This window comes from Streptomyces sp. ADMS (assembly GCF_033441795.1).
Classification (GTDB): Bacteria; Actinomycetota; Actinomycetes; order Streptomycetales; family Streptomycetaceae; genus Streptomyces.
This window is the reverse complement of the sequence record NZ_JAVFVX010000035.1, coordinates 1-57,367: the sequence shown is the minus strand read 5'-3', so window position 1 is coordinate 57,367 and position 57,367 is coordinate 1. Positions and strand designations below refer to the sequence as shown.

Below are 57,367 nucleotides of genomic sequence, written 5' to 3'. Positions count from 1 at the left end.
CGCCGTACGGACGTCACGTCGACGCCGTACGCCCCGATCGCCTCGACCAGGTGGTCGCCGAAGCCGTCGTCGCCGACGCGGCTGATCCAGCGGGCGGAGTGGCCGGCGGCGGCGAGAGCGCAGGCCACGTTGGACTCGGCGCCGCCTATGGTCCGCTCGAAGGACGGTACGTCGGCGAGGCGGCCCGGCCGGGAGGGCAGGAAGGTGACCATGGACTCGCCGAGCGCGACGACGTCCACGACGTCGGGGGCGTTGTGGGGTCCGGTGATGGTCACGATCGTCGTAGCTCCTGGATGGTGTGGGGGAGGCGGCGGCTCCGTTGACCCCGCGTTGGGCGAGATGTTAGACAGCGGTGAGCGATATACGCAATGTGCGTTGCAAGGACCGCAACGCGACGCACTGGACCAGGGAGGTTCCAATGGGCGCAGAGGACACCAAGGACGCGGATCACACCGGGGCGCTCGCCCGGCTTGCCACCGAACGGGTCGACGCCCGCTTCAAGGGCCTCCCGCCGGACGCCGACGGCCTGACCGTCGGCGAGCTGGCCGCCCAGCGCCGCAACCTCTTCACCGGCGGCTTCACCACCCCCGTACTCGCCCTCTCCGCCGAGCGCCTCACCCACAACCTGGAGCTGATGGAGACGTACGCGGCCCGCCACGGCCTCTCCTTCGCCCCGCACGGCAAGACCTCCATGGCCCCCCGGCTCTTCCACCGCCAGATCGAGCACGGCGCCTGGGGCATCACCCTGGCGGTCCCCCACCAGGTACGCGTCGCCCGCGCTTTCGGCATCCAACGCATCTTCCTGGCCAACGAGTTGCTGGACCCGGCGGCACTGCGCTGGATCGCCGCGGAGCTGGCCGCCGACCCCGGCTTCCGGTTCGTCTGTTACGTCGACTCCGTGCGCGGCGTGGAGCTGATGGACGCGGCTCTGGCGGGAGCACCCGCCCGTCCACTGGACGTGGTCGTCGAACTCGGCGCCGGCGAGGGTGCCCGGACCGGTGTGCGCACGGAGGCGGAGTGCGCGGCGGTCGCCGACGCCGTGGCCGCCGTACCGTCCCTGCGGCTGGTCGGGGTCGCGGGGTACGAGGGCGAGGTGCCGCAGGCCGACCCGGAGCGGGTGCGGGCGTGGCTGCGACGGCTGGTGGCGCTGGCCGCGGACCTCGACAAGGCGGGGCGGTTCGCCGACGCGGACGGGATCATGGTCAGCGCGGGAGGCAGCGCCTGGTTCGACGCGGTCGCCGACGTGTTCGTGGAGATCCCCGAACTGTCGCTCCCTGTGCTGAAGTTGCTGCGCTCGGGGGCGTACGTCTCGCACGACGACGGCCGCTATCGCGAGATCACCCCGTTCAACCGGGTCCCCGAGGAGGGCGCCCTGGAGCCCGCCTTCCGTCTGTGGACGCAGGTCGTCTCCCGCCCTTCCCCCGAGCAGGCCTTCGCGAACGCGGGCAAGCGCGACGCCGCCTACGACCTGGACCTGCCCGTCGCCCAGGTCGTACGGCGGGAGGGTGCCGCCGAGCGGCCCGCCACCGGCATCTCGGTCACCGGCCTCTCCGACCAGCACGCCTGGCTGCGTACGACCCCGGAGGCGGATCTGGAGGCCGGCGACTGGCTGGGCCTGGGCCTGTCCCACCCGTGCACGTCCTTCGACAAGTGGCAGCTGATCCCGGTCGCCGAGGCGGACGGCACGGTCGTCGAATACATCCGTACGTACTTCTGACTTCCGACTTCCGAGGAGGCCCGGCGTGGAAGAGCTCGTCATTCGGGACGCGGACGTCGTGGACGGCTCCGGCGGCCCGTCGTACCGCGCCGATGTGGTCGTCGACGGCGGCCGGATCGTCGGGATCGTCCAGGAGGCTGCGGCAGCAGGCTGCCAACGCCCGAAGGCGCGACGGGAGTTGGACGCGGAGGGCCTGACCCTCTCCCCCGGCTTCATCGACATGCACGCCCACAGCGACCTCGCCCTGCTCCGCGACCCCGACCACAGCGCGAAGGCCGCGCAGGGGGTGACCCTCGAAGTCCTGGGCCAGGACGGGCTGTCGTACGCCCCGGTGGACGACCGCACCCTCGCCGAGGTCCGCCGAGCGATCACCGGATGGAACGGCCACGGCGACGACATCGACTTCGGCTGGCGTTCCGTAGGCGAGTACCTGGACCGTCTGGACCACGGTTTCGACGGCGAGGGCATCGCCGTCAACGCGGCCTACCTGATCCCGCAGGGGACGGTACGGATGCTCGCCGTCGGCTGGGAGGACCGGGACGCGAAATCCCAGGAGCTGGACCGCATGCGGCAGTTGGTCGCGGAGGGGATGGAGCAGGGCGCGGTGGGCATGTCGTCCGGGCTCACGTACACGCCCGGCATGTACGCCAAGGACGCCGAACTGACCGAGCTGTGCCGGGTGGTGGCGCGGTACGGCGGCTACTACTGCCCGCACCACCGCTCGTACGGAGCAGGCGCGTTGGAGGCGTACGCGGAGATGGTGGAGCTGACCCGCGAGGCGAGCTGCCCCCTCCACCTCGCCCACGCCACCATGAACTTCGGCGTCAACGAGGGCCGTGCACCGGAGCTGCTGTCACTGCTCGACGAGGCGCTGGCGGCGGGAGCGGACCTGACCCTGGACACGTACCCCTACACCCCCGGCTCCACAACGCTCGTGGCACTGCTGCCGAGTTGGGCGGGCGAGGGCGGCCCGGAGCAGATCCTGAAGCGCCTGACGGACCCCGACACCGCCGAACGCATCCGCCACCACCTGGAGGTCGTCGGCGCGGACGGCTGCCACGGGGTGCCCATCGAGTGGGACACGGTCGAGATCTCGGGGACAACAGACCCCGCGCTGAGCGATTTCGTGGGCCGCACGGTCCAGGAGTCGGCGACCGGACGCGACGAGACCCCCTGGACGACGGCCCGCCACCTGCTGCTGACCGACCGCCTGGGCACGACGATCCTCCAGCACGTAGGCCACGAGGAGAACGTCCGCGCGATCATGCGCCACCGCGTCCACACGGGCGGCTCGGACGGCATCCTCCAGGGCACGAAGCCGCACCCGCGGGCGTACGGCACGTTTCCGCAGTATCTCGGGCGCTACGTAAGGGAGTTGGGGGTCCTCTCCCTGGAGGAGTGTGTGGCCCATCTGACGTCACGCCCGGCGGCACGGCTGCGCCTGCCGGACCGCGGGCTGGTCCGCGAGGGCCACCGTGCCGACCTGGTCCTCTTCGACGCGGCGACGGTGGCGGCGGGCTCCACCTTCGAGGCGCCGCGCACACTCCCGACGGGCATCCCGTACGTGCTGATCGACGGCCGGTTCGTGATGGAGGACGGCCGCAGAACGGACGTACTGGCGGGCCGTGCGGTCCGTAACAGTCCCGTGTGACAGACCGCCCGGCCCCGCGCCCCTCAAAGGCGCGGGGCTGGTGTCGATATGCGGCTCCGCCGGTGCGGGCGCGACATGCCACGACGACGCGGCAGCCGCACCACGACCGATCGCCCCCCCACGAAGCGCTACGGCTTCGGCAAGGTGCAACCGCTCACACTCAGGTCGAGCTTGTTGTCGAGGCCGAAGCAGGCGGGGATCTGGTAGGTCTCCTGGGCGTAGTTGATGCCCTCGCGGACTGTCACCGTGCCGTTGGCGTCGACCTCGCAGGGGTTGTTGTCCGTGCAGCGCCCACCGTCCTCGTTGCCGGTGTTGTTGACGGCGACGACGTTGCCGGTGGCGTTGTCGACGACCGGCGAGCCCGAGGTGCCGCCGATGGTCTGGCAGGCGGACGTGTAGCGGACCGAGTCCTTCCAGGTCCACTGGCCTTCCTTGAGGCGGTAGGCGAAGCCGTCGATGTTGCAGGCGTACGTCCGCTTCCAGTAGCCGGAGACGACCGTGATCGCGGTGCCGGCGACCGGGTGCGTGTCGTTGAGCGTGAGCGGGCTGATGCCGTACGAGTTCGCGATCTGGGCGTAGGTGGTCGTGAGCTGGTAGATCGCCACGTCCGTGTCGGTCATCGTCGCGTACGCGATCTTGTTGGCACGCAGGGTGCCGACGCGGGTGGCCGAGGCGTTGAGCAGCCCGAAGGTACGGGTGGACGCCTGGTCGACGATGACCTCACCGGCGGCCGGGAAGCCCGTCTCCAGACAGTGCCCGTTGGACATGACCAGCGCCGGGTCGTCGGACTCGGAGCTCGGGAAGCGGACGAGCGAGCCGGAACAGTTGCTGAGCGAGACGGTGCCGGCGAAGTTGACGGCCTGGATGGCCGGTGCGGCGGCTGGTGCGGCCGAGGCTTTGACTGCGGTGCGCTTCGCGGCGGGCGCGGCCGTGTCGGCCTGCGCGGCGACCGCGGGTGCCGCTCCGACCCCGGTGATCACCAGGGTTGCGAGCGCGGCAAGGAGAGGCTTGTTCATGTGGGGGTCCCCTCGTACGAAGGAGCGACCGGAGGTTTTCCGGTCGCTCGCTTTTTGTCATGCGCATTGTGATGCGGGAGGGGCGGTTGGGGCAAGGAATCGTTTCCGGCCGGGAGTTGGCGGGTTTGCGCGCACCGGCGTCGACGCGGGTCGGGGCGCGGCCCGGGGACCGAGTCGGGGCGCGACCTGGTGCAAGGCGACGCCCTACCCGGCATATCAGGAGACCTTGATCCGTTTCTTGATCTCCGAAAGCTTCACACCGGAGTCGGCGTTGACGAAGACGACGTCGCCGCGCTTCTGTTCCAACTGCCGTAGCGGCTGGTGTTGAACTTGCGGCATCGACTCCCGCCGGAAGTACGCCATGAAGCTGTACGCCGAGTGGTCGAACACCACGAAGGCGGCCCCGAAGCGCCCCGCTTCACCAGGCGGCCAGGCCACCACACAGCGGACCCCTCACGGCTACGGGTACAACTTCTCCCCCTCCGCCAGCATCGCCACGTACTTCTCGATCCGGCGCACCCGGGTCTCAGCCCTCTTCGCGTCCTGAAGGCGGTGGAGGATCGCGTAACGGTTCTGCCGGTCCAGGGTCTCGAAGAACGCCGCCGCGGCAGGGTCCGCGGCCAGGGCCGCCGCGAGATCGTCCGGCACCGTGGCGGTCCTCGCGCTGTCGTACGCCGCCTCCCAGCGGCCGTCCGCCTTGGCCCGGTCGATCTCCGCCAGCCCCGGCGGACGCATCCTGCCCTGCTCGATCAGGGCAGCCACCTTGTCCCGGTTGATCTTGGACCACTTGCTGCGCGGCCTGCGCGGAGTGAACCGCTGGAGCCACCACGCGTCGTCGAGCTTCGCCTTCTGGCCGTCGATCCAGCCGTAGCAGAGCGCCACATCGAGCGCCTGGGCGTAGTCCAGCGCGACGATTCCGGGGCCCTTCTTGCGCAGCTTGAGCCAGATGCCGGGCGAGACGGCGTGGTTGTCGCCCAGCCATGTCTCAAAGGCGGCGGCGGATTCGAATGCGACGGGCTCCCGGTCCTGAGTCATCCCGGCAGCGAACCACACCCGGCCGCCGACCCGTACCGAAACCACGTTCGCCTTCCGCACCCTGCCCCCGCCCTCGCGCCCCGGCGCGCCCGCACCCGCCCCCGTCTCCGTCCCACGTGGCGGATAACACGACGCCCGGCGCGTTACTCCGCCGTAAACTCACCGCTATGCAGCTGATCCAGTCGACCAAGCTAGCCAACGTCTGTTACGAGATCCGGGGCCCGGTTCTCGAAGAGGCGATGCGGCTCGAGGCGGCGGGGCACCGCATTCTCAAGCTGAACACCGGCAACCCGGCCGCCTTCGGCTTCGAGTGTCCGCCCGAGATCCTGGAGGACATCCTCCGCAACGTGTCGTCGGCCCACGGGTACGGCGACGCGAAGGGACTGCTGGCGGCGCGCCGGGCGGTCGTCATGCACAACCAGACCCTCGGTATCGAGACGGACGTCGAGCACGTCTTCATCGGCAACGGCGCCTCCGAGCTGATCGTGATGTCGATGCAGGCCCTCCTCGACGACGGTGACGAGGTGCTCGTACCCGCCCCCGACTACCCCCTGTGGACGGCGGCGGTCTCCCTCTCCGGCGGTACGGCGGTCCACTACCGCTGCGACGAGCAGGCCGACTGGATGCCGGACCTCGCGGACATCGAGCGCAAGGTCACCGACCGCACCAAGGCGATCGTCATCATCAACCCCAACAACCCGACAGGCGCGGTCTACGACGACGCGATGCTCCGGGGGCTGACGGACATCGCCCGCCGCCACAACCTCCTCGTCTGCTCGGACGAGATCTACGACAAGATCCTGTACGACGGCGCCACGCACACCTCGACCGCGAAGATCGCCCCCGACCTCCTCACGCTCACCTTCAACGGCATGTCGAAGGCGTACCGCGTCGCCGGTTACCGGGTCGGCTGGATGTCGGTCTCCGGGCCCCGCGCGCACGCCGACTCGTACATCGAGGGTCTGACGATCCTGGCGAACATGCGCCTGTGCGCGAACATGCCGGGCCAGCACGGGGTGGTCGCCGCGCTCAGCGGGCGGCAGACCATCAACGACCTCGTGCTGCCGGGCGGGCGGCTCAAGGAGCAGATGGATCTCGCGTACGAGCTGCTCACGCAGATTCCGGGCGTCAGCTGTGTGAAGCCGAAGGGTGCGCTCTATCTCTTCCCGCGCCTCGACCCGAACGTCTTCAAGATCAAGGACGACCGGCGCATGGTCCTGGACCTGCTGCGCCGCGAGAAGATCATGGTCGTGCAGGGTACGGGCTTCAACTGGCCCGAGCAGGACCACTTCCGCGTGGTGACGCTGCCGACGGTCGGTGATCTGCGCGACGCGGTCACCCGCATCGGCACCTTCCTGGACGGCTACAGCCAGCCGTAACAGCCGGGCCCCGCCTTTCCCGATAGTGCTCAACTTTAGACTCAATCCAAGCTAGGATGGCTTCCTGTCAGCGCACAGGAGGCTTTCTCCCCATGTACGAACCGATCCGCACCCCCTCGGTCCACAGCACCCGCAACGCGCTGGCCGGCACCGCCTCGGACTACCCCCACAGGTCGCGCGAGGAGGAACTGGACATCCAGCTGGCCGGCCACCTCGCCGCACTCCTCACGGCGACCGACGAGCTGCGCGCCCTCGCGCCCTCCGCCGACCTGGACACCGCCGCCGAGCGCCTCGCAGGCCAGGTGAGCAGGCTGCGTCGCGGGCGTACCCCGGTCCGCGCCTCGACCCCCGCCACCGGCACCCGCGACCTCACCGCTCTGCACCAGCGGGCCCACGCGCTCGCCGGACGGGCCCTGGTCGTCGCGGCCTCCCGCGCCGACACGGCCGCCGCGATCCTCGCCGCCGAACGCATGGACGCCCACGCGGAGGCCACCGAGCCCCGCACCCTCGCGTCCCGCTGAGCCCCTTCCGAGGCTCCCCCGACGGCCCCGGTCCGCGCGCTCCCGCAGCGACGCGCGGACCGGGTGCCCCAGCACTGCGTTCGCTTGAGCAGAGGTTCTTGTGACGCCGGGGTTGTGAAGTGCCCTTGGGTGGGGTGCGGTTCACCGCGAGAGGTGCCGTGGTATGCGACTGCGGGTGGGTCGTGGCTTGTCGCGCGGTTCCCCGCGCCCCTGGCAAACCGCCGTGGCCGTTCCTTGGGGAGTATGAGGACGGTGCACCTTCAGGGCCGAAGCTGGGGTCTGGGGACGGCATCCCCCAGGGACGGGACGGGCAGGGGCGGCGGGGGCGAGCAGGACCACCGCGGCCGGCCATGACGACGTCGCAGGTCAGGGCAAGTCCGACCGGCCGCGGAGCTACAGGAGTGGGCGTCAGCCCAGACGTTCCACCAGCGCCCGGTACTCGTCCCACAACTCCTTCGGAGTGTGCTCGCCGAAGGTGTTCAGGTGCTCGGGAACCAGCGCCGCCTCCTCGCGCCACACCTCCTTGTCGACGGTGAGCAGGAAGTCGAGGTCGGACTCGGAGAGTTCGAGACCGTTCGTGTCGAGCGCACCCTTGGCCGGCAGGACACCGATCGGCGTCTCGACGCCCTCGGCCCTGCCGTCCAGCCGGTCCACGATCCACTTCAGGACGCGGCTGTTCTCACCGAAGCCGGGCCACACGAACTTGCCCTCGTCGTTCTTGCGGAACCAGTTGACGTAGTAGATCTTCGGCAGCTTGGACTGGTCCCTGTCCTTCGCCACGTCGATCCAGTGCGCCATGTAGTCGCCCATGTTGTAGCCGCAGAACGGCAGCATGGCGAAGGGGTCGCGGCGCAGCTCGCCGACCTTGCCCTCGGCGGCGGCCGTCTTCTCGGAGGCCACGTTCGCGCCCAGGAAGACACCGTGGTTCCAGTCGAAGGACTCCGTGACCAGCGGGACAGCGGTGGCGCGCCGCCCGCCGAACAGGATCGCCGAGATCGGCACGCCCTTGGGGTCCTCCCACTCGGGCGCGATGATCGGGCACTGGGCGGCGGGGGTGGTGAAGCGGGCGTTGGGGTGGGCGGCCGGGACTCCTGACTCCGGCGTCCAGTCGTTGCCCTTCCAGTCGGTCAGGTGGGCCGGAGTCTCCTCCGTCATGCCCTCCCACCAGACGTCGCCGTCGTCGGTCAGCGCGACGTTCGTGAAGACCGAGTTGCCCCACAGCGTCCTCATCGCGTTGGCGTTGGTGTGCTCACCCGTGCCGGGCGCGACGCCGAAGAAACCGGCCTCGGGGTTGATGGCGTACAGGCGGCCGTCCTCGCCGAAGCGCATCCACGCGATGTCGTCGCCGATCGTCTCGACGGTCCAGCCGCCGACCGTCGGTTCCAGCATCGCGAGGTTCGTCTTGCCGCAGGCCGACGGGAAGGCCGCCGCCACGTACTTCGACCCTCCCTGCGGGGGCGTGAGCTTGAGGATCAGCATGTGCTCGGCGAGCCAGCCCTCGTCGCGCGCCATGACGGACGCGATGCGCAGCGCGTAGCACTTCTTGCCGAGCAGCGCGTTGCCGCCGTACCCGGAGCCGTACGACCAGATCTCGCGGCTCTCCGGGAAGTGCGAGATGTACTTCGTGGAGTTGCACGGCCACGGCACGTCGGCCTCGCCCTCGGCCAGCGGCGCCCCGAGCGTGTGCACAGCACGCACGAAGAAACCGTCGGTACCGAGTTCGTCGAGGACCGGCTGCCCCATGCGCGTCATCGTGCGCATGGACACGGCGACGTACGCCGAGTCGGTGATCTCGACGCCGATCGCGGAGAGGTCCGAGCCGAGCGGGCCCATGCAGAACGGGACGACGTACATCGTCCGGCCCTTCATCGAGCCGCGGAAGACGCCCTTCTCCCCCGCGAAGATGTCCCGCATCTCCGCCGGGTCCTTCCAGTGGTTCGTGGGGCCCGCGTCCTCCTCCTTCTCGGAGCAGATGAAGGTGCGGTCCTCGACACGGGCGACATCGGTCGGGTCGGAGGCCGCGTAGTAGGAGTTGGGGCGCTTGATCGGGTCCAGTTTCCTGAAGGTGCCCTTCTGGACGAGCTCCTCGCACAGTCGCTCGTACTCGGCTTCGGAACCGTCACACCAGACCACGTTGTCCGGCTGCGTCAGTTCTGCGATCTCGTTCACCCACGAGACCAGTTGCTTGTGGTTGGTCGGGACGGTGCCTGAGAGGAAGGTGTCAGGGGGAACGGGAGCCGCGATGTCGCGCGCCACGATTGCTCCTTGAATGAGGGTTTTTTGCTGACTGCCCCTTGGGGGCTGCGACCCGGATGCTTCACGGTGTTGATCAATGGCGCTCATCCGGTGCCGACCGCACTCATTTGATCATCCGACCGGAGCGCCCATCTGTCCAGAGGGCCTCACACCTGAGCGACGTGACCATCGCCACTCACCCAGTACCCACCCGGGGGTTTCCTCCGGGCCACCCCCCATTCACCTGGACCTCCCGAGGGCCGGCACACGTGAGAGGATGGACACTTCCCGCCACCCCTCCCGCCGTACTGACGCGTAACTTACGGTTACGTAGGTACGATCGCCGTCATGACTGCGTCCGCCTCCGACGCGCCCATGGACTCGCCGACCGCCGGCCGCGGCCCCATGGCGCTCTCGCTGCCACATTCCGATGAGATCAAGCCCAAGCTGCGCGGCTGGCTGCATCTCGGCATGTTTCCGGCCGTACTCATCTCCGGCCTGGCGCTCACCGCGCTCGCCAGTTCGAGCCGGGCGCGCATCGCCTGCGGGATCTTCACCCTCACCGCCTGCCTGCTGTTCGGCGTGAGCGCGCTCTACCACCGCGGCACCTGGAGCCCGCGCATGGACGGCGTCCTGCGCAGGCTCGACCACGCGAACATCTTCCTGATCATCGCGGGCACCTACACCCCGCTGACGATGCTGCTGCTCCCGGCGAGCAAGGGGCAGTGGCTCCTGTGGAGCATCTGGGGCGCGGCCGTGGCCGGCATCGCCTTCCGCGTGTTCTGGGTCGGCGCCCCGCGCTGGCTCTACACGCCCTGCTACATCGCGATGGGCTGGGCGGCCGTCTTCTTCCTGCCGGACTTCATGCGCGCGGGCGGCATCGCCGTCCTGGTGCTGGTAGTCGTCGGCGGGCTGCTCTACAGCGCGGGCGGCGTGATCTACGGGATCAAGCGCCCCAACCCGTCACCGCGCTGGTTCGGGTTCCACGAGGTGTTCCACTCCCTCACCCTGGCGGCGTTCATCGCGCACTACATCGGCATCTCGATGGTGGCGTACCAGCACGGGTGATCCCTGACCTTCCCTGCATGGCCGCGGCTTTCGAGCCGCGGCCGGTGGCCGAGGCCGGTCCACGACACCGCGCCGGCCGAAGGCTTCCCGATCGCCACCGGGATCATCGAAGGGGGCGTGCCGCCACCTGGTCAAAGACCGCCTCGACATCACCGGAGCCCGCTGGGGCCTTTCCGGCGCCGAAGCCGTCCTGAAACTCCGTGCCCCGCGCAGCAACCGCGACTTCGACACCTAGTGGGCCTGGCACGAGACACAGGAGTTCACGCGCAACCACCCGGCCCGATACCGCGACACGCTCATACCAGCGGCTTGATCGCCAGAACCCTCGTTGGATCTGCACCCAAGTCCTTCGCCCGAGCGCTCCGGGACGGCGGCCGCGAGGTCGAAGTCGAGCACCTGCGCGTCCGTCTGCCGCACGTACTCAAGGCGTCCGGCAGCACCCGCCGCACCGCTGCTCCCGAGCAAATGACCACCCAAGAAGCGCCTCTCCTTCTTCCGCCGCTGTGGCCACGCGCCCGGTCCCGGCGTCGTCCCCATCACCGCGATGCGACATCCGGCCGCCCCGGCGACTGCCGCCGACGTTCCCAACCCCGACGGAAATGGGCAAGTGCCCGCCGCGGAAAGACACTGGAGCGCTACCGTATGTGACAGGAACGGCGGTCCGGGGCGGTTGGGGGGATATGGGCGAGCCGAAGTCGCAGTCGGACGCGACGGTCTGGACAGACCGCCGGATGAAGCTGGCCCGTGAATGGGACGGACTCGTCGAGCGAGTACGCCGGCTTGGCCGCACCCACGGCGACTTACGCCTGGAGCAGTTTCTCCGAGCCCCCCGTCTGCCGGCGCTCCTGCCGGTCGCACGACACGGCCCGGTCGTCGTACTGAACATCAGCCGCTGGCGCTGCGACGCCATCGTCGTACAGGCCGACGGCGTGCATGTCCTCCCCCTGGAAGGGCTCACAGCGTCCGAAGTCGAATACTGGACGACGCGCCACCTCGGACAGCTCGCGGCCGTGGAGGAGGCGGCCGGGGAACTCGCCGCCGCGCGCTCGGACTTCCACGGCGGCAATCGGTCACCCGCCGCGTTCCGGCGCTCGACCGCCGCCCGAGACGCGATGGCCCACGCCAGGAACGAGATGGACGTCGGCCTGCGCGCCACCACCGCATGGCTCTGGGACCGCATCGCAGGCCCGGTGCTGGACGCGCTCGGCTTCGACGGGCCGATCGCCCCCGAAACCGCCTGTCCCCGCCTGTGGTGGTGTCCCACCGGACTGCTCAGCCTGCTGCCCCTGCACGCGGCCGGATACCATGGCCGCCCCGCCGACGGCCGTCACCGAACCGTGCTGGACCGCGTCGCGTCCTCCTACACGCCCACCCTGCGCGCCTTGTGGGAAGCCCGAAACGCGGGTCCCCACGTCGGCCCCGGACGGTTGCTGTACGTCGCCCCCGACGCCCCGGGCCAGCCCCGGCTGAGAGGATCCGCAGCGGAACGCGACGTACTGACGGTCCGCTTCGGCGACCGGCTGACCTGCGCCGAGGACGAGAAGGCGACCCGCGCGGCGGTCCAGGCCGGCCTGCTGCGGCACCGATGGGCCCACTTCAGCTGCCACGGTGGCCAGGAGCTCGCCGATCCGGCGCGCGGGGGCCTGCTGCTGCGCGACGGCCTGCTGACCGTCCGCGACCTCGGCCAAGGCAGCTTCCGCGGCGAGTTCGCCTTCCTCGCCGCCTGCAAGACCGCCACCGGCGGCCTCGTCCTGAGCGACGAAGCCATCACCCTCACCGCGGCGCTGCACTACGCCGGTTTCCAGCACGTCGTCGGAACACTCTGGTCCGTTAGCGACCTGGCGGCGAGCCGGATCGCTGCGGCCCTGTACGAAGAACTGGCGGACGACGGCACACTCCACGCCGACCGCTCCGCCCGCGCCCTGCACCAAGCGGTGCGGCGGCTGAGAAGCGGCGACGCGGATGACGTGGCCGCGTGGATGCCGTTCACCCACACCGGGCCGTAGCCCGGCCCGCACGTGCCCGGCACGATCACGACCCTCGCAGCCAGGAGCAACATGTCAGCACCGCCCGGCAACTGCAGCTCACTGCCCTACCAGGAGATCACCGACATCGCCTATGGAGAGCACGCGGCGCGCGCCTTCGGCGTACAGGAGGCCCGTGGCATGGGAGTCGTACTGCAAGGGCCCTGCCCACGCTGCGCGGCGACTCTGGAGGTTCCGTTGTTCGACGACGTCTACCGTCACATACCCGCTTCCGCGTCGCAGAGCCCACCTCCCGCTGGGCCTGCCGCCGCCGGCGAGACGGTGCCCATCAGCTGCAACTGCCGCGGTGAACACAGCGGTCGGCCCGAGAACAGGAGCGGGTGCGGCGCGTACTGGACGCTGGTTCTGACGCAGGACAGCCCATGAGCCCCATCCGTGTCTCGCCGGGTCCGCAGGCTCACGACGACGCCCTGCTGATCTCCCAAGAACGCGACAGACTGTTCCGGGAACAGCTTCCACGGGTGCGTACGGTTGCCACCGTCTGGCGCACCGCGCTGGGCGCACTGCTCGCCGGACTCGTCGGCTTCAGCCTCGTCAAGGGCCGGTCCGATGTCTCCCAGCTGGCCACCGGCTGGTCGGCGGCCGCAGGAATCCTGTTGCTGGCAGCGCTCGCCTGCGGTGCCGCGGGGGCGGTCTCGCTGCTCAGGGCCTCGAACGGCCAGCTCACGCACACCCCGGTGTCCGACGTGACGACACGCAGCGCCGCCGATCACCGGGAGACCAAGACCGCGCTCGCCGCGCTCCGCCGTGGCATCACCCTCACCCTGCTCTGCACGCTGCTGCTGGTGGGGGCGGTCGGGGCCACCTGGTACGGGCCCGCGGCGAAACCGCCCATGGTGCAGATCACCGCCGCCGGCCTCGGCTCTCTGTGCGGCGCCGTCCAGCGGATCGGGAACGGAACCCTCCTGCTCAAGAGCGGGCAGACGCAGATCGCCGTGCCGCTGAAAGACCTGACGGCGCTCAGCCCCGTCGCCGACTGTCCCGAGCCCTCGGGTCGCGCGATGACGGCGTCGGCTCGGTGAGTCTCTTCCGGTCCGGTCGCCGTTTGATCGCAGCCGAACGGGCCTCTTCGAGAGCGCAGCGAGCCAGGGACTCCTACGACATCGCCCAGCTGGACCGCAGCATCCAGGAACTCCGTGAGGTGCTCGGGGACGGAGCCGGCGACCTGCCGTTCCGGGCCGCGTGCAGGGCCAACCTGGGGGTGGCACTGCTGAGCCGTTACGGGATGCTCGGCAACACATCCGATCTCGAAGAGTCCGTCGCATGCGCGCGAGCCGGCGTCGAACAGAACAGTTCAGGACTGGCCCGGATCAAGGACGTGGCCAATCTCGCCATGGTCCTCGACGACTGGTTTCTTGTCACCGGCGATGTGGAGGACCTCGACGAGTCCATCCGCATGCACCGAGAGGCATGCCGCCTGTGCCTGGAGCCAGAGCACCGGACGAGCTCCCGTTTGAGAGCGACCCTCGGCAACCTGTCCGGAATCGACTCCCTCAGCACCCAGAACCACGCCGTCACAGCCCAAGTGCTCTTCCACGCGTCCATCGCACTCCGCACCCGATTCCTCTTCTTCCGGCTCATCGACGACCTCGACGCATCCATCGAGATCGCCTCCGAAGCCGTCGACATCACCCGCACCCTCCGCTACGCCCGTCAGGCGGGCGTGAAGGAATACGGGCGCATCCGCGCCATGAGCCTTTCCGAACTCGCGGCACGGCTCCAGGAGCGATTCGATCTCACCGGCGACGAACAGGACCTGAACCGCGCCATCCGCTGTCTGGAGGAGGCACACACGAAAATGCCGCGCGGCGAGGCGGAGGTCGCGCTCGTCACCATGCGTCTCGCCGCCGCGTTGGGTACCCGGGGCAGCAGACGACAGAGCGAATCGGACATGGAGTCGGCCCTGGCCATGCTGGCACAGGCCGTCGACGAAGCCGAGCGATGGCCCGAACTCGGCCCTGAACTGCGCATGACAGAAGCGGATATCCTCCTCGACCGCGCACAGCTCACCGGCTCGCTCGCTGACCTGGACCGTGCGGCGGAGCTGCTGGAGACACTCGCCGGACAATTCGACAACAGCTCTCCCCAGCTGTGCTCGGTACTGATCAACCTGGCAAAGGCACTGGAGCGGCGGGCCGGTATATACGGCACCCCGGAGCCCGGACCCCTCCGCCGCCGGGCGGCCGTCGCATGGCAAGCGGCCGCCGACCTCGCAGCCGCCCCCGTCCGGCGGCAGCTGGAAGCCGCGTGCGGATGGGGCAGGCGTGCCATGGCCGACGCCCCCGGATCGGAAACCGCTGCCCAGGCGTACGCACGCGCCGTCGAGCTCCTGCCTGTCGTCGCATGGCGCGGCCTCGACCGCACCAGCCAGGAAAGGGTGCTGAAAGACGCCGGGGAAGCGGTGGCCTCCGACGCCGCCGCGGCACAGCTCGCCGCGGGCCACCCGGACCGAGCGCTGGAACTTCTGGAACTGGGCCGGGGCGTGCTCTGGTCACAGACACTGGACATCCGAACCGACCTGCAGGCGATCGAAGCAGCCGATCGCGAGCTGGCACGGGAACTCACCCGCGTCCGCACCCTGCTGGAAGGAGAACTGCACCGCGCCCCGGGCAGAGACGGAGCCTCGGCGACCGCTCAGTTCTGAACGCCAAGGCCCCGCCTCACCCGGTCTTCCCCCGGTGAGGCGGGGCCTTTGCGAAACCAGCGATGTGAAGCCTGGCGACATGCTCCAGAACGCGCTCCTCGGTCACGGCGTCGGCAGCGTCCAGGGCCCGTACGTCCCACGCCGGAAGCCGTCTGAGCTGCCAATTTGTCCATAGAGGCCGAGTCGGCCCGTTTTCTCCCACTCGCAAGGCGGGTGGGAGCGCAGCTCCCAGAGATGGGGCGGGTAGGGGCGGTGGGGGCGAAGGACCGCTGCGACGTGCACACGCCGGTCGGCCGACCGGGCGGGCCGGTTTCAGCCGCCCAGCGCGATACGCAACCGCTCCGGATCGGTAGTCGGAGCGTCACAGGTGAAGTGACGGCAGACATACGCGGTGGGCTCACCGCCGACGAGAATCCGCCCGGCGAGCAACGGCAACTCGTCACTGCCCAAGGTCCCCACGGCGACAACGGCACCCGGAGCGGTCGCGAGAAGTGCCGTACGGTGCAGGACCGTTGTGGCCGGATCCCCGAGCGACGGCCCGACGATCGCGACCTCCCTGGGCCCGTCGAGCAGCGCCTCGGCGACAGCGAGCCCCCACCCGATGAACCGAGGCACACGCGGCCCGAGCGCCTTCACCACCCCCAACGCCCGCTCGGCAGCGGCCCGATGAGGCTCGGCACCGGTCTGCGCGGCGTAGCCCAGCAGTGCCCCCGCCGCGGCGCTCCACCCGGAGGGAACGGCGTTGTCGGTGGGGTCCTGGGGCCGCCGGATCAGCTGCTCGGCGTCACTGGCGGTGTCGTACAACGAACCTGACTCCGCGTCGACGAACCGCACGAGCACATGGTCGAGCAGGAACCCGGCGAACTCCAGCCACACCCCCTCCCCCGTCACGGAGGCCAGGGCGAGGAACCCTTCGGCGACATCGGCGTAGTCCTCCAGCACCCCGGCGTTCGCCCCGACCTGACCGTCCTTGCTGGTACGGGCGAGGTGGGCCCGGTCGTCGAGATGAACCCGCACGAGGAGATCGGCGGCGGCCAGCGCGGCGTCCACGAGGTCGGGCCGCTCGAAGTAGGCGCCGGCCTCGGCGAGCGCGGCGATCGCGAGCCCGTTCCAGGCGGCGACCACCTTGTCGTCCCGCCCCGGAGCGGGCCGTGCACCACGGGCACCGATCAACCGCACCTTGATGGAGTCGATCTTCTCGGCGTCGAACACGCCCTCGTGCTGCGGAAGTTGAAGGACGGAGGCCCCTTCCTCGAAGGTGCCGTCCTCCGTCACCCCGAAGTAGTGCGCGGCAAGCTCCGCGTCCTCGGCCCCGAGGACCTCGGCGAGCTGGGGCGGCGTCCAGACGTAATAGGCACCTTCGACGTGCTTACCGGTCCCGTCGTCGCTGTCGGCGTCGAGCGCGGACGCGAACCCCCCTTCGTTCGTGCGGAGTTCACGCACCATGAAGTCGGCGGTCTCCAGGGCGACGCGCCGGGCCAGCTCGGAGCCGGTGGCGCGCCAGAGGTGGGCGTACACACGGCACAAAAGGGCATTGTCATACAGCATCTTCTCGAAGTGGGGCACGACCCACTCCCGGTCGACGGAGTACCGGGCGAAGCCGCCGCCGAGCTGGTCGTAGATCCCGCCCCGGGCCATGCGCTCACAGGTGTCCTGGGCCATCTGCAACGCCCCCTCGGACCCCGTCCGGGCGCCGTGCCGCAGGAGGAACTCCAGGACCATGGACGGCGGGAACTTGGGGGCGCCGCCGAAACCCCCGCGCTGGGCGTCGTACTCCCGGGTGAGCCCGAGCAGCGCCCGCGCCTGCTCCTCCTCGCCGGGCGCCTCGGGCGCGCCGTACTCGATCTCCCGCCCGGCGAGATCCCGCACGATCTTCCGCGCGACCTCGGCGACCTCGTCGCGCCGGTCGGTCCAGGCGGCGCGGACCCCCTCCAGCACCTGCTGGAAGGAGGGCATGCCGCTGCGGGGAGTAGGCGGGAAGTAGGTGCCGAAGTAGAAGGGCTCGGCACCGGGCGTGAGAAACACGGTCATGGGCCAGCCACCCTGACCGGTGGCCGCCTGGACGGCCTCCATGTAGACGGCGTCTACGTCGGGGCGCTCCTCGCGGTCGACCTTGATGTTCACGAAGTGCTCGTTCATGAAGGCGGCGACTGCTTCGTCCTCGAAGCTTTCCCGAGCCAGGACATGGCACCAATGGCAGCTCGAATACCCGACGCTCAGGTGTACGGGAACACCTCGCTGTCGTGCCTCCGTGAAGGCCTCTTCCGACCAGGGCCACCAGTCGACGGGGTTGTCGGCGTGCTGGAGGAGATAGGGGGACGCCTCGTGGGCCAGTCGGTTCGGCATGTGTCCCATCCTGCCCGACGGGCCCCGGCCAACCGTAGGACGGCTACTTCTCACACGATTGCACCCGCCGGTGCCACCCGATCCGCTCAACGCCGGACGGCCTCCAACCTCGAGTAGTCCCACGCGCGGTTTCCCTTCGATCAGCTGTCCGCTGGCGGTGTGCCCGCGCTCCAGGTCCGCGACCAGACGCTCGAATTCAGGCCGCGCCACTCCCGCCTTGGACGCGCTGAGGCCATTGTCGCCGCAGGTCGCGACCACCGTGCAGCCCTGTTCGCGCGCGGTCCGCTCATTGATCCGCAGCTGATGACGCACACGGTGCCCGTCACGTTGGCGAACGGCCTCGGACGTCCGCGCACAGGAAACAACCGGAACCAGTCCGGCCGGCCCATCCTCATCACACTCGTCCACAACGCCCCCCCAATCGATAACTATCTCGACACACGGACAAGCGAGCGGGTCACTCGAACGTCACGGAACCGGCTCCACTGATCGTCAGCCCTCTCGCGCTCGTGCCTTCCGCGACGGACACTCATAGCCAAAGCAGTTGACGCCGGAGGGGGACACCATGCGGGACAGCCACCGGGCGGAAGCCGAGCGGCTGTTGAGCCGCGCCGTGGAGGAAGAGGTGCGGCGGTCCGGGGGGCGTACCGACGGGGGCGTGCTGCTCACGCGGGCGCGCGGCGCGCTGGACGCCATGGCGCAGTCGTCCGCGGAGGAGTACGAGGCGTACACGCGGGCACTCGACGAGTCGAAGGCCGGGCACCTCACCTTCGGGCAGCGGTACGCCCGGGAGGGTGCCGGAACTCCCTTGCTGGTGGCGGCTGTTGCCGCCCTCGCTGCGGGCGTCGCCGACCTGGCGCTGGGCACCGGTACGGGCACCGCCGTGGGCGCGGCGCTGACCGTGGGCGTCGCGGGCGCCGCCGCGACCGTCATCAAGGTGACCGCCTCGCATGTCCCCGCCGCCCACCATCGCGCGGGTGCCGTGAGCCAGCCCGGCGGTCCCGAACAGCTGCGGCTGACCTGGCTGACGGCACTGGAGGTACGCGGCATCCGTCCGTTCCTCGACCAGCAGCGGGTGCTCAGCGCGTCCACCGGGCCTAAGAAGACGGGGCCGAGGCTGCGCGGCAGCGACAAGAGTGCGGCGGCCCGCAGTCGTAGCGTCCTTGAGCAATCGTTCGCCCAACTCCCGGACCCGGACGAGCCGTTCGCAGGCCGGCGTCAGGAACTGGCTCGCATCCGGCAGTGGGTGCACGCGGCCCGGGCAAGTACGGAGACCCGGCCGACCCTGGTCGTTCTGCACGGCCCGTCCGGCAGCGGTCGCAGCGCGCTCGCGATCCACGCGGCGCACGATCTGCGGGACCAGTTCCGGGGCGCGTGCGTGGTGGATCTGCGCGGCGACAGCCCCCAGGAGCCGCCGCTGCCCACCCGCGACGCCCTTCTGCACCTTCTGAACCGCCTCGGCGCCTCCCGCGAGCAGCTCCTCTTCCGCGAGCGTTCGTCACCGGACCAGCAGGTCAGAAGGCTGAGCGAGCTGTACAACCAGCACCTCACCAGGGTCCCGGTGACCATCGTCCTGGACGACGCCCAGGACCCCGAGCAGGTTTGCGCGCTCGTCCCGGAGCGCTCCGACAGCCTCGTCATCGCCACCACCCGGGAGCCTCTCGCCCTGCCGGACGACCTGCCCTTCTGGGTCCACCAACTGCCCGTGGAGGCCCTGGACGCGACGGGCTCGGAGGAACTGCTGAACGCGTCCGCGCAGGCGGATCCGGGGTCGGGATCAGATCCCTACGATGCCGAATCCGCCGACCGGATAAGGGAGTTGTGTGGCGGGCTGCCGCTGGCGCTGCGCATCGCGGGCTCTGCCCTCGGCCCGCGCAGCCATCGCCGGCTGGCGGCGGACCTGGGCGCGTACGGCCCCGTGGAGCCGGTCGAGCGGGCCCTGTGGCTGCGTTACACCGACCAGTCGGATCCGGCCCGGCGGCTGCTGCGCAGGCTGGCGCTGGCCGGGCGTGCCTCGCTCGGCACCGCGGCGGCCGCGTCCCTCCTGGGCACGGACCGGACGGAGGCGACCCGTCAGCTGGACGCGCTCGCCCGCGCGGGCCTGATCGACCACGTGCGGGGCAGCCGGTACCGCCTGCACGACCTGGTCCGCGCCTTCGCGCAGGCCCGCCTCCTGGACGAGGAGGAACCGGCGGAGCGCACGGCCGCGCAGGAACGTCTGATCGTGAACTACGGCGAGCTGGCCGACTCGGTGCTGCGCCTGGTCGACGGCAACATGTCGACCCGCTCGGACCGCTTCAGCCCGCACGGCTTCACCTCCCTCGACGAGGCGCTGCGCTGGCTGGACGACGAGTCGAGCTTCATCACGGCGACTCTGCGGCACGCGGAGGGCGTCAACCAGGCCGCGGTGCTCAACCTGCTCGGCGCCCTGTGCGACTACTGCCTGCTGCGCGGCGACCTCTACCGGCTCGGCGAGATCAGCGAGCTGGCGGAGTCGGTGGACCAGGGTCTGCTGGTCCGCTCGGTGCAGTGGCGTACGGGTATCGCGGCCCGTCAGCTGGGCGAGCTGGACAAGGCGCGCACGACGCTCACCTCGGTCGTCGAACTGTACATGGAGGCCCACCACGACGCCGGCGCCGCCCGGGCGCTCTGTTCCCTCGGCATCACGCTGCACCACCAGGGCAACCTGGTCGAGGCGGCGGCGAAGCTCCAGGAGGCCCTGGATCTTCAGCAGGCCCCCGAACTGGCGACCGACCGCGCCTGGACGATGCACGCGCTCGCGGCCGTCGAACGCGACCGCTCCCGTCTCGCCGAGGCCTGGGACCTGCTGACCCGTTCCCTGGTCCTGCACCGCGAGGGCGAGTCGATCCACGGCGAGGCGTGGGCCCACTTCCAGCTCGGCCAGCTGGGCCTGCGGATGGGCGACGTACCGCGCGCCGAGTCCGAACTGCGCACTGCCCTCGATCTGTACGGCCGTACGCGCGACGCCCGTGGCGAGGCCTGGGCCCTGACCCAGCTGGCCCGCGCCCGGCTGGTCGCCGGGGACGCGTCGGCGGCGGTGGACGGGCTGCGCCGGGCCGCAGCGGTCCACCGGGACAACGAGGACGCGCGTGGTGAGGCGTGGTCGGTGTACTACCTCGGGCAGTCGCTGGAGGAGACCGGCAACCTGGATCTGGCGGTCCGCGAGCTGGAACGTTCCCGCACGATGTTCTCCCGCATCCGGGACGTCTACGGCCTGGCCTGCGCCCGCCATCACTCGGCCCGCGTCACCCGTGACCAGCGGGCGGTCCAGACGGGCTCGCTGCGCAACTCCGGGTTCGCCCGCCAGCTCCTGGTGGACGCCCGCGCCGACTTCCAGCGCATCGGGGTGGCCCACGGCGAGGCCTGGACCTGCCTGGAGCTTGCGGTGGTCGACGCGGGCAACGCCCGCACCCCGCAGGCGCTGGCCCTGTGCGACGAGGCGATCGGCCTGTTCACCTCGTACGGCGACCGGCGCGGGGAGGACTGGGCGCGCTTCCTGCGCTGCACCCTGCTGCCTTACGCGGCCCCCGGCGGTGTCGACATCGGCACGGCGGTGGCCCAGGAAGAGCTGACCCAGCTCTCCCGCGCCCGTCACTCGTCGCGCGACGAGAAACTCGACGACTACCTCGATGCCTACCAGCTCCTGCTGGAGCGCGGTGTGGCCCTGGAGTCCGGCTGGCAGGCATGGCGCCTGGGCATGATCCCGAGCCGGCACGCCCGGGAGGTCATGGGGGTGCCGGTGGCGGCGGCCGGACAGAGGTAGGGAGGGCCGGAGGTGCGGACACCAGGTGCCGGGCACCCGGTGCGGCGCCTCACTCCCGGGCGGAGCCCTTGGCCGCTTCCCTGGCGGCGCCGGGGGTCTCCTCGGGGTCCGGCGCCTCCTTGAACTCGATCCTGCCCATCTGCTTGTTCATGGACTTCATCAGCCCCCACACCGCGAGGGCCATCACCGCGAACACGATGAAGCCGAGGACACCGGGGGTCACCTTGTCCTCGTCGACCTCCGCCGCGAACGAGACGAGGTGCGTCATTGCCAGGCTTGCGCTTGCACTCATGTCAGGCATTGTCGCGGATGCCCGCAAAGAGGTCGTCCTCGGGGAGGGAAGTGTCCACGAGTGACTTCGCCAGCTCGTACTCCTCCGTCGGCCAGACCTCCTTCTGGAGCTCCATCGGCACCCGGAACCAGCCCCCGTCGGGGTCGATCTGAGTGGCGTGGGCGATCAGCGCCTTGTCGCGGATCTCGAAGAACTCCGCACACGGGACATGCGTGGTCAGCGTGCGCTCGGTGCGCTCGAACTCCGACCACCGCTTGAGCCAGTCCCCGTACGGCGACTCCATGCCGCGCTCGATCAGCGCGTTGTGCAGCGCCTCGGTGCGCGGCCGGTTGAAGCCCTGGTTGTAGTACAGCTTCTGCGGCTGGTACGCCGGGCCGAACTCCGACTCCGGGTAGGTCTCGGTGTCCGCCGCACCCTCGAAGGCCACCATCGAGACCCTGTGGGTCATGATGTGGTCGGGGTGCGGATACCCGCCGTTCTCGTCGTACGTCGTGATCACCTGCGGACGGAACGAGCGGATCTGCTTCACCAGCTCCCCGGCCGCCTTGTCCAGGTCCTCCAGGGCGAAGCAGCCCTCGGGGAGCGGGGGCAGCGGGTCGCCCTCCGGCAGGCCGGAGTCGACGAAACCGAGCCACTCCTGCTTGACGCCGAGGATCTCGCGGGCCTCGTCCATCTCTTTCCTGCGTACCTCGTGGATGTGCTCCTCGACGTACTTGTCACCCTGCAGTTTCGGGTTGAGGATGGACCCGCGCTCCCCGCCCGTGCAGGTCACGACCAGCACGTCCACCCCCTCGGACACGTACTTCGCCATGGTGGCCGCGCCCTTGCTCGACTCGTCGTCGGGGTGGGCGTGCACGGCCATCAGTCGCAGCTGGTCAGTCAAGACTCAATCCTCAGTAGGTCGGCGCCCGGTGTGAGCGGGTGCGATGAGCGGCTTCTATAGTGACCGAACCGAGCGGCCAATAATTCCGGGGCCCGGCTTTCCAGGGGCCTCGCGGAGAGGACGATCATGAGCACGGCGACCACGCGACCGCCCGAGGGACGGTACGGCCGCTCCACGGACGAGCACGCCGACCGCAAGCTCAAGGTCGCCGCCGCCGTCCTCGGGACGGTACTGCTCGTCCTGGTCGGCTGGTTCGGCTACCACTACGTCATCGGCAACAGGATCAGCGCCGAGATCATCACCTTCAAGACGTACGACGACTCGGTAAAGGTGCACCTGGAGGTCCGCAAGGACTCCGGTACGAGCGGCTACTGCACGGTCCGCTCCCAGGCCGAGAACGGCGCCGAGGTCGGTCGCGCCGACTTCCGCTTCGACGGCGACGCCACCCGCATCGACAGGCTCGTCACGCTCCGTACGACGTCGAAGGGCACCACTGCCGAGCTGCTCGGCTGTCACACCGGCTGAGGCGCTGTCGGGGCTTCAACAGGGTCACTCTCATCACACAGGCGCTGACCTGCGTTGACGTATGTCTGATGGCTTATGTCCTCCCCCTGCCGCCGCTGAATTGTTAGGCTCGTGGTTTCGCCCATCCGAGAAGGAACATTCTTCTGGGTAGGGCGATGCTTTGTATTCCCAGTACCTACGAGGAGCACCTGTGACCCAGACCAGCGAGAACGTCACCTGGCTGACCCAGGAGGCGTACAACAAGCTCAAGAACGAGCTTGAGCACCTTACTGGTCCTGCGCGCACGGAGATCGCCGCCAAGATCGCCGCTGCTCGCGAGGAGGGCGACCTGCGCGAGAACGGCGGGTACCACGCGGCCAAGGAGGAGCAGGGCAAGCAGGAGCTCCGGGTGCGCCAGCTGACCCAGCTCCTGGAGAACGCGAAGGTCGGCGAGGCTCCGGCGGCGAACGGCACGGTCGCGCCCGGCACGGTCGTGACCATCGCCTTCGACGGCGACGAGGACGACACGCTGACGTTCCTGCTCGCCTCGCGCGAGTACGCCAGCGCCGACATCGAGACCTACTCCCCGCAGTCTCCGCTGGGCCGCGGGGTGAGCGGCAAGAAGGTCGGCGCGGACGCCCAGTACGAGTTGCCCAACGGCAAGCTCGCCTCCGTGAGGATCCTGAAGGCCGTGCCCTACCAGAGCTGACCCCGCGGAACGGCCCTCCGGACCCCCCGGACCCTCCGGAATCCCTTGCCTCAGCCCTTGCGAGCCCCCGGCACCCTCCTGGGCGCCGGGGGCATCGTCATGCCCAGGGTGCCGTCATGCCGTGGCCGAGCGGTACTTACGGACACGGACCGCGAGGGTCCTGAATTTGACCTCCCACAGTTGTTGCCGGTTGCGGGTCCAGGCCGGTCGCCGGTTCGTCCATGAACATCACGGGCGGCGAGACGACCAGGGCCGCCGCGAGGTCGAGCCGGCGGCGCATTCCTCCGGAGCAGGTCTTCGCGGGGCGGTCGGCCGCGTCCGCGAGGTGGAACTGGTATTTTCCCCGACGCCACCCGTCCGGGTGAGATCGGGCGGGGAGACCCCCCGACCTCAGACGATGACGGTGTAACCGGCCTCGCGCAGCGCCCGGCCGACCTCGGCGCAGTGCTCCGGACCCTTCGTCTCCAGGTGCAGCTCGACCTCCGCCTCCGTGAGCCCGAGCCGCGGATCGGTCCGGACATGGCTCACGTCGAGGACATTGGCGTCGACCACCGACAACGCCCCGAGCAGCGTCGCGAGGGCACCCGGCCGGTCCGTCAGACGCAGCCGAACCGCCAGATAGCGGCCCTGAGCGGCCATGCCGTGCCGCAGGATGCGCTCCAGCAGCACCGGGTCGACGTTGCCGCCGGACAGCACCGCGACCACCGGCCCCTCGAAGGCCCCGGGCTCGCTCAGCAGCGCCGCGACCGGGCTCGCCCCCGCCGGTTCCACGACGAGTTTGGCGCGCTCCAGACAGAGCAGCAGCGCGGCCGACAGCTCGTCCTCGCTGACCGTGCGGACCTCGTCCACCAGCTCGCCGATGATCCCGAACGGCACGTCGCCGGGCCGCCCGACCTTGATCCCGTCGGCCATCGTGACCGGGTTCGCCACCGACACCGGCCGCCCGGCGGCCAGCGAGGGCGGGTACGCCGCCGCGCCCGCCGCCTGCACACCCACGATCCGGACGTCGGGCCGTACCGACTTCACGGCGACCGCGATGCCGGCGGCCAGGCCGCCCCCGCCGATCCCGACGACGATCGTGCGCACCTCGGGGCACTGTTCCAGGATCTCCAGTCCCACCGTGCCCTGCCCGGCGATGATGTCCGCGTGGTCGAAGGGGTGGATGAACACCGCGCCCGTCTCGACCGCGTACTTCTGCGCGGCGGCCAGCGTCTCGTCGACGACCTGTCCGTGCAGCCTCACCTCGGCGCCGTATTCACGGGTTGCGCTGATCTTCGGCAGCGGGGCGCCGTGCGGCATGAACACCGTGGCACGCACCCCGAGCAGCGCCGACGCCAGCGCGACCCCCTGCGCGTGGTTGCCGGCACTGGCCGCGACGACACCTGCGGCCCGCTCCTCGGGCAGCAGCCCGGCGATACGGACGTACGCGCCCCGCAGCTTGAAGGACCCGGTCCGCTGGAGGTTCTCGCACTTGAGGTGCACCGGCGCTCCCACCAGCTGGGACAGATACCTGCTGCCCTCCATGGCAGTCATCCGCGCCACGCCCATGAGCATCTTCTGGGCGCCTCGTACGTCGTCGGGAGTGACGGGCCTCAGGGAGTGCAAGGAGTCAGCCGTGCTGTAGCTCATGACCCAAGTCTCGCAGTTCACAGCCGCGGACTCGCGGTGTGACCAAGCTCCGAGACTGGTTTGCGCAGCGCCGGTACGGCCTGCCTTCCGGCCGCGTACCCTGTCCCCCAACCCAGCACCCCCTTTCATGAAGTGAGCCCCCGGCCATGCCCACAACACCTGAAATGTCGATGGACATGACGACCGTCGGTGACACCGGCCTCCTCGACACGTTGCAGCACGAGGTCGCGGTGTTCGCGCGCCGTGCCGAACAGACCCGGCTCGGGGGAGTCGGGCAGGTGCGCAACTCGATGGACCGCGCCGCGTATCTGCTGCTCAACCGCCTGGACAAGGAAGGCCCGATGGGCGTCAAGGCGCTCGCCGCGAGCATGGGCATCGACTCGTCGACCGTCACCCGGCAGGTGGCTCCGCTCGTCGACACGGGCCTCGTCAAGCGGACCTCCCATCCCGAGGACGGGCGGGCGGTGGTCCTTCAGCTGTCCCCGCGCGGGCTGTCCCGGCTGGAGGAAGTACGGTCGTCGAGGCGTCAGTTGATGGCCGAGCTGACGCACGACTGGGCGCCGGAGGAACGCGAGTCGTTCTGCACGCTCCTCACGCGCTTCAACACCGCGCTCTCCGCCCGCCAGGCGGCCCAGGGCATCCCGGTCGGGGAGCCGGAGTCCGCCTCCTGACGCAGCCGCCGTATCGCTGCGCACACGCGCGTGGCCGCTGCACGACCGACTCCCGCTTCCCGACTCTTGACCGGCGGGCGGCACCTGGCCTCAGATGAGACCGGGTCCTTGTCGTACGGCGGGAGGCATGGTGCGAGAACGGCAGGTGTCCCAGGGTGTCGGGCCGGCCTGGGACTTCGAGGCGTTCGTCGCGGGCGCGGCGGGCCGGCTGCTGCACACGGCCACGCTGCTCACGGCGGAGGCGCCGCACGACAACCCGCGCGCGCGGCGCCTGCTCACGTATGCCTTCGCGCACACGTACGCGTGCTGGGACCGGATGCGCGGCGAGGACCCGTACGACCGGGCCCGCCAGTACCTCGCCGTCCGCTTCGCGCGCGGTGCCTGGCACAAGTACGGCGGTCTCGGCCGGGCCCGCCCGCACCACGGCGGTGCGCTGGCCATGCTCACCCCTCAGCAGCGGCTGGTCCTGGTCCTGCGGCTGTACGAGGGGGTCGGCGAGGAGCAGACGGCAGCGCTGCTCGGACTGCCCATGGAACGCGTGCACGCGATCTGCGACCGTGCGACGGCGACGCTTCTGCATCCGCCGCAGGGCCCGGCACCGGCCGTGGCCGCGCCGAAGGTGGTGCCGTCATGAGCCGCCGGGACAGGGAGGCGTCCGCGCGGCGCCTCATGGAGGGCGCACCGCCTCGGGTGCCGCCCAACCTGTACGTGGACGTCGTACGCCAGGGCAGCCGCATGCTGGGGCGCAGGCGGGCGGCGCGGCGGCTGATGTGGCTGCTGCTGTGCGCCGCGGTGGTCGTCTTCGTCGTGTGGGCGGCGATGGCCCGCCCCTGGGTGGAGCCGCCGTCGGAGACGACTCCACCCCTGACGGGCTGGTGAGACGCTGCGCTGCCGACCTAGCCGAGGGCCTGCTGGAGGTCCTCCAGGAGGTCGTCGACGTTCTCGATGCCCACGGAGAGGCGTACGAGGTCGCCCGGCACCTCCAGGGCCGACCCGGCGACGGACGCGTGCGTCATGCGCCCCGGGTGCTCGATCAGGGACTCCACGCCGCCGAGGGACTCGCCGAGCGTGAACACCTTGGCGCGGTTGCAGACCTCGACGGCCGCCTCCTCTCCGCCCTGGACCCGGAACGACACCATGCCGCCGAACGCCCGCATCTGCTTGGCAGCGACCTCGTGACCGGGGTGCTCCGAGAGCCCCGGGTACAGAACGCGCGTCACGCGCGCGTGCCGGGTGAGCATGTCGGCGATCCTGGTGGCGTTCTCGCTGTGCCGGTCCATCCGCACGGCGAGTGTCTTGGCGCCGCGCAGCACCAGCCAGGAGTCGAAGGGCCCGGCGACCGCGCCCATCGCGTTCTGGTGGTAGGCCAGTTCCTCGCCGAGTTCCTGGTCGCCGGTGACCAGCGCACCGCCGACGACGTCCGAGTGGCCGCCCATGTACTTGGTCAGGGAGTGCACGACGACGTCCGCGCCGAGAGCCAGCGGCTGCTGGAGGTAGGGCGTGGCGAAGGTGTTGTCGACGACGAGGCGGGCGCCGGCCTCGCGGGCGATCTGGGCGACGGCGGCGATGTCGGTGATACCGAGGAGCGGGTTGGAGGGCGTCTCCACCCACACGGCCTTCGTCTTCGGGGTGAGGGCGGCCCGTACGGCGGCGGGGTCGCTGGTGTCGGCGACCGACCACCCCACGCCCCACCGGGCGACGACCTTCGCGAACAGGCGGAACGTGCCGCCGTACGCGTCGTTGGGGATGACCACGTGGTCACCGGGGCTGAGCAGCGTACGCAACAGGCAGTCCTCGGCCGCCAGTCCGGACGCGAACGCGAGACCACGGCGACCGCCCTCCAGGGCCGCGAGGTTCTCTTCGAGGGCGGTACGGGTCGGATTGGCGCTGCGGCTGTACTCGTAACCGCCGCGCAGCCCGCCGACGCCGTCCTGCTTGTAGGTCGAGACCTGGTAGATCGGCGGGACGACCGCGCCGGTGAGGGGATCCGCGGTGTTGCCCGCGTGGATCGCGAGGGTCTCGAAGTGCTGACTGATGTGCCTGTCGCTCATGTGGACCGAGGGTAGTGCGCTGGCGGGATTCGTGACGGCGGTCGCCCGCCGGGGCCCGGTGCGGAGGGGTTCCCAAGGCCTTGCTCAGGTGTCTCGTCGGCCTTCCGCCGAGGTTCCGCCTGAACCGGTTGGCCAATTGTCGGACCCGTCTGGTTCGCTTGAGGCATGGAGATTCTCTGGGTCCTGATGGCGCTGGTCATGCTCGGCTTCGTGGTGTTGCCGTTCATACGGCGCAGGAGTGCCGGTATTCAGCAGGTCGCCCCTGGTGACCCGGACGCGGCGGACCCGGCGAACTACGGCTTCGTCCGGCAGGAGGCGCTGGACATCCGTATGCCCGGCCCCGACCAGGACCTGCTGGACGTGCTGGACGTCGTACAGCGCTCGCAGGACTACAGAGCGGCGTCGCAGCTGCTCGCCGGCACGGAGAGGGACGGTGAGCGGCGCTGGCAGCGCGTGCAGGCCTTCGCGGGCGCCGCGTCGCTGGAACTGCGGCAGCGCCCCGGCGGGGTGAGCGAGTCGCCGGGCGGGCAGTGGCTGCGGGTGTGGCGGACGGAGATGCCCAAGGACGCGGGCGGCGCGGCGGTGCACGCGGAGTTCCTGGTGCAGCAGGCGTGGCGGACGTCGACGCCCGGGACGGACGAGTTCCGGATCATCATGGAGGAGGCGAAGGCGGCCTGCGGTGACGCGGCGCTCCTCTCCCCCGGTGACCCGATCCCGTACATCGTCGAGCTGTCGGTGGCGCGCGGACTGGCGTACTCCCGGCCGGAGTTCGAGCAGCTCTGGCTGAAGATCCTGGACCGCGCGCCGGAACACATGGGGGCGCATCTCGCGGCCCTGCACTACTGGTGCGAGAAGTGGCACGGCTCGCGCACGCTGGCGATGTCGTTCGCGGAAGCGGCGGCGACCCGGGCTCCGCAGGGCTCGCTGCTGGCTTCGATGCCCCTCTTCGCGGTGTTCGAGCATCTCCCCGAGGTGAACCTGGTCAGCGGCTTCTACCAGAGCGAGGTGGTGACGAAGGCGATCCACGGCGCGCTGTACGCGGTCCACGCGGCCCGGCCGGACGACCCGATGCCGGCTCACGTACGCCACCTGCTGATCTACTTCCTGGTGCGCTCCGAGCGCTGGAAGGAGGCCATGAACCAGCTGGTGCACGTCGACGGTCATGTGGGCGCCCTCCCGTGGACCCTCACCGCCGACCCGGCGGCGGAGTTCGCGGTGTACCGGGCGCTGGCGGTGGCGGGGTACGAGGCGAACGGCGGGAGCCCGGCGTCGCTGCTGCGATGACACAGCGGGCCGGGAAACGAGGCCGGGAAAAGCCGGCGAGGGGCCTCTGGGGACATGAGCACCGGGGTGGCATGGTCATGTCTTGCCTGGCCCCGTGCCCGTAGGCGATACTCCGCTTTCCCCCACCCGCCGGTCATGACCCCACCGCTCGGCCGCGCGCCCTTCCTACCGTCCCCGTTCCCCGTGGAGGGATCCCGGCCCGATGGGCTCGACCCTGCGCGCGCTGCGCGCTCTCGTACTGCTCGCCGGCTTCCATCTGCTCGGCGTGCTCCTGCTGGCGGCGCTCGCCGGCACCGACTACCTGCTTCTCGCGCACGCCCCGGCGGCGGTCGCGACCAAGCTGGCCGTCATCTCCGTACTCCTGGCGATTCCGTTGGTCCGCGGCCTGTTCATGCTGCGCACACCGAAGGGCGAGGAGCCCCCTGGCCTGCCCGTGACCGAGGCTGACGAGCCGGAACTCTGGCGCACCGTGCGGGAGTTGGCCGACCAGGTCGGCACCCGCGCCCCGTCCCGGATCGTCCTCATCGGCGACGCCAACGCCGCCGTCAGCGAGAACGCCCGCCTGCTCGGCCTCCTCCCCGGACCACGCCGGCTCCACCTCGGCATACCGCTCATGCAGGGCCTGACCGAGGCACAGCTGCGCGCGGTCCTCGCCCACGAACTCGGCCACTATGCCGGCTTCGACACCCGCCTGACCGCCCTCACTCTGCGCGGACGCGCCCAACTCCAGCGCACCATAAGGCACTTCGAAAAGCGGGCGGGCAGCGTCGAGGCCCGGGAGCGGGCCCGGCAGGAGCGGAAGAACGCCAAGGCCGAGGCCAGGGGCAGGAAAGGCCGCGAGATCGACACGGCGGGCGCGGGCATCACGTACCGCACGCTGGCCCGTATCCACACCGCGTACGCCAAGCTGTACCTCCGCACCACCCTCGCCGACTCCCGCCGCCAGGAGTACGCCGCCGACGCCTCGGCCGCCCGGATCGCCGGCCGCGACGCCACCGCGTCCGCACTGCGGGAAATTCCGGTGCTGGAGGGTGCGTTCGGGTTCTACGTACGCAGCTACGCCACTCTGGGAACCGACGCCCGCCTACTGCCACCGCGCGGTGAGGTGTTCGGCGGCTTCGGCCGGATGCTCTCCGCCCGCCAGCTCGAACTGGCGGGCCTGCGCAGCGAGTTGCCCACAGAGCCGACCTCGCCGTACGACTCCCACCCGCCGGTCGCCGACCGCGTACGCCGCATCGAGCTGCTCCCCGCCGACGGCCGCGCGGACGAGGCCCACGGCGCGGCCGTCACCCTCCTCGCGGACGAGGAGCGCACGTACGCGGCGCTGGAGGACGCGGTCATCACGGACGAGGTACGGCAGTTCCGGCGCACGGCCGACTGGCAGGAACTCCTCGACTGCGCGATGGCGGGCAACCTGGCCGCGCTCAACACCCCGCTGCACCGGGCCCTGGTCCTGTACACGAGAAGCCGCCCCACCCTGCCGGCCCTCCTCACCCTCATCGACGACGGCCAACTGTGGCAACTGGCACGCAGGTTGCCGCTGTCGGACGAGGCGGTCGCGGCCAAGGGACGCGCGTTCCGAGAGTTCGTACGCCCGACGCTGCACAACTCCCTGCACAGCATGGTGATGGCGGAGTTCAGCGCGCGTTCGCGGATGCGCTGGGAGTTCTCCTGGGAACAGCCGCCGAGGGCACGTCTGCTCCCGGCGCCGGGCAGCACACGGGACGACGGCACCTCCGAACTCGACGCCGCGATCGCCGTCGCCGTGGACAGGGCCCTCGCCGACCACCCGGACACCGCCCCGCTGCGCGCCCTGCTTCCCCCCGCTCCCCGCTCCCCCCGAGAAACGGAGGCTCCCCGATGACCGTACTGCTGTGGATCCTGGGCATTCTGGCCGTGCCCACCCTGATCGCCGTGCTCTGGCTGGGCGGGGTGTTCGTCAAGGAGTTCGCCGCTCAGATGAAGGGAACCGGCGGCGGCGAGGACGGCGCCGAGGCCGCCGCACAGCTCGGCCTGCTGCCTGCCGAGCGGCAGAACACCGAGTATGCGGGCCCGCTGCCGGCCGGCTGGCAGACGGCGCTCGACACGGTCCGGGGCGGCGGCGACGGCGGCTGGAAAGCAGCCGCCGAACTGCTGCGCGGCATCGGCCGGGACTGGGAACGCCGTTCCCTCGCCGCCTACCTGCTGGCGGACATGTCAGCCGAGGACGACGGCTGGCTGCTCGCCTGGGAGGCCGACGGACCGGGCGGCCCCGACGACCCGGACGCGGCCCTGGTCCGCGCCCGCAGCACGGTGATCCTCGCCTGGAACATCCGGGGCGGCCAGCGGGCCAAGAACACGACTGGCGAACAGTTCGCGGGCTTCCACCGGTTGCTGCAGCGTTCCCGCGAGGAGATAGCGAGGGCCGCGGCGCTCAGCCCGGACGACCCGACCCCGTACGTCACGGAGATCTGGACCGCGCTCGGCCTCGGTTATCCACACTCCGAGATGGACAAGCTGTGGTCGGAGCTCACCGCGCGCGACCCGCACCACTACGAGGCCCACTACTCGGCACTGCAGTACTGGTGCAAGAAGTGGCGCGGCTCGCAGGAGCTCGCGACCGAGTTCGCCGAGCGCGCGGCGGCCTCAGCACCGCTGGGCAGCCTGTTGACGGTCCTCCCGCTGATCGCCCACTTCGAGCACGACGAGTCGGACGACAACAAAGCCGACCGCACCCCCGAGATGATCGCCCGCGTGAACGCTGGCCTCGCCGACGCCGCGGCGGCCGACCCGACCCATCCGCGTCTGCCGGAACTGCGCCACCTCCTGGCGTACTACCTCTCCCTCCAGGACCGCGACGAGGCCGCGATCGAGCAGTTCAGACTGGTCGACGGGTACGTGGACGCCCTGCCGTGGCGCTACCGCACGGAAATGGCGGCACACTATTGCCTCATCCGGAACCTGTCGGCTCAGGCGGTCGCGTCAGCGGCGGCGGAACAGGAAGCGACGGGGGTCGGGGCGAGCTGACCCGGGCGGCCGGAGCGACGGGGGCGCGGGCGAATACGGGCGCGGGCGGCATCGACGGTGTTGTCACCGATGCCGCCCGCGCCCGGCGAACTCGACCTGCCGCCTCGACCGACGGAGACCCCCAGGTTCTTCGGCCGAGCCGCCTCGCGGTCAGCCCTCCGCGCGGGCGGGCAGCCGCCATCCCGGGCGCGGGAAGTGGCAGGTGTAGCCGTCCGGGTAACGCTGCAGATAGTTCTGATGCTCGGGCTCGGCCTCCCAGAAGGGGCCGACCGGCTCCACCTCGGTGACGACCTTGCCCGGCCACAGCCGGGAGGCGTCCACATCCGCGATCGTGTCCTCGGCGATCCGCTTCTGCTCGTCATCCACGTAGTAGATCGCCGAGCGGTAGCTGAGGCCGATGTCGTTGCCCTGGCGGTTCTTGGTGCTCGGGTCGTGGATCTGGAAGAAGAGCTCCAGGATCGCGCGGAAATCGGTTGTCTCGGGGTCGAAAAGGATCTCGATGGCCTCCGCGTGCGTGCCATGGTTTCGGTACGTCGCATTCGGCACGTCCCCGCCGGTGTATCCGACCCGGGTCGCCGTCACGCCCGGGAGTCGGCGGATCAGGTCCTCCATCCCCCAGAAGCATCCACCCGCCAGCACCGCCCTCTGCGTCTGCGCAGCCATCGAGGCCCCTCCAATTCCTGTCAGCTCGGTCACTCGGGCTACTCGGCTCGCACACCACCGGCATCCCATGGCCATTCTCCTCAACGCGCGAGGGTTCCGAGCGATTCCGTGCCCATCACCGGGGCTACCGGCATCGCCAGGACCCCGCAGCGACCCTGTGCTGTCATGCGCCCCATCCAGGACGGGGTCAGGCCGAGTGACCCGTTCGAAGCCCACAGGCCCACCGGGGGTGGATGCTCTCCTTCAACCCGGCGTCTCTCGTGCGCCGGGGTCTGCACACTGCGGGCGGCCATGTCGGTGTGACGTGAGTACCCATAGGGTGCACCCGTGACTGCCACGTTGAGTTCCACGAAAGCCCGCGCCGCGCTCCGCACGACGGCGCGTGCCTCCGCCGAGCTGCTGCTCATATTGCTGATGCTCGCGGTGACTCTGTGGATCCTGGGCCGGATGTGGTCGGTCGTCTGGCCGCTCGTGGTCGGCCTGCTGCTGACCACACTGACCTGGCCACCGACCCGTTTCCTGCGTCGTCGCGGATGGAAACCCGCCCTGGCCGCATCGACCGTGACTGTGCTGTTCCTCCTGGTCGCCATGGGCTTCGTGGCACTGATCGCGGTACCAGTGGCATCCCAGTCCGGCGAGCTGACCGACGGCGTGGTCGAAGGCATCCAGAAGTTGCGTGAGTGGGCCGCCGGGCCGCCGTTGAACATCGGTGACGCCCAGATCGACAAGGCCTTCGACACCGCGGTCTCCCGCGCGCAGGACGGCCTGGGCAACCTGGTCGGCGTTGCCGTCACGGGAGTGAGCACCGTGGTGAACGGCCTGGTCACCGCCGTCCTGGCCCTCTTCCTGATGTTCTTCTTCCTCAAGGACGGCCCGCGGTTCCTGCCGTGGCTTGCCCATCAGCTGCCCGGTCGGCTCGCCACCGACGTCCCGACCGTGGCCGCGCGCAGCTGGGACACCCTGGGAGCGTTCGTGCGTTCTCAGGCGCTTGTCGGCCTGCTCGACGCCGTCCTGATCGGCCTGGGACTGTGGATCCTCGGGGTACCGCTGGTGCTCCCGCTGGCGGTGCTGACCTTCGTCTCCGCGTTCGTGCCGATCATTGGTGCCCTGTTCGCCGGTTTCGTCGCGGTTCTCATCGCGCTGGTCTCCAACGGCCTGACGGACGCGCTGATCGTGCTGGCCATCATCATCGTGGTGCAGCAGCTCGAGGGCAACGTGTTCCAGCCCATGATCCAGAGTCGTGGGCTCGGCCTCCACGCGGGAGCGATCCTGCTGGCGGTGACGTTGGGCGGCAGCCTGGCCGGCATCGTGGGCAGCCTGCTCGCGGTACCGATCGCCGCGCTGATCGCGGTGGCATGGAACTACGTGCGCGAGCAGCTCCGGGAACCGTCACAGGATCCGGGGCCCGACGAGCCGGAGGCCGGCGCCGCCGTCCCGTCGTAGGGCTACCTATGCCCGTCGCCGTCGCATTCTCCGGTGGCCGGCGGGCTGACGGCTCCGGGCGTGGTGATCGGTGTACGGCGGGCAGGCGATCACCTGCTCACACGGCCGGTGGTCCGCCCCGGCAGGCGTTGGACGACCCTCCCGTTTCCTCCCCGGAGAAGCATGGGAGATCCGCTGCTCAGCGCCCTGCGGGTCACGTGGCAGCACGGGCTCGGCGGGACGAGGGTTCCTGTCCATCGGGTGGCGCAGGCCAACGGCCGACCGAGCGGCGGTGCGGACTTGGCCAGCCGGGGGCAAGCACGGTATCCGATTCGCGGTGAACGGGAAGGGTACGTCGTCAGGGCCTGCGGCCCGGGCGTTCGTCGAGCGGCTCCCCTTACCGCCCGTGGCGGTAGTACGACGGACAGCCGACTGCCCGGTGCAGTTGGGGCCTGTCTGTGGGTCAGCCCCGAGACAGGCGAAACGGAAACCTGACCAACCTCCCGCCCCGCAGACTCAGCCGATGCTGCCGAGCCGAGTGGTCGAAGCAGGCGGCGCGCAGTGTCGCGAGGATCGGGCGGGAGGTGTCGGTGCCGTCCGGGCGCCGTAGTGTCGAGATGTCCCTCAACCGGCCCGTGCCCCGCCGCCAGGAGGAACGTCCCGGCACTCGACCCTCGTCGTCGGCCCGGGGGCCCGTACCGTGTGGACGTTCGACGACACCAGCGGGACCGGATGACCGACGGCTTCCCCCCGGACCCGGCTCAGGTGCTCCGCTCGGACGCCCCGCTCCCGTACGGCCGCGTAAGAATCTCCAGACTGTGCCCGTTCGGATCGTAGAAATACGTCCCCCGCCCCCCGTCGTTCCTGTTGATCTCCCGCGGGCGGCGGTGGGACGGGTCCGCCCAGTACATGAGGCCGTTCTCCCGGATGCGGCCGAAGATCGTGTCGAACTCGTCCTCCGACACCAGGAACGCGTAGTGCTGGGGCGTGATCGCGCCCTCCGTGTCCAGGTAGTCGAGGGTCACGCCGTTGGGTATCGCGACCGAGATGAACGGCCCGTACTGCGGGCTCACCTCCAGGCCGAGGATGTCCGCCAGGAACCGCGCCGAGGCCTTCTTGTCGTGCGCGGCAACGATCGTGTGGTTCAGCTGGACGGTCACAGGTGGGCCCCCTTCGTCGACTCCCTCCACGTTACGACCCCGGGTCCGCGCCACACAGAAAGCGAAGTCAAGGTCCGCCTTGCCTTCGTAATTGTCCTCGACGCGCTGCTGCACGGCGGGAGCACCCCGGACGCGCTGGTCGTACGTTCGCTGCGGGTGCCCCGCACCGAGATCGGGCTCACCGCCGGGGCCGCCCTCGGGCTCGCCGGGGCCGCGCTCCAGGCCGTCACCCGAAATCCGCTCGCCGACCCGGGCATCCTCGGGCTCAGTCAGGGCGCCGCGGCCGGTGTCGTGGTCGCCATCGCGCTCGGGCTCGCGAACGGCTTCGGCGGGTACGTCTGGTACGCCTTCGCCGGTGCCGTCGCCGCCGCCTGTCTCGTGTACGCCATCGCCGCCCGCGGCCAGGGCGGCGCCTCCCCCGTGAAGCTCGCGCCGGCGGGTACCGCGCTGTCCGCGACGACCGCCGGCGCCACCACCGTCGTCCTCACCTCCAGTTCCGCCACGCTCGACCAGTTCCGCTTCTGGCAGGTGGGCGCGCTCAGCGGGCGCAACGCGCCGTTCCTGATCTGTGAGGCGCTGCTCGGGACCCTCACCTCACGCATTCGCGACAGGTCAGATCGTCGCCGTGTCGATCACGAAGCGGTAGCGCACGTCGCTCGCCAGGACCCGCTCGTACGCCTCGTTGATCTCCGAGGCGCTGATCAGCTCGATCTCCGAGCCCAGGCCGTGCTCGGCGCAGAAGTCCAGCATCTCCTGGGTCTCCTGGATGCCACCGATGCCGGAGCCGGCGAGGGTCTTGCGGCCGCTGATCACCGAGAAGAGGTTCAGCGCGACGGGCTCCTCGGGGGCGCCGACGTTCACGAACGCGCCGTCCGTCTTGAGGAGGGACAGGTAGGCGTCCAGGTTCAGCGGGGCCGAGACCGTCGACAGGATGATGTCGAAGGTGCCGCGCAGCTCCTTGAAGGTGGCCTCGTCGCTGGTCGCGTAGTAGTGCGAGGCGCCCAGTTTCAGGCCGTCGTCCTTCTTGCGCAGGGACTGCGAGAGGACGGTGACCTCGGCGCCGAGCGCGTTCGCGATCTTGACGCCCATGTGGCCGAGGCCGCCCATGCCGAGGATCGCGACCTTCTTGCCGGGGCCGGCGTTCCAGTGCTTCAGCGGGGAGTACGTGGTGATGCCGGCGCAGAGCAGCGGCGCGGCCACGTCGAGGGAGAGGCCGTCGGGGATGCGGACGGTGAAGCTCTCGTCCACGACGATCTTCTCTGAGTAGCCGCCGTAGGTCGGCTCGCCGTTCTTGTCGAGGGCGTTGTACGTGCCGACACCGCCTTTGAGGCAGTACTGCTCCAGGCCGGCCTCGCAGTTCTCGCACTCGCGGCACGAGTCGACCAGACAGCCGACGCCCACGTGGTCGCCGACCGTGAACCTGGTGACGCCGGAACCGACCGCCTCCACCACACCGGCGATCTCGTGGCCGGGGACCATCGGGAAGATGGCCTCGCCCCAGCCCTCGCGGGCCTGGTGGATGTCCGAGTGGCAGATACCGGCGAACCTGATGTCGATCAGGACGTCGAACTCGCCGACCTCACGACGCTCGATGGTGGTGCGCTCCAGCGGAGCCTTGGCGGAGGGGGCGGCGTATGCAGCGACAGTGGTCATGCCGGGGTTCTCCTAGGGGATTCCGTGTCCGGCCGCCTTCTGACCGGGCACGACGATCAGTCTGCCCAAGGTTTCCGCATTCACCCAGTCCACGCTTCCGCGTACGTCCAGCGGTCCTACCACTGGCGGGGTCAGGCTGGTGTTCGTAGGACCGGGAATAATGGACCGCATGGACGAACAGCCCGAATCCCCGCATCCGGCGAACGCCTCCGGGAACACCGGCGGCGCCCTGGACCGGCGTGCCGAGCTCAGCGAGTTCCTGCGCACCCGGCGGGCCCGGCTCAAGCCGGAGGACGTGGGGCTGCCGGACTTCGGGCGGCACCGCCGGGTGCCCGGGCTGCGCCGCGAGGAGCTGGCCCAGCTGGCCGGGGTGTCCGTCGCGTACTACACGCGGCTGGAGCAGGGCAACGGGCGGAACGTCTCCGCGGAGGTCCTCGACGCCATCGCGCGCGCCCTGCGGCTGACGGGCGCCGAGCACGCCCACCTCACCCACCTCGCCAAGCCGAAGCAGCACAAGAAGAAGCCGTCGGTGCGGGCACAGGTCGTACGCGGGACGCTGCGGCAGCTGCTCGACACCATGGACGGCGTACCGGCGTACGTCGCGGGGCGGCGTACGGACATCCTGGCGTGGAACCCGATGACCGCGTCCCTCTTCGGGGACTGGGCGGAACTGGCGCCGCAGGACCGGAACTGGGCGCGGCTGGTGTTCCTGCGGCCCGAGTACCACGACCTGTTCATGGACTGGGAGCAGAAGGCGATCGACATCGTCTGCCATCTGCGCATGGACGCCGGCTGCTATCCGGAGGACCCGAGGCTGTCCTCGCTGGTGGGTGAGCTGTCGGTGAAGAGCGAGGAGTTCCGGCGGCTGTGGGCGACCCACGACGTCAAGGAGAAGAACCACGGGGTGAAGCGGTTCCGGCATCCGCTGGTGGGTGAACTGACCCTGAACTACGAGTCGTTGAGGCTCCCGGACGACGGCGACCAGACGCTGATCGTCTACCACGCGGAACCGGGGTCGCCTTCGGCGGAGGGGCTGCGGCTGCTTGCCAGTTGGGGGCGGGACGCGACACGGGCGGGCGCGGGTACCTGAGGTGACCGCCGGACCTGGGGGCCGCGCCCCCAGGTCCCCTTCGGCCTGAACGGCATCGTCCTCGGTCGCCGGACGGGCTGGAACACACGGACGGCCCGCCGGAGGCATCCCCCGACGGGCCGTCCGTCAACACGTCACCGGCGGCTCACTTGCCGTAGTACGCGTTGTAGATCGAGATCGTCGACTTGTTACCCTTCTTGTCGGTGATCTTCGCGTGGTAGGAGATCGCCGCCCCCTTCTTCGGGTTGACGACAGTGACCTTCCCGTTCTTCACCGTCAGCTTCTTCCAGGTCTTGCCGTAGTCGTACGACGCGTACACCGACAGCGCCTTCAGATTGCTGCCGCGCGCCGCGCCCTCGACGATGACCGGGAACGTGGCCTTCTTGCCCGCCGCGACCTTGTTGTCCAGGCCGACAGCCGCGTTGAAGCGGACCGAGGAGGCCGGGAGCTTGACCGTGTCCGCCGACTTCTTGGAGCGGAACGTCCAGCTCGTGTCGATCCTCGTGGACGCCTGGGCGACCTTGACGCTGCGCTTGACCGACGTCGTCAGCTTGTACTCGGCGTCGCCCGCCGGAACCGTGAACGCCTTCTCGGCGAAGAGCGGGTCGTCGGTCGTGCCGACCTTCTTGCCGTTGCGGTAGAGCGTCGTGGCCACCGACGTGAAGTCGGACGAGCCGGGGTGGCCCGCGCCGTCGGCGAACAGCGGGATCAGGCCGTAGAGGAAGTTGCCCTCACGGAAGAGGCCGTACTCGGGCAGCAGCCGCGGACCGAAGACCGCCGTGTTGAAGGTGCGCGCGTACTTGCCGCCCGCCTTCAGCGTCTGCGCGTAACCGAGCGTGTAGTAGGCCTCGGGGACCGGGAAGCCCTGTGCGTCCTTGCCCTTGAACTGGGTGAAGTCGAACAGCCACTGGACCTTCTCGCCCGTGGTCACGTACTGGGTGCGGGTGGCCGGCAGTGCCTGCTCGACGAGCGAGCCGAAGGCGGCGTCCTCGGGCAGGAAGGCGATCACACCGAGCGCGCCGGTCTTGTTGGGCGATCCGGCACCGAGGCGGTTCGACACCGTGGCGAACTCGCTCGCCTTGAAGTGCCGGACCTTGTCGCCCTGGATCTTCTTGACCTTGGCGGTGGTGATCGCGTCGTACTCCGCGCCCGCGCCCTTGCTGAACTGGCCGAACCAGGTCTGCGAGAGGCCGGTGGCCTCCGCGCCGAGGTGGGCCAGCCGCAGGTTCGCGAAGGAGTCGAGGCTTACGCCGATGCCGATGCCCGGGACGTCGTACACGTAGCTGACCATCGCGCTCTGCGGCTTGGCGGCGGCGTCCGGCACCGTGATGTCCGCCGCCTTGGTGGTGCGGGCGTCGATCGTCACCGAGGTGTTCCTGGTGACCGCGAGCGTCGGCTGCACCACCCAGTCGAGGCCCTCACCGCCCAGGTCGGGCTTGGTGAAGTCCTTGGCGATCCAGGCGTCGAGAAGGTAAGTGCCCCTGGGCAGACGCATGGTCGTGGAGCCGGTGGCCGACGTCGGTACCTGGTAACCGCGGGCGGCGGCCAGCCCGGAGTAGCCCTCGACGATCGTGTTGTACTCGCCGGTCGGCTGCCCGGCCTTGTCGATGTGCCTGATCGTGACGTCGTACGACTCCATCTCACGGTTGACCGCCGCCGCCGTACGGACGCTCTGGGCACCGGCCGTCGCCGTCACGTACGAGGAGTACGCGCCGTCGAGGGTGCCGCCCAGCTTGGTGTTGACGGTGTAGCCGACCGAGGCCTGGCCGCCTGCCGGGACCTTGAGGGTCGTCGCGGCCAGCTTGAAGAAGCCGGCCGGAGCGGCCTGGCCCTTCGGGTTGGTCGCGGTCGCCGCCAGCTTCAGCGTGACGTCGGTCGTGCCGAGGTTGCGGTAGGTCAGCTGCTTGGTGACCGGGGTGTCGTCGGTGTGCGGCCACTGCTGCGTCCCGAAGCTCACCGACGCGGGGTCGGCGATCACGGTCTGCTTGATGGCCTTGTCGACCTGAATACGGCCCGAACCCTGCTGGAACGGCGTGTACTTGCCGCCCTTCGCGGAGCCGGTGAGCGCGCCCTTGATCTCCGCGTACGTCCAGTCCGGGTGCTCCTGCTTGAGGATCGCCGCCGCGCCCGCCACATGCGGCGTCGCCATCGACGTACCCGAGATGGAGAAATAGCCGGCCGGGTTCTCGCCGACCTCCTGCTCGATGACGCTGCCCTTGGCGGAGGCGGCCGCGATGTCCACGCCGGGCGCGGTCACGTCCGGCTTGATGGCGCCGTCGCCGACGCGCGGGCCGGTGCTGGAGAAGTCGGCCAGCAGGTCCTTGTCGTCGACCGCGCCGACGGTGAGCGCCGCTTCGGCGCTGCCCGGTGAACCGACCGACTCCGGACCGGAGTTGCCCGCCGCGATCGCGAAGAGGATGCCCTTCTCGGCGGACAGCTTGTTGACCGCCGCCTCCATCGGGTCCACCTCGGGGGTGTCCATGCCGCCGAGGCTGAGGTTGACGACCTGGGCGCCCTGCTCGGCCGCCCACTCCATGCCGGCGATGATGCCCGAGTCGTCACCGGAACCGGTGTCGTCCAGGACCTTGCCGTTGAGGATCTTGGCGCCGGGTGCGACACCCTTGTACTTGCCGCCGGACTTGGCTCCGGTGCCCGCCGCGATGGACGCGACGTGCGTGCCGTGGCCGAACTTGTCGGTGGTGTCGGCGGCCGGGGTGAAGTTTTTGGCCGCGATCACCTGGGTCTTGAGGTCCGGGTGGGTGGCGTCGACACCCGTGTCCAGGACGGCGATCTTGACGCCCTTGCCGGTGTAGCCGGCCGCCCACGCCTTCGGCGCGCCGATCTGCGGCACGGACTTGTCGAGGCTGGCCTTGCGGGTGCCGTCGAGCCAGACGTGCGCGATCCCGGCGGCGGTCCTGTCGCCGTTGGTCACCGCGTCCCAGAGTTCGGGAGTGTCCTTCTGCGGTGTCTGTACGGCGTCCGCGTTCAGGGTCTTCAGGGTCTGGCGCAGTGTGCCCGCGTCACGGACATCGGCCTTGGCGGCGGCCGCGGCTCCCGTGTAGCCGACGATGACCTTCAGTCCCTTCTGCTGGGACCTGCGGGTCGCCTCCTTGTTCAACTCCGTTATGTCGAACAGCCGTTGGTCGAGCTTGCCGCTCGCGACCAGACGGGCCGCGTCGGCCGGGACGACGAGCGTGCGCCCGTCGATCTTGCGGATCTGCACGGGTATCTTCTCGCGGCCCGGCGCCCGTTCCAGGCCGACGACGCGGCCCTTGGCGTCGACGGCGACGCGGTCACCGGTGATCAGTGTGATGCGGTGCGTGGGCTTGAGCTTCTGGGCAGCGCTGGTCACGCGCTGCTGCTCCGCCTTCGCCTCGCCCTTCGCGGACGCCGGGCCGGTCATGCCCGCCGCGAGGGCAACTGCGGCCGCCGTGGCTACGGTTGCCGCGCATGCTCTTTTCACTTGTCTGCGCAAGTCTCCCCCTGGAGCGCTGGCTGAAGTGCCGGGCGAGTTCCCCGTTCGCCCGGCTGGGGGGAGTCCCGTACGCATGCGCGTACACCCCCCGGTCATGAATTATGCCGAGGGGTGATCAGCCACTCAATAGACTGGACGACTACGAGTGGGCTGTTACGAGGCAGTGACGAAACCTTGCGAGCGGACTTTCCGGGTTACGCGCCGACGTTCTCCTTCACGGTGATCTTCCCCTTGCGGATGGTCGCGAGCCGCGGGGCCTTCTTCGCGATCGCCGAGTCGTGCGTGACCATGATGAAAGTGAGCCCGAGCTCCTTCCACATGGTTTCGAGTACGTCCATGATCTCGTCGCGCATCGACTCGTCGAGGTTGCCGGTGGGCTCGTCGGCGAGCAGCACCTTCGGCTGCTTGACCAGCGCACGGGCGATGGCGACGCGCTGCTGCTGGCCGCCCGACATCTCGCCCGGCAGATGCCCGAGCCGCTCCCCGAGCCCGACCGACCTCAGCGCCTCGGCGGCCCGTTCACGCCGGTCCCCGGCCTTCACGCCGAGCGGTACGAGGGCGGTCTCGACGTTTTCCTGGGCCGACAGCGTCGGAATGAGATTGAAGCTCTGGAAGACGAATCCGATGTTTTCGCCGCGGACTTTGGTGAGCCGACTCTCGGACAGTTTGGCGAGATCCGTACCGTCGAGATCGATACTTCCCTCGGTGGGCCGGTCGAGTCCGCCGAGCATTTGAAGCAGCGTCGACTTGCCGCCGCCGGTGGGGCCCTGGATGACCAGGCGGTCGCCGTCGGCGATGGTGAGGTCGATGCCGGCGAGGGCGTCGACGGTTTCCCTGCCTCGGGTGTAGCGCTTGGTCACGCCCTTGAGTTCGTACATGGGTGACTCCTGGGTGGGGTTCGGGGGTGGCTCGTCGTCGTTCTCGGGTGCGGGTGCGGGTGCGTGGGGGCTCGTCGCGCGGTTCCCCGCGCCCCTGAGTGGGTCCAGCACCCGTCGGTTGAAGCCGAACCCCGCGTTACTCGACGCGGCGCAACGCGTCCGCGGGGCGCAGCCTGGACGCCCGCCAGCCGCCGAAGGCGCCGGCGATCAGGCCGCCCGCGACGGCGAGGCCGACCGCGAGGGCGATCGTGGAGAGCGCCACGGGTGCGGTGAGCGCGACCGTCAGGGCCTGGGACGCGGCCTGCCGGCCGGGACCGCCGCCGGGGAAGCCGCCGCCACCGCCGGGACCTCCGTTGCCGCCCGAACCGCCCAGCTCCGCCTGGAGTTCCGGGCTGATCGCGGTGACGACATACGCGCCGGCGAGCCCGAGCGCGATACCGAGGGCACCGCCCACCAGCCCGTTGACGATGGCCTCGCCGACGACCTGCCTGGTGACGCGGCCCGACTTCCAGCCGAGCGCCTTCAGCGTGCCGAACTCGCGCACCCGCCGGGAGACGGCCGAGGAGGTGAGCAGGCCCGCGACCAGGAAGGCGGCGACGAGCACCGCGATGGACAGCCACTTGCCGACGCTGGAAGCCAGGCCGGAGGCGGTGGACAGAGACCCGGAGACGGTGTCCGCGAGATCGGCGGACGTGGTGACGGTCGTACCCGAGATGTTCTTCTGGATGGTCGACTTGACCGCGCTGATCTGCTGGGAGTCGGTCGCCTGGACGTAGATCGTGGTGACCTTGTCCTTGGAGTCGCTGAGGGTCTGGGCCTGCTTCAACGGGATGTAGAGGTTGGCCGCCGCGTCGCCGCTCTCGGGGGTCGCGATGCCGATGGCCTTGTACTCGACGCTCTTGATGGTGACCGTGCTGCCGACCTTGAGGTTCTTCTCCTTGGCGTAGGAGGCGTCGACGACCACGACCTCGGCGTCGGTCTCCGAGGCCGTGAAGGTACGGCCGCTGGTGATCTTCGAGGAGGTCAGCGGGCCGAGTTCCGGCTTGGTGACGTCGGTGCCGTACACCGAGTAGTTGTTGACGTCGAACTCGGCACCACCACCCTCGACGCGCCCCTGGGGAGCGCCGGTTGCGCCGCCACCGGGGAATCCGCCGCCCTGGTTGCCGCTGCCGCCGGTGCTCTGTTCGTCCTGCTGGAACTGGCCCTGCCGGAACTGGCCGCTGACCTTGATGACCTGAAGGCTCAGTCCGCCGACGGCGTCCGAAACACCCTTCTGCGTACCGACCTTGGTGACCGTGGAGGCGGCCAGGGTCTGGAAGCCCTGGACCATGACGCGGTCGCTGCTCTGCTCCGTGTCGGAGTCGTCGCCGCCGGCCTGCGCGTCGAACTGGAAGCGCGGGCGCTGGGCGTCACCGGTGCCGGTCTGGGCCGCGGCGGCCTTGGTGACGGTCATGTCGGTACCGAGTCCGTACAGCGACTCCAGGACCTTGTCCTGCGCCTTCGACATGCCCGAGGACACGGAGGTGACCACGATGACCAGGGCGATGCCGAGCGCGAGCCCGGAGGCGACGACGAGTGCCGCTTTTCTGCGGCGGCGCAGTTCGCGCCTCAGGTAGGTGAAGAACATGGCCGCAAGCTAGGGACACCGTGTGATGGCGGGATAAGTCCTGCATAAGAGATGCATGAGAAGGCTGTGGCGAACCCCGGAAAGACCGATGCCGCCCCTGGGGGCGGCATCGGAAAGCTGTGCGGCGAGTGTGTGTCAGGCGGGTCCCAGGGACCTCAGACCGCCGAACCCGCCTTCCAGTCCGCCCAGCTCAGGTTCCAGCCGTTGAGTCCGTTGGCCGGGTCGACGGTCTTGTCGCCGGTGTTCCGGACGTCGACGACGTCACCGATGATCGAGTTGTTGTAGAACCAGGCACCCTCGGACTTCGGGTCGTTGGCACCCTTGGTGTCGTTCAGGCCGATGCAGCCGTGGCTGACGTTGGCGCTGCCGAAGGTCCCGTCGGAGCTCCAGTAGTTGCCGTGCACGAAGGTGCCGGAGGTGGTCAGCCGGATGGCGTGCGGCACGTCCTTGATGTCGTACTCGCCCTTGCCGTCGTCGTCGGTGAAGCCCACGGTCGCGCCGTTCATGCGCGTCTCCTTGAACATCTCCGACATCACCATCTTGCCCTCGTACGTCTTGTTCTCGGGCGAACCGGCGGAGATCGGGATGGTCTTGACGACCTTGCCGTTCTGGGTGACCTTCATCGTCTTCGACTTGGCGTCGACGATGGACACCTGGTTGCGGCCGATCTTGAAGGTGACCGTCTTCTGCTGCACGCCGAAGACACCGCTCGCGCCCTCCACGCCGTCGAGCGCCAGCTTCAGCGTGACGGTGGAGTTCTCCTGCCAGTAGTCGTCGGGACGGCAGTCCATGCGGGTGTCGTTGAACCAGTGGCAGACGACCTCCTGCCCGCTGGTCGAGGAGACCGTGACGGCCTTCTGCACGGCCGCCTTCTCGGTGATCGCCTTGTCGAAGTTGAGCGACACGGGCATGCCCACACCGACGGTCGAGCCGTCCTCGGGAGTGAAGTAGCCGACGAAGCTGTTCGCGGCGGCGACCGTGGTGAACGAGGCGTTCTCGTGCGCCGCGCGGCCGTTGGCGTCCGTCGCCTCCGCCGTCACCTTGTAGGTGGTGGCGCGCTCCAGCTGGGCGCTCGGCTTCCAGCTGGTCTTGTCGGCCGATATCTCGCCGGCGACAGCGGTACCGTCCGCCGTCGTCATCTCCACGGCCGTCAGGGTGCCCTTGGTCACCGACACCTGGGCGGCGTTGTTGATGGAGGCGTTGCTGGAACCGTCCCCGGGTGTGATCTTGATCTGGGCCTCGGAGGTCTTCTCCGCCGCCGCCTCGTCGGCCTTCGCCTGCGAGGTGTCGGTCCCGCTGTCGCCCTTGGAGGCACTGTCGCTGTCGCCTCCGCTGCACGCAGAGAGCACCAGCACGCCACCGAGCAGGGCGGACGCGGCCCTCAGACCCCTGCGCCGCCTACTGTCCGTCATCACACGCTTCTCCATCGTTGCCGAATCCCCGAACAGTCGGGACCCGTGAGTCCCGTACGGAACTACAAGTGTCCCCATAACAAGCTTCAACGCTACGACCGGCTCGTCCCGTTCCACATTCGCTCGATGTGTGGGGCACACCACGTCGCCTGGGTCACAGGGGGCTGTCCGCCCGTCCCGCACTCCACCGGGTCGCGTGGTGCCGCTGCCGGTCGCTGCTCCCTCTGAGACGACGAAACCCCGGTCGGCGGTTGCCGCCCGGGGTCACGAATTTCCCAAGCCGCGTCAGTGGCCGACCCGCTCCCCGACCAATTCGTCGCCGTCCGCCTCATCATCCTCGTCGAGATCCCAATCCGGCGAATCCGGGTCGTAGTCGATCTCCTCGCTGCTCCAGGAGGCCTGCGCCAGTTCGGTTCCCGGCACCTCGCCGACCAGGTCGAACGGGTCCACGAGGTACGCGAGCGCCTCCGCGGTGTCTTCCGTCACAGTGTCCTCGGCGTGTACCCGCTCGTCGGCAGGCATCCCGGCGTCGCCGGCGATCCGCTGCAACGCGGCCTTCGTCAGGGCGTCCACGTCGTCGACCTCGACGACCAGTTCCACCCGAAGCCGTACAAAACGTGATGTCTCTGAAGTGCTCATGGTGGGAGAGCGTAAGGCTCACAGCTCCCGCAACTTTCCCACGACCCGCGACTTTCATTAGCATCGGGGTCACGGCCAATTCGCCAGCGCCACAAGGGGATCGATATTCCGTGTCATCCGCACGTCGATCGTTGCTGACCGCCACCGCAGCGGGCACTCTCCTGGGTGCCCTGTGGTTCGTCCCGTCCGCCAACGCGACGGTTGAGAAGTCGGTGGAGCAGCAGCACAGAGCGGACACCTCCATGTCCACGATGTCGGACTTCACACGGCAGGTCTCCGTGACGAACGCGAGCACGACCACGAGTTCGAGCACAAGTACAGGCACAAGTACGAGCGCGAGCACGGCCACGACGACCTCGGACTCGGCTGCCGGCGACGGCAGCCGCCTCGCCGACACCGGCAGCTTCGACACCACTCCGTACTTCCTGGGCGGCACGTTCTGCCTCACTCTGGGCGCCGGGTTCGTGGTGTATTCGCTGCGGCGGGAGCGCCTGGGGTTCTGAGCGGGATGCCCAGCTCTCAAGGAACCTGACGTTGGTGTCGGAGCGGCGAAGCGTTGCAGCACGCCGCGTATCTCCTTCGGCAGCGGTCAGGGCTTGGCCGTCATTGAGACTCCTCGGAGTCAGGTGAGAAGCCCCGTCGTTCGCGAGGGGGAGGAGTCACGAAGAGATCATCGAGAGTGCGGGTGCGGTACGGCTGTGTGCCACGGCGACAACCTCGTCTCGGGCTACTACACGCCCAACCTCGGCGCGATGATGACCGGCAAGGCGTACGACGTCCCGGACACCCTGGTCACCGCTCAGACGGCCGAACTGAAGCAGCCGGAGCGGCAGCAGCCAAGACGGAAGCGGAAACCTTTCGGGGCCCTGTCCGGCAGCACCGGCAGGGCCCCGCCCCTGTTCCCCCCGCACGGGAACGGGAGTTGTCTCGGGAGTTACCGCAACGGCCCGGTCACCGGCTCCACCGCCGCGACCAGGTGCCCGCCCCTCACGAACGCGTCCGCCGCGGCGAGGTCGGGCGACAGGAACCGGTCCGGCCCCGGCCCCTCGATCCCCGCCGCCCGTACGGCGTCGATGACGGCCCGGGACGCGGGCGCGGGCGTCAGCCCCTCCCGCAACTCGATGGCACGCGTGGCCGCGTACAGTTCGACGGCGATGATCCGGGCGAGGTTGTCGACGGCCGTACGGAGCTTGCGCGCCGCCGACCAGCCCATCGAGACGTGGTCCTCCTGCATGGCGGAGGACGGGATCGAGTCGGCCGAGGCGGGTACGGCGAGCCGCTTCAACTCGCTGACCAGGGCGGCCTGGGTGTACTGGGCGATCATCAGCCCGCTGTCCACCCCGGCGTCGTCCGCGAGGAACGGCGGCAGCCCGTGCGAGCGGTTCTTGTCGAGGAGGCGGTCGGTGCGCCGCTCGGCGATCGACCCGAGGTCGGCGGCGGCGATGGCGAGGAAGTCGAGGACGTACGCCACGGGTGCCCCGTGGAAGTTCCCGTTGGACTCGACCCGCCCGTCGGGAAGGACGACGGGGTTGTCGACGGACGAGGCCAGCTCCCGCTCGGCGACGAGCCGCGCGTGCGCCATGGTGTCCCGGCCGGCGCCGGCGACCTGCGGGGCGCAGCGCACGGAGTAGGCGTCCTGGACGCGCGGCGCGCCGTCCTGGTGATGCCCGGTGAGCCCGGAACTTTTCAGCACGGCGAGCATGTTGGCCGCGCTGGCCCCCTGCCCCGGATGCGGCCGGATGGCGTGCAGTTCGGGCGCGAGCACCTTGTCGGTGCCGAGGAGCGCCTCCAGGGAGAGCGCGGCGGTGACGTCGGCGGACTTGTAGAGGGTGTCGAGGTCGGCGAGGGCCATGATCAGCATGCCGAGCATGCCGTCCGTACCGTTGAGCAGGGCGAGGCCCTCCTTCTCGCGCAGCTCGACGGGCGCGATGCCGTGCTCGGCGAGGAGTTCGGCGGCCGGCCTCACGACCCCGTCGAGTCCCTCGGCGTCCCCCTCGCCCATGAGCGCGAGGGCGCAGTGGGAGAGCGGTGCGAGGTCGCCGGAGCAGCCGAGGGACCCGTACTCGTGCACGACGGGGGTGATCCCGGCGTTGAGCAGGTCGGCCATGGTCTGCGCGACCTCGGGACGCACGCCGGTGTGTCCCGAGCAGACGGTCTTGAGCCGCAGGAACATCAGCGCCCGTACGACCTCCCGCTCGACCCGCGGTCCCATGCCGGCGGCGTGCGAGCGGACGATGTTGCGCTGGAGCCGGGCGCGCAGTTCGGGGCTGATGTGCCGGGTCGCCAGGGCACCGAACCCGGTGCTCACGCCGTACACGGGCTCGGGCTTGGCGGCCAGCGCGTCGATGACCCCGCGGGCCTTCGCGAGGGCGGCGAGGGCTTCGCCGGACAGCTCGATCCGGGCCCCTCCGCGCGCCACGGCGAGCACGTCGGCCGCGGTCACCCCGGACGTCCCCACCACCACAGTGTGCATATCCATATTCAGGAGCGTACGCAGTGAATTCGAGGATGTCACTACCGGGTGGGCAGTACACCCCTTACAGGTGCCGGGCCACGGAGATGCCGCCCAGGCCGCATTTCACACCCACCCGCCCACCCACCCACCCGTTCACGACATCCATTCGGCGCGGGCCCGGCCAAGTCAGCCCGTCCGGCGAGGACAAGGCCCGCCCAGCCCGAGCTTCTCTCCATCCACCCGCCCCCGCCGTCACACCAGCCCAGGTTCAGGCATCGCACCCCGCCCGGCGATGGAAAACAGCCCGTCCGCAGCGCGGGCCCCAAGCGCCCAGCCCGTCCGGCGATCGAGGACGGCCCGTCCGCAGCGCGGGCCCCATGCAAATTCAGCCCGCCCGGCGATCGACGACATCCCCTCTTCGGCACAGGCCCAGGCAAATTCAGCCCGCCCTGCGATCGACGACATCCCCTCTTCGGCACAGGCCCAGGCAAATTCAGCCCGTCCGGCGATTGAGGACAAGGCCCGTTCAGGGCCGGCGCGGGGGTCTGGGGGCGGCAGCCCCCAGCGAGGCCCACACCGGACACCGGGCACCGGGCACCGGGCACCGGGCACCGGGCACCAGGCACCAGGCACCAGGCACCAGGCACCTCACTGCCGACGCCCACGGAACCGCCTGCGTTCCACCGCACCCTCCCGGGACGGCCCCGCGTCCGCGAGGCGTACGACCGGGTCGTCGGGACCCTCGCGCCCGGCGACCACCGGCTGCTCCGCGCGCACCGCCTTCGCCCGGTACTGCGCCGCATCGGCGAGCCGGAACAACCGGCGAGCCGTCCGCACCGGCCCGATCGGGTCGGCTGTCGACGCGATCCCGCAGGCGACCCCCTCCCCCAGCTCCAACTCGGCCGCGCGACGGCACAGTTCACCCGCCGCCCGGACCACGTCGTCGGCGGGCGGACCGACCACGAGCAGACAGAACTCGTCACCGCCGAGGCGCCCGGCGAGGGCGCCCGGCAGCATCGCCCCGCACAGCGAAAGCACGGATCCGAACCGTTCGAGGAACCGGTCGCCGACCGCGTGCCCCAGGGTGTCGTTGACGCGCTTGAGCCCGTTCAGATCACAGACGACCAGGCTGACCACGGCACCGTCCCGCCGGTGCCGCTCGATCGCCTCGTCGAGATGCATGTCCACCGCACGACGGTTGGCGAGCCCGGTGAGCGCGTCGGTGAAGGCGAGCCGCCGGGCCTCCTCCAGCCGCTCGGTCTGCGCGATCCCCGCGGCGACGACAGAGGCCAGGACGGTGGCGAAGTCGGCGTCGGCACGGTCGAAGACGGGGGCACCGGCGGGCCGGGCGACGTACAGCTCACCCCAGGCCCGGCCGTGCAGCACGACGGGGGCGACGACGCAGCACCCGCGCCCCCGGCGCCGAAGGGCGGCGACGCGCTGATGGCAGTATCCGGCGCGCCCCGCCGACGGCCCGCCCGCGGGACCCTCGGCGGTCTCGACCCAGGCGTTGGGCTCGCCGCCGCCCGCCCACCGCTCGTGCAGGAACTCGGTGATCTCCGGGAACTGGTGCACGGGGTACGCCTCCCCCTCCGGGAACTCCTCCTCGTCACCGGCCCGCTCCCCCACGTTTGCGAGAACCCGCAGCCGCCCGAGCTCCCGCTCCCAGACCGACAGCGCGGCGAAGTTCCCGGCCAGGGCATGACAGGCACCGAGCGCGGCGGCACGCCAGGACTCGCGGGGGCTGTGCGCGGCGGCCATGCCCTGCGCGAGCGTCACGACGGCACGGAGCCGACTTTTGTCACCCATTGATCCAGGTTAGGAAGGTTTTGGGTGAACTGAGACATCGGGAGGGTGGACAGAGGTCCTTTCAAGGTCCCCTCTCACCCGACCGAGAGGCGCATGGCCGGGTGGAAATCCCGCACCGAAGCCGGAAAACCTATTCTCCGGGCCAAACAGGCGTCCTCTTCTCGGCGAACGCCGCGACCCCCTCCGCCCGATCGCCCGAAAAGGCGACGGAACGCCACGCCGCGTCCTCCACCTCAAGCCCCGCCCGCAGATCCAGCCCGAACCCCACCCGCAACGCCCGCTTCGCCGCCCGTACCCCCACAGGGGAGTTCGCCGCGATCCGGGACGCCAGCGCCAGCGCCTCCTCCCGGTCCCGTCCCTCCTCCACCAGTACGTCCACGAGCCCCAGCTCCCGCGCCTCGCCCCCTTCCACCCGCCGCGCGGTGAAGATCAGCTCGGCGGCCCGCGCCGCGCCCACCCGCCGGGGCAGCAGCTGCGTACCGCCGCCCCCCGGGATCACCCCCACGGACACCTCGGGGAGCCCCACCACCGCCGTACGGTCCGCCACGATCAGATCGCAGGACAGCGCCAGCTCGAACCCGCCCCCCAGCGCGAACCCGTGCACGGCGGCGACCGTCGGCATCGGCAGCTCCAGCACGCCGGTATACGCGCTGCGCGCCACCGGACGCTGCCGGACCAGCTCGGCGTCGGTCATCGAGTTCCGCTCCTTGAGGTCGGCCCCGACGCAGAACGCCCGCTCATGGGTGGAGGTCAGCACCACCGCGCGTACGTCACGGTCGGCGGCCAGGGCGGCACACGCACCGGCGATGGACCGGGCCATGGCGGAGGAGACCGCGTTCATGGCCTTCGGCCGGTCGAGGACCAGCTCGGCGACGTGATCATGCCGCCGCACCACAACGAACCCCCCGAACCGCTCCTCGGACCGTTCCTCACCCATGACACCCTCCTGGTTAACGCCGGTTAACTACGGTCGCCCCGATCATCGCAGCCCAGTCCCGCCCGGGGGAAGAACGGGCGAGGAACGACCCGCTCTCCTCGTTCGGGTGACATCGCCCCGATCTCCCGAAATCTCCCTCTCGGGAACGCATAACGTGCGCTCCGCCACGGCGCACCGGGGGCGCGCGCAACGAAGAGGGATCGCGATGACGGACACGACGACAAGGCCGGTCGAGACCGGCACACCGAGGGACGCCCAGGTACCGCGCCAGTACCCGGGCCCCGCCCGGCCCTGGACCCCTCCCCCGGCCCCCGAGGAGCCGCCCGCCCCTCTCCTCACCCGCCCCCGGGGCCGACACCGCAAGCCGCGCCCCCGCAAGGTCCTGCTCGCGGCGGGCGGCTTCGCGCTGGCCGCCGGCGTCCTGAGCCTCGTACGGCTGACGCCCGACGGCGGAGTGGGCGGCGTGGACAGGGCGCAGGCCCAGTCCGACGTGGATGCGGACACGAACAGAGACACCTCCGCCGCCCGCACCGACAACGCGGCGGCCACCGTCGACGGCGCCCCCACGGCGAGCCCGTCGGCGAGCGCCCCCATGGGCGGCGCGACCCCCGCCCCGGCCACGCCGCCGACCGCGCTGCCGACCGCTCTCCCGAGCACGACGGGCCCGCTGCGACCCCTGCCCCTCGGCGCGCTCCCCACGTCACCCGGCCCCGCCGCCGACGCCACCACGATCCCGCAGCTGCCCAGCACACCGGCGCCCGCCGCCTCCCGCGGCGGGCTGCCGGCGACGACCCCGGCCGCGCCCCAGCCCCAGCAGACGGCCCCGGCCCCCGCGCCGACACCCGAGGCGCCCCAGGCCCCGGCCCCACAGCCCGCAGCGCCCGGCGGAGTGTGCGTACCGCTGATCGGCCTGTGCGTGGACGCGCTGAACCACCGCCACTGAGCCGAGGCCACGAGCGAACGCTCCTACGCGACGGGCCCGACCCGCGAGTCACCAACCGGAGATCGCCCACACCGAGAGGAAACAGGCAGCCTGGCCCTACACGGAACAGACCCGCCAGGCCCCACCAAGCCACCCACCGGCCCTGCCACAGCCAACGGAGAACGCGCAGCGGGCCCTACACGGACCGACCCGACGGGTCAGCAGCCACGGCTCGACCACACCAAGCCCACGCACCGGCCACTGCCACACCAAGGGGAAACGGGCAGCCGGGCCACACGAAACAGACCCGCCAAGCCCACACCCCTGCCACAGCCCCAACCACAACCACAACCACAACCAACGGAGAACACACACCCGGCCCTACACCGGACCGACCCGACGGGTCAGCAACCACGGCTCGACCACACCAAGCCCACGCACCGGCCGCTGCCACATCGGCTGGAGCGCGAAGCGGTACACCGGGGGCTCCTCGCCCTCCTTCTCCGCGGTGGCAGCGGCCTCGGCCGCCTCCGCCTCGGAGGCGGGCGCGTCCCCGGTACGGATCAGCTCCTCCGCGAACGCCCCGTCGACGAGCACGGCGTCCCGTGGCGCTATCGACGTCAACCGCGAGGCCAGATTCACCGTCGATCCGAACACATCACCCATACGGGTGGTCACCGTGCCGAAGGCCATCCCGACCCGCAGCTCGGGCATCGTCTCGTCGTGCGCCATCGTCTCGATCAGCCGCAGCGCGATCTCGGCGGCCACGCCCGGCTCGTCCGCCGCGTACAGCACCTCGTCGCCGAGCGTCTTGACGAGCCGCCCGCCATGCGCTGCCACCAGGTCGGCGGCCGTGGTCTCGAAGGCCTCGACGAGTTCGCCGAGCTCCTCCTCCTCCATACGACGGGTCAGCCGCGTGAACCCGACGAGGTCGGCGAAGCAGACGGCGAGCCGCCGGTCGACCATCTCCTCGTCGTCGGCGGCCTGCACGACCCGCCCGGTCGCGGCGGCGAGCTGGCGCCGCCAGACGTAGACGATGAACTCCTCCAGCTCGGGCAGGAGCAGCTCGATCAGCGGGTACGTCACCTCGGTTCGCGTCATTCCGGGCTCGGGCGGCTCGGTCAGCCCCTCCAGGAAGGAGTCGATCTGCCACTCCGCCAACCGGGCGGTGGTCTGCCCCGTGGAACGCGCCACCTGCACGGCCATGGCCTCGCTCAGCAGCCCCGCCTCGACGAGACCGGCGAGCCGGCGCAGCGCGAGTACGTCCGCCTCCGTCAGCGCCTTGGCCTGCCCGATGTCGGCGAAACCCATCGCCCGCCAGAAACGGGACGCCAGCTCCATGGAGACACCGGCGCTGCGGGCGGCCTGAAAGGGGGTGTAGCGCCGCTCGGCACCGAGGATGAGCTGTTCGAGCCGCAGGGCGAGCGGGTCCTCGCCGGGGTCGGCGTCATGGGGGTCCCCCCGCTCGAGCGAAGTCGAGAGTGGGGGAGCGTCCGCCCGCCTGCCCGCCGCGTCGGAGCCCGTGTCGTCGACGGTCACGCCTGCTGCCCTTCCGATCTGTCACGGTCAGATATCGACCGCCCTCAACGATACGGCCTCGCTCCGCCAGATCCAGCAGAGACGACGCACCCGGAGTCGGTGTGCCCCTCACCGGGGGCTGTGCCCCCAGACCCCCTACGGCCCTGAACGGGCCTCGTCCTCATTCGCCGGACGGGCTGGACAGTCAGCCCCGGCCGGCAAGATCCAGCCCCTCCGGCGTTTGAGGAGCGGGGATACGGGGGCGGAGTCCCCGAGGATGGGACGGGTGGGGGCGGCGGGGGCGAAACAAGGCCTGTGCAGCCTCACGCCGACCTCAGGTGCACCACGTCCCCCGCACCCACCGGCTCCTGCACCCCCTCCCCCGTGGCAAGCACCAGCCGCCCGTCCCCGTCCACGGCAACCGCCTCCCCCACCACGGACCGGTCCCCCGGCAACTCCGCCCGCACCGTCCGCCCCAACGTCGCGCACCCCGCCGCATACGTCTCCTGCAGCCCCGACAACACGGGATCCCCCGCCACCGACCGCCACCGCACGTACCACTGCTCCAGCGACCGCAGCACCGCCCGCAGCAGCGGATCCCGGTCCGTCCCCACGGCCCCTGCCAGCGCCAGCGACCCCGCCGTCGGCACCGGCAACTCGTCCTCGCGCAGGGTGACGTTGACGCCGATGCCGATCACCACCCCGTCGGTACCGGCGCGCTCCGCGAGGATCCCGCCCGCCTTGCGCTCCGCACCCGCCACGTCCACCAGCAGGTCGTTGGGCCATTTGAGGGACGTATCCACGCCCGCGGCACGTGACAGCCCCGTGGCCACCGCGACCCCCGTGAGCAGCGGCAGCCATCCCCAGCGGGCCACCGGCACCTCCGTCGGCTTCAGCAGCACGGAGAAGAACAGCCCGGAACGGGCGGGCGCCGTCCACTGCCGGTCCAGCCTCCCGCGCCCGGCGGTCTGCTCCTCGGCGAGCAGGACCAGGCCCTCCTCCGCCTTGCCCGCGGTCGCGAGGGCGACGAGGTCGGCGTTGGTGGACCCCGTGCTGCGGACGACCTCCACTCCGGACCAGAGCCCGCCCTCCTTGACCAGCGCCCGGCGCAGGGCGCCGGCGTTGAGGGGCGGCCGGTCGAGGTCGGACCAGCGCCCGTCGTTTCCGGCGGAACCCTCTGAGTTGTCCGGGCTGTCTGAGTCATCTCGCGGCGTCATGCAACCACCCTAGGTGTGGTAAACACCGCACTGCCGATCGGTAGGCACCCCACTACGCTACGGATGAGTAGCCCATCCCCCTTCTGAGCACGTCACTCTTTGCAGGGAGCCGCATCCCGATGGCCGAGCCGGTACAGCCGCAGCAGATCGACATCCACACCACCGCTGGCAAGCTCGCGGACCTGCAGCGCCGCGTCGACGCGGCGACGCACGCCGGATCGGAACGGGCTGTCGAGAAGCAGCACGCCAAGGGCAAACTGACGGCCCGTGAGCGGGTCGAACTGCTCCTCGACGAGGACTCGTTCGTGGAGCTGGACGAGTTCGCCACGCACCGCTCGACCAACTTCGGGCTGGAGCACAACCGCCCGTACGGAGACGGTGTGGTGACCGGTTACGGCACCGTCGACGGCCGTCCGGTCGCCGTGTTCTCCCAGGACTTCACCGTGTTCGGCGGTGCGCTGGGCGAGGTGTACGGCCAGAAGATCGTCAAGGTCATGGACTTCGCACTGAAGACCGGCTGTCCGGTCATCGGCATCAACGACTCGGGCGGCGCCCGTATCCAGGAAGGCGTGGCGTCGCTGGGCGCGTACGGCGAGATCTTCCGCCGCAACACCCACGCGTCCGGTGTCATCCCGCAGATCTCGCTCGTCGTGGGGCCGTGCGCCGGCGGCGCCGTCTACTCACCCGCCATCACCGACTTCACGGTCATGGTCGACCAGACCTCGCACATGTTCATCACCGGCCCGGACGTCATCAAGACCGTCACCGGCGAGGACGTCGGCTTCGAGGAGCTGGGTGGCGCCCGCACCCACAACTCCGCCTCGGGCGTGGCGCATCACATGGCCGGCGACGAGAAGGACGCCATCGAGTACGTCAAGCAGCTGCTGTCGTACCTGCCGTCCAACAACCTCAGCGAACCCCCGCTGTTCCCGGAGGAGGCGGACCTCGCCGTCACGGACGAGGACCGCGAGCTCGACGTACTGATCCCGGACAGCGCGAACCAGCCGTACGACATGCACACGGTGGTCGAACACGTCCTGGACGACGCCGAGTTCTTCGAGACGCAGTCCCTGTTCGCGCCCAACATCCTCACCGGGTTCGGCCGGGTGGAGGGCCGTCCGGTGGGTATCGTCGCCAACCAGCCGATGCAGTTCGCGGGCTGCCTCGACATCGACGCGTCGGAGAAGGCGGCCCGCTTCGTCCGTACCTGCGACGCCTTCAACGTCCCGGTCATCACCTTCGTGGACGTGCCCGGCTTCCTCCCGGGCGTCGACCAGGAGCACACGGGCATCATCCGCCGGGGCGCGAAGCTGATCTACGCCTACGCGGAGGCGACCGTCCCGCTCATCACGGTCATCACCCGCAAGGCCTTCGGCGGCGCCTACGACGTCATGGGCTCCAAGCACCTGGGTGCCGACCTCAACCTCGCCTGGCCGACCGCCCAGATCGCCGTGATGGGCGCCCAGGGCGCGGTCAACATCCTGCACCGCCGCACGATCGCCGAGGCGGAGGCGAACGGGGAGGACCTGAACGTGGTCCGCGCCCGGCTGATCCGGGAGTACGAGGACACCCTCCTCAACCCCTACATCGCGGCCGAACGCGGCTACGTCGACGCGGTGATCCTGCCGTCCGACACCCGCCGGCATGTCGTACGAGGGCTGCGCCAGCTCCGTACGAAGCGCTCGTCCCTGCCCCCGAAGAAGCACGGCAACATCCCCCTCTAGAGCGTCCAGACCGTTCAGGAGCCGTTGTGAACATCAAGGTCGTACGGGGCAACCCGACCCCCGAGGAGCTCGCCGCCGCCCTGGCGGTGGTCCGGGCCCGCGCCGTGGCGGCGTCGTCCACCCCGCCCGGCGCACCGGGCACGAAGGACGCGTGGGCGGACCCGTCCCGCATCGCCGGCCGGCCTCTGTCCCACCCGGGCCCGTCGGCCTGGACCCGGACCTACTGGCCGGGCTAGTGCCACGGCAGGCGGCGTTCGCCCCGTCGCGACGCCCGGCACGCTCCCCCACTGCCTTGA

Annotated in this window: 47 protein-coding genes and 3 pseudogenes (1 of these 50 cut by a window edge); 26 read left to right on the top strand and 24 right to left on the bottom strand. The window is 70.3% G+C overall.

Going from position 1 to position 57,367, the window contains the following annotated elements:
* On the bottom strand, positions 1-275 hold the start of the coding sequence (locus RB628_RS17525; protein WP_318321384.1) for a sugar kinase. Its footprint begins 793 nt before the window's first position; the window shows 275 of its 1,068 coding nt (coding positions 1-275); its start codon is at positions 273-275; the stop codon falls past the left edge of the window.
* Between the two features lie 143 nt (positions 276-418).
* On the opposite strand from RB628_RS17525, the gene RB628_RS17520 reads away from it, so the two are divergent.
* A complete protein-coding gene (locus RB628_RS17520; RefSeq protein ID WP_318321383.1) occupies positions 419-1,717 on the top strand; it encodes an amino acid deaminase in 1,299 nt (432 codons plus the stop codon).
* Between the two features lie 25 nt (positions 1,718-1,742).
* Entirely contained in the window at positions 1,743-3,368 is a 1,626-nt protein-coding gene (locus RB628_RS17515; protein ID WP_318321382.1) for a D-aminoacylase, read from the top strand.
* A 128-nt stretch (positions 3,369-3,496) separates the two neighbouring features.
* Here the strand turns inward: RB628_RS17515 and RB628_RS17510 are convergent, their stop codons facing one another.
* The 3 genes from RB628_RS17510 to RB628_RS17500 form a co-directional block, all read right to left on the bottom strand.
* Positions 3,497-4,384 carry a serine protease gene (locus tag RB628_RS17510; RefSeq protein ID WP_318321381.1) on the bottom strand — a complete coding sequence of 296 codons (888 nt, stop codon included), beginning with the start codon at positions 4,382-4,384 and terminating at the stop codon, positions 3,497-3,499.
* Positions 4,385-4,600: 216 nt separating this feature from the next.
* Positions 4,601-4,825 (bottom strand): hypothetical protein, encoded by a 225-nt coding sequence (locus RB628_RS17505; RefSeq protein ID WP_318321380.1) that lies wholly within the window; start codon positions 4,823-4,825, stop codon positions 4,601-4,603.
* 18 nt (positions 4,826-4,843) lie between these two features.
* Complete coding sequence (locus tag RB628_RS17500) at positions 4,844-5,419, bottom strand: YdeI/OmpD-associated family protein (protein WP_318321379.1); 576 nt, start codon at positions 5,417-5,419, stop codon at positions 4,844-4,846.
* Between the two features lie 167 nt (positions 5,420-5,586).
* Here RB628_RS17500 and RB628_RS17495 point away from each other — a divergent pair, with 167 nt between their 5' ends.
* A complete protein-coding gene (locus RB628_RS17495) occupies positions 5,587-6,798 on the top strand; it encodes a pyridoxal phosphate-dependent aminotransferase (RefSeq protein ID WP_318321378.1) in 1,212 nt (403 codons plus the stop codon).
* A 92-nt stretch (positions 6,799-6,890) separates the two neighbouring features.
* Positions 6,891-7,319, top strand: coding sequence for a hypothetical protein (locus RB628_RS17490; protein WP_318321377.1), 429 nt, complete (start codon positions 6,891-6,893; stop codon positions 7,317-7,319).
* Between the two features lie 408 nt (positions 7,320-7,727).
* Here RB628_RS17490 and RB628_RS17485 read toward each other — a convergent pair whose 3' ends face one another.
* The gene (locus RB628_RS17485; RefSeq protein WP_318321376.1) at positions 7,728-9,575 is read right to left on the bottom strand and encodes a phosphoenolpyruvate carboxykinase (GTP); all 1,848 of its coding nucleotides are present in this window, start codon (positions 9,573-9,575) and stop codon (positions 7,728-7,730) included.
* 327 nt (positions 9,576-9,902) lie between these two features.
* Here RB628_RS17485 and trhA point away from each other — a divergent pair, with 327 nt between their 5' ends.
* The 6 genes and pseudogenes from trhA to RB628_RS17460 all read left to right on the top strand — a co-directional run bounded on the left by trhA (position 9,903) and on the right by RB628_RS17460 (position 15,311).
* Complete coding sequence (gene trhA / locus RB628_RS17480; RefSeq protein WP_318321375.1) at positions 9,903-10,622, top strand: PAQR family membrane homeostasis protein TrhA; 720 nt, start codon at positions 9,903-9,905, stop codon at positions 10,620-10,622.
* A 78-nt stretch (positions 10,623-10,700) separates the two neighbouring features.
* A pseudogene (locus RB628_RS42645) lies at positions 10,701-10,935 on the top strand (ISKra4 family transposase); the annotation flags it as partial.
* A 367-nt stretch (positions 10,936-11,302) separates the two neighbouring features.
* Positions 11,303-12,628: a CHAT domain-containing protein gene (locus RB628_RS17475; RefSeq protein WP_318321374.1), complete on the top strand. Its 1,326-nt coding sequence runs from the start codon at positions 11,303-11,305 to the stop codon at positions 12,626-12,628.
* A gap of 51 nt (positions 12,629-12,679) precedes the next feature.
* Positions 12,680-13,033, top strand: a complete 354-nt coding sequence (locus RB628_RS17470) for a hypothetical protein (RefSeq protein WP_318321373.1) — start codon at positions 12,680-12,682, stop codon at positions 13,031-13,033.
* On the top strand, positions 13,030-13,689 hold the full coding sequence (locus RB628_RS17465) for a hypothetical protein (protein WP_318321372.1): 660 nt from the start codon (positions 13,030-13,032) through the stop codon (positions 13,687-13,689). The genes RB628_RS17470 and RB628_RS17465 overlap by 4 nt, the downstream gene beginning before the upstream one ends.
* A 23-nt stretch (positions 13,690-13,712) precedes the next feature.
* Complete coding sequence (locus RB628_RS17460) at positions 13,713-15,311, top strand: tetratricopeptide repeat protein (RefSeq protein WP_318321371.1); 1,599 nt, start codon at positions 13,713-13,715, stop codon at positions 15,309-15,311.
* A 312-nt stretch (positions 15,312-15,623) separates the two neighbouring features.
* Here RB628_RS17460 and RB628_RS17455 read toward each other — a convergent pair whose 3' ends face one another.
* Positions 15,624-17,657: a thioredoxin domain-containing protein gene (locus RB628_RS17455; protein WP_318321370.1), complete on the bottom strand. Its 2,034-nt coding sequence runs from the start codon at positions 17,655-17,657 to the stop codon at positions 15,624-15,626.
* A 565-nt stretch (positions 17,658-18,222) separates the two neighbouring features.
* Here RB628_RS17455 and RB628_RS17450 point away from each other — a divergent pair.
* A complete protein-coding gene (locus tag RB628_RS17450) occupies positions 18,223-21,441 on the top strand; it encodes a tetratricopeptide repeat protein (RefSeq protein ID WP_318321369.1) in 3,219 nt (1,072 codons plus the stop codon).
* Positions 21,442-21,490: 49 nt separating this feature from the next.
* Here RB628_RS17450 and RB628_RS17445 read toward each other — a convergent pair whose 3' ends face one another.
* Complete coding sequence (locus RB628_RS17445) at positions 21,491-21,742, bottom strand: hypothetical protein (protein WP_318321368.1); 252 nt, start codon at positions 21,740-21,742, stop codon at positions 21,491-21,493.
* Positions 21,735-22,595: a mycothiol conjugate amidase Mca gene (gene mca / locus RB628_RS17440; protein WP_318321399.1), complete on the bottom strand. Its 861-nt coding sequence runs from the start codon at positions 22,593-22,595 to the stop codon at positions 21,735-21,737. Before mca ends, RB628_RS17445 begins: the two co-directional genes overlap by 8 nt.
* A 147-nt stretch (positions 22,596-22,742) precedes the next feature.
* Between mca and RB628_RS17435 the strand changes: the two genes are divergently transcribed.
* Entirely contained in the window at positions 22,743-23,141 is a 399-nt protein-coding gene (locus RB628_RS17435) for a DUF4307 domain-containing protein (protein ID WP_318321367.1), read from the top strand.
* A 190-nt stretch (positions 23,142-23,331) separates the two neighbouring features.
* Positions 23,332-23,829, top strand: a complete 498-nt coding sequence (gene greA / locus RB628_RS17430; protein WP_318321366.1) for a transcription elongation factor GreA — start codon at positions 23,332-23,334, stop codon at positions 23,827-23,829.
* A gap of 168 nt (positions 23,830-23,997) precedes the next feature.
* Here greA and RB628_RS17425 read toward each other — a convergent pair.
* A pseudogene (locus RB628_RS17425) lies at positions 23,998-24,163 on the bottom strand (ATP-binding cassette domain-containing protein); the annotation flags it as partial.
* 56 nt (positions 24,164-24,219) lie between these two features.
* A complete protein-coding gene (gene ilvA, locus RB628_RS17420) occupies positions 24,220-25,458 on the bottom strand; it encodes a threonine ammonia-lyase (protein WP_318321365.1) in 1,239 nt (412 codons plus the stop codon).
* Positions 25,459-25,622: 164 nt separating this feature from the next.
* Between ilvA and RB628_RS17415 the strand changes: the two genes are divergently transcribed.
* The 3 genes from RB628_RS17415 (at position 25,623) to RB628_RS17405 (ending at position 27,008) form a co-directional block, all read left to right on the top strand.
* Positions 25,623-26,129: a MarR family transcriptional regulator gene (locus tag RB628_RS17415; RefSeq protein ID WP_318321398.1), complete on the top strand. Its 507-nt coding sequence runs from the start codon at positions 25,623-25,625 to the stop codon at positions 26,127-26,129.
* 130 nt (positions 26,130-26,259) lie between these two features.
* A complete protein-coding gene (locus tag RB628_RS17410; protein ID WP_318321397.1) occupies positions 26,260-26,763 on the top strand; it encodes a sigma factor-like helix-turn-helix DNA-binding protein in 504 nt (167 codons plus the stop codon).
* The gene (locus RB628_RS17405) at positions 26,760-27,008 is read left to right on the top strand and encodes a hypothetical protein (RefSeq protein WP_318321364.1); all 249 of its coding nucleotides are present in this window, start codon (positions 26,760-26,762) and stop codon (positions 27,006-27,008) included. The genes RB628_RS17410 and RB628_RS17405 overlap by 4 nt, the downstream gene beginning before the upstream one ends.
* A gap of 17 nt (positions 27,009-27,025) precedes the next feature.
* Here the strand turns inward: RB628_RS17405 and RB628_RS17400 are convergent, their stop codons facing one another.
* On the bottom strand, positions 27,026-28,180 hold the full coding sequence (locus tag RB628_RS17400) for a cystathionine gamma-synthase (protein ID WP_318321363.1): 1,155 nt from the start codon (positions 28,178-28,180) through the stop codon (positions 27,026-27,028).
* Positions 28,181-28,345: 165 nt separating this feature from the next.
* On the opposite strand from RB628_RS17400, the gene RB628_RS17395 reads away from it, so the two are divergent.
* From RB628_RS17395 to RB628_RS17385, 3 genes are all read left to right on the top strand, one after another.
* Complete coding sequence (locus tag RB628_RS17395; protein WP_318321362.1) at positions 28,346-29,464, top strand: hypothetical protein; 1,119 nt, start codon at positions 28,346-28,348, stop codon at positions 29,462-29,464.
* Between the two features lie 202 nt (positions 29,465-29,666).
* Positions 29,667-31,328: a M48 family metallopeptidase gene (locus tag RB628_RS17390; protein ID WP_318321361.1), complete on the top strand. Its 1,662-nt coding sequence runs from the start codon at positions 29,667-29,669 to the stop codon at positions 31,326-31,328.
* Positions 31,325-32,470 (top strand): hypothetical protein, encoded by a 1,146-nt coding sequence (locus tag RB628_RS17385; RefSeq protein WP_318321360.1) that lies wholly within the window; start codon positions 31,325-31,327, stop codon positions 32,468-32,470. Before RB628_RS17390 ends, RB628_RS17385 begins: the two co-directional genes overlap by 4 nt.
* A gap of 150 nt (positions 32,471-32,620) precedes the next feature.
* On the opposite strand, the gene msrA is transcribed toward RB628_RS17385, so the two are convergent.
* Complete coding sequence (gene msrA / locus RB628_RS17380; protein ID WP_318321359.1) at positions 32,621-33,133, bottom strand: peptide-methionine (S)-S-oxide reductase MsrA; 513 nt, start codon at positions 33,131-33,133, stop codon at positions 32,621-32,623.
* 327 nt (positions 33,134-33,460) lie between these two features.
* On the opposite strand from msrA, the gene RB628_RS17375 reads away from it, so the two are divergent.
* Entirely contained in the window at positions 33,461-34,576 is a 1,116-nt protein-coding gene (locus RB628_RS17375) for an AI-2E family transporter (RefSeq protein WP_318321358.1), read from the top strand.
* A gap of 740 nt (positions 34,577-35,316) precedes the next feature.
* Here the strand turns inward: RB628_RS17375 and RB628_RS17370 are convergent.
* Positions 35,317-35,715, bottom strand: a complete 399-nt coding sequence (locus RB628_RS17370) for a VOC family protein (protein ID WP_318321357.1) — start codon at positions 35,713-35,715, stop codon at positions 35,317-35,319.
* A gap of 93 nt (positions 35,716-35,808) precedes the next feature.
* Between RB628_RS17370 and RB628_RS17365 the strand changes: the two are divergent.
* Positions 35,809-36,292 (top strand): annotated as a pseudogene (locus RB628_RS17365) (iron chelate uptake ABC transporter family permease subunit); the annotation flags it as partial.
* Positions 36,293-36,327: 35 nt separating this feature from the next.
* Here RB628_RS17365 and RB628_RS17360 read toward each other — a convergent pair.
* Entirely contained in the window at positions 36,328-37,368 is a 1,041-nt protein-coding gene (locus tag RB628_RS17360) for an NAD(P)-dependent alcohol dehydrogenase (protein WP_318321356.1), read from the bottom strand.
* 169 nt (positions 37,369-37,537) lie between these two features.
* Between RB628_RS17360 and RB628_RS17355 the strand changes: the two genes are divergently transcribed.
* A complete protein-coding gene (locus RB628_RS17355; RefSeq protein WP_318321355.1) occupies positions 37,538-38,458 on the top strand; it encodes a helix-turn-helix transcriptional regulator in 921 nt (306 codons plus the stop codon).
* A 145-nt stretch (positions 38,459-38,603) separates the two neighbouring features.
* On the opposite strand, the gene RB628_RS17350 is transcribed toward RB628_RS17355, so the two are convergent.
* The 5 genes from RB628_RS17350 to RB628_RS17330 form a co-directional block, all read right to left on the bottom strand.
* On the bottom strand, positions 38,604-41,861 hold the full coding sequence (locus tag RB628_RS17350; RefSeq protein ID WP_318321354.1) for a S8 family peptidase: 3,258 nt from the start codon (positions 41,859-41,861) through the stop codon (positions 38,604-38,606).
* Between the two features lie 266 nt (positions 41,862-42,127).
* Positions 42,128-42,811: an ABC transporter ATP-binding protein gene (locus RB628_RS17345; protein WP_318321353.1), complete on the bottom strand. Its 684-nt coding sequence runs from the start codon at positions 42,809-42,811 to the stop codon at positions 42,128-42,130.
* Positions 42,812-42,947: 136 nt separating this feature from the next.
* On the bottom strand, positions 42,948-44,438 hold the full coding sequence (locus RB628_RS17340; RefSeq protein ID WP_318321352.1) for an ABC transporter permease: 1,491 nt from the start codon (positions 44,436-44,438) through the stop codon (positions 42,948-42,950).
* Positions 44,439-44,593: 155 nt separating this feature from the next.
* Positions 44,594-45,865 (bottom strand): L,D-transpeptidase, encoded by a 1,272-nt coding sequence (locus RB628_RS17335; RefSeq protein ID WP_318321351.1) that lies wholly within the window; start codon positions 45,863-45,865, stop codon positions 44,594-44,596.
* 270 nt (positions 45,866-46,135) lie between these two features.
* On the bottom strand, positions 46,136-46,489 hold the full coding sequence (locus RB628_RS17330) for a hypothetical protein (RefSeq protein WP_318321350.1): 354 nt from the start codon (positions 46,487-46,489) through the stop codon (positions 46,136-46,138).
* Between the two features lie 131 nt (positions 46,490-46,620).
* Between RB628_RS17330 and RB628_RS17325 the strand changes: the two genes are divergently transcribed.
* Positions 46,621-46,992: a cell wall protein gene (locus tag RB628_RS17325; protein WP_412180678.1), complete on the top strand. Its 372-nt coding sequence runs from the start codon at positions 46,621-46,623 to the stop codon at positions 46,990-46,992.
* A 431-nt stretch (positions 46,993-47,423) separates the two neighbouring features.
* On the opposite strand, the gene hutH is transcribed toward RB628_RS17325, so the two are convergent.
* From hutH to RB628_RS17310, 3 genes are all read right to left on the bottom strand, one after another.
* The gene (gene hutH, locus RB628_RS17320) at positions 47,424-48,962 is read right to left on the bottom strand and encodes a histidine ammonia-lyase (protein ID WP_318321396.1); all 1,539 of its coding nucleotides are present in this window, start codon (positions 48,960-48,962) and stop codon (positions 47,424-47,426) included.
* 630 nt (positions 48,963-49,592) lie between these two features.
* The gene (locus RB628_RS17315; RefSeq protein WP_318321348.1) at positions 49,593-50,753 is read right to left on the bottom strand and encodes a sensor domain-containing diguanylate cyclase; all 1,161 of its coding nucleotides are present in this window, start codon (positions 50,751-50,753) and stop codon (positions 49,593-49,595) included.
* Positions 50,754-50,883: 130 nt separating this feature from the next.
* Complete coding sequence (locus tag RB628_RS17310; protein WP_318321347.1) at positions 50,884-51,690, bottom strand: enoyl-CoA hydratase/isomerase family protein; 807 nt, start codon at positions 51,688-51,690, stop codon at positions 50,884-50,886.
* Between the two features lie 205 nt (positions 51,691-51,895).
* Between RB628_RS17310 and RB628_RS17305 the strand changes: the two genes are divergently transcribed.
* Entirely contained in the window at positions 51,896-52,633 is a 738-nt protein-coding gene (locus tag RB628_RS17305; protein ID WP_318321346.1) for a hypothetical protein, read from the top strand.
* Positions 52,634-52,993: 360 nt separating this feature from the next.
* On the opposite strand, the gene RB628_RS17300 is transcribed toward RB628_RS17305, so the two are convergent.
* Together RB628_RS17300 and RB628_RS17295 are read right to left on the bottom strand one after the other, a co-directional pair.
* Entirely contained in the window at positions 52,994-54,151 is a 1,158-nt protein-coding gene (locus tag RB628_RS17300; protein WP_318321345.1) for an adenylate/guanylate cyclase domain-containing protein, read from the bottom strand.
* Positions 54,152-54,453: 302 nt separating this feature from the next.
* Complete coding sequence (locus RB628_RS17295) at positions 54,454-55,347, bottom strand: biotin--[acetyl-CoA-carboxylase] ligase (protein ID WP_318321344.1); 894 nt, start codon at positions 55,345-55,347, stop codon at positions 54,454-54,456.
* A 119-nt stretch (positions 55,348-55,466) separates the two neighbouring features.
* Here RB628_RS17295 and RB628_RS17290 point away from each other — a divergent pair, with 119 nt between their 5' ends.
* Both RB628_RS17290 and RB628_RS17285 read left to right on the top strand, forming a co-directional pair.
* The gene (locus RB628_RS17290) at positions 55,467-57,071 is read left to right on the top strand and encodes an acyl-CoA carboxylase subunit beta (RefSeq protein ID WP_318321343.1); all 1,605 of its coding nucleotides are present in this window, start codon (positions 55,467-55,469) and stop codon (positions 57,069-57,071) included.
* 26 nt (positions 57,072-57,097) lie between these two features.
* Complete coding sequence (locus RB628_RS17285; RefSeq protein ID WP_318321342.1) at positions 57,098-57,307, top strand: acyl-CoA carboxylase subunit epsilon; 210 nt, start codon at positions 57,098-57,100, stop codon at positions 57,305-57,307.
* Positions 57,308-57,367: the final 60 nt, after the last annotated feature.

What these genes read in the sequence shown, in the direction of transcription:
- RB628_RS17500 (WP_318321379.1), bottom strand. Translation starts at nt 5,419, where the DNA reads ATGACTCAGGACCGGGAGCCCGTCGCATTCGAATCCGCCGCCGCCTTT.
- RB628_RS17435 (WP_318321367.1), top strand. Translation starts at nt 22,743, where the DNA reads ATGAGCACGGCGACCACGCGACCGCCCGAGGGACGGTACGGCCGCTCC.
- RB628_RS17340 (WP_318321352.1), bottom strand. Translation starts at nt 44,438, where the DNA reads ATGTTCTTCACCTACCTGAGGCGCGAACTGCGCCGCCGCAGAAAAGCG.
- RB628_RS17510 (WP_318321381.1), bottom strand. Translation starts at nt 4,384, where the DNA reads ATGAACAAGCCTCTCCTTGCCGCGCTCGCAACCCTGGTGATCACCGGG.
- RB628_RS17390 (WP_318321361.1), top strand. Translation starts at nt 29,667, where the DNA reads ATGGGCTCGACCCTGCGCGCGCTGCGCGCTCTCGTACTGCTCGCCGGC.
- RB628_RS17395 (WP_318321362.1), top strand. Translation starts at nt 28,346, where the DNA reads ATGGAGATTCTCTGGGTCCTGATGGCGCTGGTCATGCTCGGCTTCGTG.
- mca (WP_318321399.1), bottom strand. Translation starts at nt 22,595, where the DNA reads ATGGCCGTGCACGCCCACCCCGACGACGAGTCGAGCAAGGGCGCGGCC.
- RB628_RS17315 (WP_318321348.1), bottom strand. Translation starts at nt 50,753, where the DNA reads ATGGGTGACAAAAGTCGGCTCCGTGCCGTCGTGACGCTCGCGCAGGGC.
- ilvA (WP_318321365.1), bottom strand. Translation starts at nt 25,458, where the DNA reads ATGAGCTACAGCACGGCTGACTCCTTGCACTCCCTGAGGCCCGTCACT.
- RB628_RS17495 (WP_318321378.1), top strand. Translation starts at nt 5,587, where the DNA reads ATGCAGCTGATCCAGTCGACCAAGCTAGCCAACGTCTGTTACGAGATC.
- trhA (WP_318321375.1), top strand. Translation starts at nt 9,903, where the DNA reads ATGACTGCGTCCGCCTCCGACGCGCCCATGGACTCGCCGACCGCCGGC.
- RB628_RS17465 (WP_318321372.1), top strand. Translation starts at nt 13,030, where the DNA reads ATGAGCCCCATCCGTGTCTCGCCGGGTCCGCAGGCTCACGACGACGCC.
- RB628_RS17400 (WP_318321363.1), bottom strand. Translation starts at nt 28,180, where the DNA reads ATGAGCGACAGGCACATCAGTCAGCACTTCGAGACCCTCGCGATCCAC.
- RB628_RS17405 (WP_318321364.1), top strand. Translation starts at nt 26,760, where the DNA reads ATGAGCCGCCGGGACAGGGAGGCGTCCGCGCGGCGCCTCATGGAGGGC.
- RB628_RS17385 (WP_318321360.1), top strand. Translation starts at nt 31,325, where the DNA reads ATGACCGTACTGCTGTGGATCCTGGGCATTCTGGCCGTGCCCACCCTG.
- RB628_RS17355 (WP_318321355.1), top strand. Translation starts at nt 37,538, where the DNA reads ATGGACGAACAGCCCGAATCCCCGCATCCGGCGAACGCCTCCGGGAAC.
- RB628_RS17450 (WP_318321369.1), top strand. Translation starts at nt 18,223, where the DNA reads ATGCGGGACAGCCACCGGGCGGAAGCCGAGCGGCTGTTGAGCCGCGCC.
- RB628_RS17445 (WP_318321368.1), bottom strand. Translation starts at nt 21,742, where the DNA reads ATGCCTGACATGAGTGCAAGCGCAAGCCTGGCAATGACGCACCTCGTC.
- msrA (WP_318321359.1), bottom strand. Translation starts at nt 33,133, where the DNA reads ATGGCTGCGCAGACGCAGAGGGCGGTGCTGGCGGGTGGATGCTTCTGG.
- RB628_RS17335 (WP_318321351.1), bottom strand. Translation starts at nt 45,865, where the DNA reads ATGGAGAAGCGTGTGATGACGGACAGTAGGCGGCGCAGGGGTCTGAGG.
- RB628_RS17295 (WP_318321344.1), bottom strand. Translation starts at nt 55,347, where the DNA reads ATGACGCCGCGAGATGACTCAGACAGCCCGGACAACTCAGAGGGTTCC.
- RB628_RS17360 (WP_318321356.1), bottom strand. Translation starts at nt 37,368, where the DNA reads ATGACCACTGTCGCTGCATACGCCGCCCCCTCCGCCAAGGCTCCGCTG.
- RB628_RS17330 (WP_318321350.1), bottom strand. Translation starts at nt 46,489, where the DNA reads ATGAGCACTTCAGAGACATCACGTTTTGTACGGCTTCGGGTGGAACTG.
- RB628_RS17520 (WP_318321383.1), top strand. Translation starts at nt 419, where the DNA reads ATGGGCGCAGAGGACACCAAGGACGCGGATCACACCGGGGCGCTCGCC.
- hutH (WP_318321396.1), bottom strand. Translation starts at nt 48,962, where the DNA reads ATGCACACTGTGGTGGTGGGGACGTCCGGGGTGACCGCGGCCGACGTG.
- RB628_RS17455 (WP_318321370.1), bottom strand. Translation starts at nt 17,657, where the DNA reads ATGCCGAACCGACTGGCCCACGAGGCGTCCCCCTATCTCCTCCAGCAC.
- RB628_RS17490 (WP_318321377.1), top strand. Translation starts at nt 6,891, where the DNA reads ATGTACGAACCGATCCGCACCCCCTCGGTCCACAGCACCCGCAACGCG.
- RB628_RS17350 (WP_318321354.1), bottom strand. Translation starts at nt 41,861, where the DNA reads ATGACCGGCCCGGCGTCCGCGAAGGGCGAGGCGAAGGCGGAGCAGCAG.
- RB628_RS17415 (WP_318321398.1), top strand. Translation starts at nt 25,623, where the DNA reads ATGTCGATGGACATGACGACCGTCGGTGACACCGGCCTCCTCGACACG.
- RB628_RS17470 (WP_318321373.1), top strand. Translation starts at nt 12,680, where the DNA reads ATGTCAGCACCGCCCGGCAACTGCAGCTCACTGCCCTACCAGGAGATC.
- RB628_RS17345 (WP_318321353.1), bottom strand. Translation starts at nt 42,811, where the DNA reads ATGTACGAACTCAAGGGCGTGACCAAGCGCTACACCCGAGGCAGGGAA.
- RB628_RS17475 (WP_318321374.1), top strand. Translation starts at nt 11,303, where the DNA reads ATGGGCGAGCCGAAGTCGCAGTCGGACGCGACGGTCTGGACAGACCGC.
- RB628_RS17310 (WP_318321347.1), bottom strand. Translation starts at nt 51,690, where the DNA reads ATGGGTGAGGAACGGTCCGAGGAGCGGTTCGGGGGGTTCGTTGTGGTG.
- RB628_RS17290 (WP_318321343.1), top strand. Translation starts at nt 55,467, where the DNA reads ATGGCCGAGCCGGTACAGCCGCAGCAGATCGACATCCACACCACCGCT.
- RB628_RS17305 (WP_318321346.1), top strand. Translation starts at nt 51,896, where the DNA reads ATGACGGACACGACGACAAGGCCGGTCGAGACCGGCACACCGAGGGAC.